Annotated in this window: 55 protein-coding genes and 1 pseudogene (1 of these 56 only partly in view); 27 read left to right on the top strand and 29 right to left on the bottom strand. The window is 43.6% G+C overall.

Annotation, left to right across the window (positions count from 1 at the left end):
• From LW728_RS01805 to LW728_RS01795, 3 genes and pseudogenes are all read right to left on the bottom strand, one after another.
• On the bottom strand, positions 1–1,145 hold the beginning of the coding sequence (locus LW728_RS01805) for a HEAT repeat domain-containing protein (protein ID WP_149978307.1). The gene continues 1,699 nt to the left of window position 1, outside the view; 1,145 of the gene's 2,844 nt are visible here — the first part of the coding sequence; it begins with the start codon at positions 1,143–1,145; its stop codon lies beyond the left edge, outside the window.
• Positions 1,146–1,942: 797 nt separating this feature from the next.
• Positions 1,943–2,782 carry a ribosome biogenesis GTPase YlqF gene (gene ylqF / locus LW728_RS01800; protein ID WP_287670023.1) on the bottom strand — a complete coding sequence of 280 codons (840 nt, stop codon included), beginning with the start codon at positions 2,780–2,782 and terminating at the stop codon, positions 1,943–1,945.
• A 320-nt stretch (positions 2,783–3,102) separates the two neighbouring features.
• Positions 3,103–3,356 (bottom strand): annotated as a pseudogene (locus LW728_RS01795) (IS4/Tn5 family transposase DNA-binding protein); the annotation flags it as partial.
• Positions 3,357–3,597: 241 nt separating this feature from the next.
• Between LW728_RS01795 and LW728_RS01790 the strand changes: the two are divergent.
• From LW728_RS01790 to rnhB, 3 genes are all read left to right on the top strand, one after another.
• Positions 3,598–4,353: a DUF2232 domain-containing protein gene (locus tag LW728_RS01790; RefSeq protein ID WP_004268423.1), complete on the top strand. Its 756-nt coding sequence runs from the start codon at positions 3,598–3,600 to the stop codon at positions 4,351–4,353.
• Positions 4,354–5,160: 807 nt separating this feature from the next.
• Positions 5,161–7,332, top strand: coding sequence for a ribonuclease E (gene rne / locus LW728_RS01785; RefSeq protein WP_287764892.1), 2,172 nt, complete (start codon positions 5,161–5,163; stop codon positions 7,330–7,332).
• On the top strand, positions 7,329–7,952 hold the full coding sequence (rnhB, locus tag LW728_RS01780; RefSeq protein WP_287764891.1) for a ribonuclease HII: 624 nt from the start codon (positions 7,329–7,331) through the stop codon (positions 7,950–7,952). Before rne ends, rnhB begins: the two co-directional genes overlap by 4 nt.
• A gap of 5 nt (positions 7,953–7,957) precedes the next feature.
• On the opposite strand, the gene LW728_RS01775 is transcribed toward rnhB, so the two are convergent.
• Positions 7,958–8,713 (bottom strand): TVP38/TMEM64 family protein, encoded by a 756-nt coding sequence (locus LW728_RS01775; RefSeq protein ID WP_287764890.1) that lies wholly within the window; start codon positions 8,711–8,713, stop codon positions 7,958–7,960.
• Between the two features lie 382 nt (positions 8,714–9,095).
• On the opposite strand from LW728_RS01775, the gene LW728_RS01770 reads away from it, so the two are divergent.
• From LW728_RS01770 to LW728_RS01725, 10 genes are all read left to right on the top strand, one after another.
• Positions 9,096–10,481: a cytochrome P450 gene (locus tag LW728_RS01770; RefSeq protein WP_287764903.1), complete on the top strand. Its 1,386-nt coding sequence runs from the start codon at positions 9,096–9,098 to the stop codon at positions 10,479–10,481.
• An 85-nt stretch (positions 10,482–10,566) separates the two neighbouring features.
• Positions 10,567–11,550 (top strand): protein-methionine-sulfoxide reductase catalytic subunit MsrP, encoded by a 984-nt coding sequence (msrP, locus tag LW728_RS01765; protein WP_004268434.1) that lies wholly within the window; start codon positions 10,567–10,569, stop codon positions 11,548–11,550.
• A 43-nt stretch (positions 11,551–11,593) separates the two neighbouring features.
• On the top strand, positions 11,594–12,052 hold the full coding sequence (locus LW728_RS01760; protein ID WP_002734421.1) for a DUF29 domain-containing protein: 459 nt from the start codon (positions 11,594–11,596) through the stop codon (positions 12,050–12,052).
• A gap of 16 nt (positions 12,053–12,068) precedes the next feature.
• Complete coding sequence (locus LW728_RS01755; protein ID WP_287764888.1) at positions 12,069–12,530, top strand: DUF29 domain-containing protein; 462 nt, start codon at positions 12,069–12,071, stop codon at positions 12,528–12,530.
• A gap of 207 nt (positions 12,531–12,737) precedes the next feature.
• The gene (locus LW728_RS01750) at positions 12,738–13,463 is read left to right on the top strand and encodes a hypothetical protein (RefSeq protein ID WP_002733009.1); all 726 of its coding nucleotides are present in this window, start codon (positions 12,738–12,740) and stop codon (positions 13,461–13,463) included.
• A gap of 366 nt (positions 13,464–13,829) precedes the next feature.
• Positions 13,830–14,204 carry a DUF433 domain-containing protein gene (locus LW728_RS01745; protein ID WP_149978030.1) on the top strand — a complete coding sequence of 125 codons (375 nt, stop codon included), beginning with the start codon at positions 13,830–13,832 and terminating at the stop codon, positions 14,202–14,204.
• A complete protein-coding gene (locus LW728_RS01740) occupies positions 14,201–14,596 on the top strand; it encodes a DUF5615 family PIN-like protein (protein WP_149978031.1) in 396 nt (131 codons plus the stop codon). Before LW728_RS01745 ends, LW728_RS01740 begins: the two co-directional genes overlap by 4 nt.
• 504 nt (positions 14,597–15,100) lie before the next feature.
• Positions 15,101–15,730 (top strand): DUF1294 domain-containing protein, encoded by a 630-nt coding sequence (locus LW728_RS01735; protein WP_002761869.1) that lies wholly within the window; start codon positions 15,101–15,103, stop codon positions 15,728–15,730.
• Positions 15,731–16,048: 318 nt separating this feature from the next.
• Positions 16,049–16,291, top strand: a complete 243-nt coding sequence (locus LW728_RS01730) for a DUF433 domain-containing protein (RefSeq protein ID WP_002790012.1) — start codon at positions 16,049–16,051, stop codon at positions 16,289–16,291.
• Entirely contained in the window at positions 16,275–16,649 is a 375-nt protein-coding gene (locus tag LW728_RS01725) for a DUF5615 family PIN-like protein (protein ID WP_287670010.1), read from the top strand. Before LW728_RS01730 ends, LW728_RS01725 begins: the two co-directional genes overlap by 17 nt.
• A 417-nt stretch (positions 16,650–17,066) precedes the next feature.
• Here the strand turns inward: LW728_RS01725 and LW728_RS01720 are convergent, their stop codons facing one another.
• Together LW728_RS01720 and isiD are read right to left on the bottom strand one after the other, a co-directional pair.
• Positions 17,067–18,065: an adenosine kinase gene (locus LW728_RS01720; protein WP_287764884.1), complete on the bottom strand. Its 999-nt coding sequence runs from the start codon at positions 18,063–18,065 to the stop codon at positions 17,067–17,069.
• Between the two features lie 164 nt (positions 18,066–18,229).
• Positions 18,230–18,442 (bottom strand): protein IsiD, encoded by a 213-nt coding sequence (isiD, locus tag LW728_RS01715; RefSeq protein ID WP_002732311.1) that lies wholly within the window; start codon positions 18,440–18,442, stop codon positions 18,230–18,232.
• A 148-nt stretch (positions 18,443–18,590) separates the two neighbouring features.
• Here isiD and LW728_RS01710 point away from each other — a divergent pair, with 148 nt between their 5' ends.
• A complete protein-coding gene (locus LW728_RS01710) occupies positions 18,591–19,367 on the top strand; it encodes an SDR family NAD(P)-dependent oxidoreductase (protein ID WP_287764882.1) in 777 nt (258 codons plus the stop codon).
• Between the two features lie 375 nt (positions 19,368–19,742).
• Here LW728_RS01710 and LW728_RS01705 read toward each other — a convergent pair whose 3' ends face one another.
• The 12 genes from LW728_RS01705 to LW728_RS01650 form a co-directional block, all read right to left on the bottom strand.
• Positions 19,743–20,429 (bottom strand): helix-hairpin-helix domain-containing protein, encoded by a 687-nt coding sequence (locus tag LW728_RS01705; RefSeq protein WP_287764879.1) that lies wholly within the window; start codon positions 20,427–20,429, stop codon positions 19,743–19,745.
• A 6-nt stretch (positions 20,430–20,435) separates the two neighbouring features.
• On the bottom strand, positions 20,436–20,789 hold the full coding sequence (locus LW728_RS01700; protein ID WP_287670004.1) for an NINE protein: 354 nt from the start codon (positions 20,787–20,789) through the stop codon (positions 20,436–20,438).
• On the bottom strand, positions 20,786–20,998 hold the full coding sequence (locus tag LW728_RS01695; RefSeq protein WP_287670002.1) for a hypothetical protein: 213 nt from the start codon (positions 20,996–20,998) through the stop codon (positions 20,786–20,788). Before LW728_RS01695 ends, LW728_RS01700 begins: the two co-directional genes overlap by 4 nt.
• A 54-nt stretch (positions 20,999–21,052) precedes the next feature.
• Positions 21,053–21,334 carry a DUF2470 domain-containing protein gene (locus LW728_RS01690; protein ID WP_004268454.1) on the bottom strand — a complete coding sequence of 94 codons (282 nt, stop codon included), beginning with the start codon at positions 21,332–21,334 and terminating at the stop codon, positions 21,053–21,055.
• A gap of 403 nt (positions 21,335–21,737) precedes the next feature.
• On the bottom strand, positions 21,738–22,214 hold the full coding sequence (locus LW728_RS01685) for a hypothetical protein (protein ID WP_004268456.1): 477 nt from the start codon (positions 22,212–22,214) through the stop codon (positions 21,738–21,740).
• 137 nt (positions 22,215–22,351) lie between these two features.
• Positions 22,352–23,245, bottom strand: a complete 894-nt coding sequence (locus tag LW728_RS01680; RefSeq protein ID WP_287669998.1) for an ABC transporter ATP-binding protein — start codon at positions 23,243–23,245, stop codon at positions 22,352–22,354.
• A gap of 206 nt (positions 23,246–23,451) precedes the next feature.
• On the bottom strand, positions 23,452–24,225 hold the full coding sequence (locus LW728_RS01675; protein WP_002784574.1) for an ABC transporter permease: 774 nt from the start codon (positions 24,223–24,225) through the stop codon (positions 23,452–23,454).
• A 62-nt stretch (positions 24,226–24,287) separates the two neighbouring features.
• Positions 24,288–24,911 (bottom strand): C-phycocyanin alpha-cysteine-84 phycocyanobilin lyase subunit CpcF, encoded by a 624-nt coding sequence (gene cpcF / locus LW728_RS01670; protein ID WP_004268459.1) that lies wholly within the window; start codon positions 24,909–24,911, stop codon positions 24,288–24,290.
• Between the two features lie 309 nt (positions 24,912–25,220).
• Positions 25,221–25,652, bottom strand: a complete 432-nt coding sequence (locus LW728_RS01665) for a DUF29 domain-containing protein (protein ID WP_004268461.1) — start codon at positions 25,650–25,652, stop codon at positions 25,221–25,223.
• Between the two features lie 184 nt (positions 25,653–25,836).
• Entirely contained in the window at positions 25,837–26,649 is an 813-nt protein-coding gene (gene cpcE / locus LW728_RS01660) for a C-phycocyanin alpha-cysteine-84 phycocyanobilin lyase subunit CpcE (RefSeq protein ID WP_287764877.1), read from the bottom strand.
• Between the two features lie 138 nt (positions 26,650–26,787).
• Positions 26,788–28,563: a pyruvate kinase gene (gene pyk, locus LW728_RS01655; protein WP_002798912.1), complete on the bottom strand. Its 1,776-nt coding sequence runs from the start codon at positions 28,561–28,563 to the stop codon at positions 26,788–26,790.
• A 156-nt stretch (positions 28,564–28,719) separates the two neighbouring features.
• The gene (locus tag LW728_RS01650) at positions 28,720–30,402 is read right to left on the bottom strand and encodes an iron uptake porin (protein ID WP_287764874.1); all 1,683 of its coding nucleotides are present in this window, start codon (positions 30,400–30,402) and stop codon (positions 28,720–28,722) included.
• Positions 30,403–31,097: 695 nt separating this feature from the next.
• On the opposite strand from LW728_RS01650, the gene LW728_RS01645 reads away from it, so the two are divergent.
• From LW728_RS01645 to LW728_RS01635, 3 genes are read left to right on the top strand one after another with little or no spacing between them, the layout of a single operon-like run.
• Positions 31,098–31,913: a Ycf66 family protein gene (locus LW728_RS01645; RefSeq protein WP_287669988.1), complete on the top strand. Its 816-nt coding sequence runs from the start codon at positions 31,098–31,100 to the stop codon at positions 31,911–31,913.
• A 12-nt stretch (positions 31,914–31,925) separates the two neighbouring features.
• On the top strand, positions 31,926–32,462 hold the full coding sequence (locus tag LW728_RS01640) for a TolB family protein (RefSeq protein WP_287764871.1): 537 nt from the start codon (positions 31,926–31,928) through the stop codon (positions 32,460–32,462).
• Positions 32,459–32,977 carry a TolB family protein gene (locus tag LW728_RS01635; protein ID WP_002741428.1) on the top strand — a complete coding sequence of 173 codons (519 nt, stop codon included), beginning with the start codon at positions 32,459–32,461 and terminating at the stop codon, positions 32,975–32,977. The genes LW728_RS01640 and LW728_RS01635 overlap by 4 nt, the downstream gene beginning before the upstream one ends.
• Positions 32,978–33,136: 159 nt before the next feature.
• Here LW728_RS01635 and LW728_RS01630 read toward each other — a convergent pair whose 3' ends face one another.
• The gene (locus LW728_RS01630; RefSeq protein WP_287669985.1) at positions 33,137–34,234 is read right to left on the bottom strand and encodes a patatin-like phospholipase family protein; all 1,098 of its coding nucleotides are present in this window, start codon (positions 34,232–34,234) and stop codon (positions 33,137–33,139) included.
• Between the two features lie 423 nt (positions 34,235–34,657).
• Entirely contained in the window at positions 34,658–35,947 is a 1,290-nt protein-coding gene (locus LW728_RS01625) for a glucose-1-phosphate adenylyltransferase (RefSeq protein WP_002784562.1), read from the bottom strand.
• A gap of 206 nt (positions 35,948–36,153) precedes the next feature.
• On the opposite strand from LW728_RS01625, the gene LW728_RS01620 reads away from it, so the two are divergent.
• From LW728_RS01620 to LW728_RS01610, 3 genes are all read left to right on the top strand, one after another.
• Complete coding sequence (locus LW728_RS01620) at positions 36,154–37,518, top strand: collagen-like protein (RefSeq protein ID WP_287764901.1); 1,365 nt, start codon at positions 36,154–36,156, stop codon at positions 37,516–37,518.
• Positions 37,519–37,832: 314 nt separating this feature from the next.
• Positions 37,833–38,819: a tRNA dihydrouridine(20/20a) synthase DusA gene (gene dusA, locus LW728_RS01615; protein WP_287764898.1), complete on the top strand. Its 987-nt coding sequence runs from the start codon at positions 37,833–37,835 to the stop codon at positions 38,817–38,819.
• 15 nt (positions 38,820–38,834) lie between these two features.
• Positions 38,835–39,647: a DUF362 domain-containing protein gene (locus LW728_RS01610; RefSeq protein WP_287764868.1), complete on the top strand. Its 813-nt coding sequence runs from the start codon at positions 38,835–38,837 to the stop codon at positions 39,645–39,647.
• A 563-nt stretch (positions 39,648–40,210) separates the two neighbouring features.
• Here the strand turns inward: LW728_RS01610 and LW728_RS01605 are convergent.
• Together LW728_RS01605 and LW728_RS01600 are read right to left on the bottom strand one after the other, a co-directional pair.
• The gene (locus LW728_RS01605; RefSeq protein ID WP_004268484.1) at positions 40,211–40,561 is read right to left on the bottom strand and encodes a Rieske (2Fe-2S) protein; all 351 of its coding nucleotides are present in this window, start codon (positions 40,559–40,561) and stop codon (positions 40,211–40,213) included.
• A gap of 8 nt (positions 40,562–40,569) precedes the next feature.
• Positions 40,570–41,151 (bottom strand): DUF1997 domain-containing protein, encoded by a 582-nt coding sequence (locus LW728_RS01600; protein WP_004268487.1) that lies wholly within the window; start codon positions 41,149–41,151, stop codon positions 40,570–40,572.
• A gap of 802 nt (positions 41,152–41,953) precedes the next feature.
• Here LW728_RS01600 and LW728_RS01595 point away from each other — a divergent pair.
• Complete coding sequence (locus LW728_RS01595; RefSeq protein WP_287664898.1) at positions 41,954–42,409, top strand: response regulator; 456 nt, start codon at positions 41,954–41,956, stop codon at positions 42,407–42,409.
• On the opposite strand, the gene LW728_RS01590 is transcribed toward LW728_RS01595, so the two are convergent.
• Positions 42,410–42,592 (bottom strand): hypothetical protein, encoded by a 183-nt coding sequence (locus tag LW728_RS01590; protein WP_002734024.1) that lies wholly within the window; start codon positions 42,590–42,592, stop codon positions 42,410–42,412.
• 444 nt (positions 42,593–43,036) lie between these two features.
• Here LW728_RS01590 and LW728_RS01585 point away from each other — a divergent pair, with 444 nt between their 5' ends.
• The 3 genes from LW728_RS01585 (at position 43,037) to truB (ending at position 46,933) form a co-directional block, all read left to right on the top strand.
• Positions 43,037–44,608 (top strand): hydantoinase B/oxoprolinase family protein, encoded by a 1,572-nt coding sequence (locus LW728_RS01585; protein WP_287764865.1) that lies wholly within the window; start codon positions 43,037–43,039, stop codon positions 44,606–44,608.
• A 121-nt stretch (positions 44,609–44,729) separates the two neighbouring features.
• Positions 44,730–45,764, top strand: a complete 1,035-nt coding sequence (gene tsaD / locus LW728_RS01580; protein WP_004268497.1) for a tRNA (adenosine(37)-N6)-threonylcarbamoyltransferase complex transferase subunit TsaD — start codon at positions 44,730–44,732, stop codon at positions 45,762–45,764.
• Positions 45,765–46,051: 287 nt separating this feature from the next.
• Complete coding sequence (gene truB / locus LW728_RS01575; RefSeq protein ID WP_287764863.1) at positions 46,052–46,933, top strand: tRNA pseudouridine(55) synthase TruB; 882 nt, start codon at positions 46,052–46,054, stop codon at positions 46,931–46,933.
• A 121-nt stretch (positions 46,934–47,054) separates the two neighbouring features.
• Here truB and LW728_RS01570 read toward each other — a convergent pair whose 3' ends face one another.
• The 4 genes from LW728_RS01570 to LW728_RS01555 form a co-directional block, all read right to left on the bottom strand.
• On the bottom strand, positions 47,055–47,327 hold the full coding sequence (locus LW728_RS01570) for a hypothetical protein (RefSeq protein WP_004268499.1): 273 nt from the start codon (positions 47,325–47,327) through the stop codon (positions 47,055–47,057).
• Between the two features lie 99 nt (positions 47,328–47,426).
• Complete coding sequence (gene hisC, locus LW728_RS01565) at positions 47,427–48,473, bottom strand: histidinol-phosphate transaminase (RefSeq protein WP_287764861.1); 1,047 nt, start codon at positions 48,471–48,473, stop codon at positions 47,427–47,429.
• Between the two features lie 313 nt (positions 48,474–48,786).
• Complete coding sequence (ispG, locus tag LW728_RS01560; protein ID WP_287764858.1) at positions 48,787–50,007, bottom strand: (E)-4-hydroxy-3-methylbut-2-enyl-diphosphate synthase; 1,221 nt, start codon at positions 50,005–50,007, stop codon at positions 48,787–48,789.
• Between the two features lie 34 nt (positions 50,008–50,041).
• On the bottom strand, positions 50,042–50,956 hold the full coding sequence (locus LW728_RS01555; RefSeq protein WP_004268502.1) for an alpha/beta fold hydrolase: 915 nt from the start codon (positions 50,954–50,956) through the stop codon (positions 50,042–50,044).
• 344 nt (positions 50,957–51,300) lie between these two features.
• Between LW728_RS01555 and LW728_RS01550 the strand changes: the two genes are divergently transcribed.
• Positions 51,301–51,870, top strand: a complete 570-nt coding sequence (locus LW728_RS01550; protein WP_287664912.1) for a TIGR04376 family protein — start codon at positions 51,301–51,303, stop codon at positions 51,868–51,870.
• Positions 51,871–51,976: 106 nt separating this feature from the next.
• Positions 51,977–53,698: a lysine--tRNA ligase gene (gene lysS, locus LW728_RS01545; protein WP_004268513.1), complete on the top strand. Its 1,722-nt coding sequence runs from the start codon at positions 51,977–51,979 to the stop codon at positions 53,696–53,698.
• 60 nt (positions 53,699–53,758) lie between these two features.
• On the opposite strand, the gene LW728_RS01540 is transcribed toward lysS, so the two are convergent.
• Together LW728_RS01540 and LW728_RS01535 are read right to left on the bottom strand one after the other, a co-directional pair.
• On the bottom strand, positions 53,759–55,405 hold the full coding sequence (locus LW728_RS01540) for a DUF3685 domain-containing protein (protein WP_287664916.1): 1,647 nt from the start codon (positions 55,403–55,405) through the stop codon (positions 53,759–53,761).
• 58 nt (positions 55,406–55,463) lie between these two features.
• The gene (locus LW728_RS01535) at positions 55,464–55,904 is read right to left on the bottom strand and encodes a Fur family transcriptional regulator (protein WP_004268517.1); all 441 of its coding nucleotides are present in this window, start codon (positions 55,902–55,904) and stop codon (positions 55,464–55,466) included.
• Positions 55,905–56,564: 660 nt separating this feature from the next.
• Here LW728_RS01535 and LW728_RS01530 point away from each other — a divergent pair.
• Entirely contained in the window at positions 56,565–57,143 is a 579-nt protein-coding gene (locus tag LW728_RS01530) for a PEP-CTERM sorting domain-containing protein (RefSeq protein WP_287764853.1), read from the top strand.
• Positions 57,144–57,671: the final 528 nt, after the last annotated feature.

Raw genomic sequence — 57,671 nt, 5'->3', positions numbered from 1 at the left:
TTCTTAACATCGATTTTGTTGTTCCGGGCCTGATCGGGAAAACTCTGAGCGATCGCCGCTATCGCTTGAGCAGCTTTGGGCTGTTCTTCATCCAAAGCTTTGATCAGACTTTCGAGGGTTTTTTGATCGCCGTTGAAATCAAAAGTATCTTTTTGTGCTATTAGTATCCCCAAAGCGGCGGCAGCATCACCTCTGACTAACGGATTAGGATCGTTTTCTAGGATGTCATGCAGTTTAGTTAGGGTTTCGCGATCATTGCCCCCGATCTGTCCTAAAGCGGAAACGACATAGGAGCGTAGGGTATAATTTTGGTCGTCTAAAGCCGTGCGAAGTCTGGGGATAGTCTCTTGAAGAGCTTTACGAATCCCGCTATCTTGGCTATTTTGGGCGATTCTGCCTAAAGCATCGGCGGCTTCTTTGCGGACAACCCAAGAGGGGTCACCTAAAGCTTGATCAAAAAGTTCTACTAAAGCTAGGTCTGGTGTGACAATTTGTCCTAAAGCTTTGGCCGCACTGGCGCGCAGATGACTATTGGTATCTTGTTTCAGGATAGCTTCGAGTATCGGAATCACACCCGCATTTTTAGGTACATTTTTATCGGTAAAACTCAAGAGGGTTTCTATCGCTAATCCCCGCAGTTCATCGTTATTATCTGGGTTTTTTAGCACCTGTACCAGTTCATGGACTACGGGGGCTGCCCCAATACCTCGCAACGCCCAAATGACACTTTTACGCATTTCGGGGGGTTGAGAGGGATCGAGCAGCAGCTCTTTTAGTGGGAGTATGGCATCTTCTGCCCCTGTGCCGATGCCCCTCAAAACATAAGCGGCATTTTTCCTGACTTCTAAGGGTACGGTCGATTCTTGAACCGCGGCAATTACCGAACAGAAGATCGGCTCCTGTCGTTTTCCTTCCCAATCGCTCAGGGGATATAAGTCTTTACTCCATTGATTAACTATTTGTAACTGTTGTGACAAGGTTTTAGTCTTGATCTGTTCAATTTTAGATTTAACTTCTGGAGAATTTATTTGTTCCGGGGTACAGGTAACAGCCCCAGCACTACCGGAAGGATTTAAGAGGGAAACTAGGCTCAACAACGTGGCACTTAGCCCTGTCAACGGTGAATAACGGAGATGTTTATTCATGATTTTACATCCCAACCAAGATCAGACAAAAAGACTGCATTCTTAAGTCTTTAAATAAATAACTACCCTGCTCTACAGCCCATCTAAGCCTCGAACCCATTCTATCGTTATAATTTTTTTAAATCTCTAATACTTAACAATAATTAATAGATATTTGTTAAAATCAACGAAAAGATAAAGGCTCCCTCAAACTTGCTGGCACAACGAGAAGAACTATATCGCTCTTCTAGGACTCTAGGCAGAGAAATGATAGTAGCGAAAGACATAGATTTTAGCCATTAAACTACTTTGTTAGTACAAGGTGTCAAGGCGAGCCGTGATTGGGTTGTCGCTCTTGGAGATGTCTAATCTTCAGTAAATATTTTCTCGTATATTTTTTGGTCTAACCCAACTCGGTATGTCTATATATAAATGTGTTTTGCTTGTATTGCAGCTGTTTCACAAGTCATTTAAAACCCAGATTGGCAAACCCTAGTAATACAAAATCCTGTTTAAAAGGTATAGGGGAGCGGGGGGAAACAATCCATAACTGGGTTTTTACAGTTGGATTCCCAGTTAATCCCACTTCCCACTATCAAAAACGGATTTGCTATGAAACCCCCCTGAACGGTTACTTTTTATCTCTGTCGTTTATTCCCTATCTTCCTTCACAGTTCGATCGATCCTCGCAACTTTACCGATTTCTTTAATCTTATCTGAAACTCAGTGGACTAACAGGCGGTAATTTTGACCAATTCGGGAATTAACCGGTCTATTAGCGGCGACTATTGACCTAATTGAGTTAAAAACAGGCTATTTCAAGAGGAAGGGGGCAATTCTAAGGGGATAGCCCCGATTATTCCCTTCCGAAAATCATTGAGTAACTGCATGGCTGCCCTTTCTTTATCCTCTTGATATTTGAGATTGGCCAATTTTTCGATAAAATCTTCCCCGGTCATGTCTAGAGTATTCAACCCATAACGAGATTGTAAAAGTCCTTCATACTGTAATTCTATTAATAAATCGACAAAAGCCGCCGCTATCCTTTGGTTATCATAACCAGCATCCCCAATATCCTCACAGATAGCTAATTTCACCGCATCCTTTTGATTTTCTAAACGGGAAGGAATCACCCCCGGCGCGTCTAATAATTCTAAGGTGTCGGAAATTCGTACCCATTGTAATTGTCGCGTTACTCCGGCCCTGCGGGCGCTGGCGACGACTTTTCGCCCTAATAAACGGTTAATCAGGGCAGATTTGCCCACATTGGGAAACCCGATCACCACGGCGCGCACTGGACGCGGTAACATTCCTCTTATTTGACGTTTTTGGTTAATTTCATCGCCAATTTTTTCCGCCGCTTTGATAATTGCTTTAACTCTTTCTCCCTGTTTAGCGTTAGTAAAATAGACGGTTTCTCCTTGACTTTTAAACCATGTTACCCATTGTTGCTGGGCAGATTCGGGAATCATATCGAGACGATTTAAGATTAACAAGCGCGGTTTATTGCCAATCCAATCGTCCACCTGCGGATGATGGGAAGCTAAGGGAATGCGAGCATCGCGCACTTCTAAGACTACATCCACGAGTTTAAGATGTTCCTTGAGTTTTCTTTCCGCTTTGGCAATATGACCGGGATACCATTGAATTAACGACATGGGAGATGGGAGTATAAAATTAAATCTTATCAGAAATAGTCCCTAGATAGCTAAGTAGGTAGGTTTTAAAAATTGTCAGATTCCCCCTTATTAAGCTATCCATTACTTACATCTTTCTTAACATAAAATTTGACAAAAAGAAAAAAGTGTGCCGGATGGCTCAAGGGAGTTCTATGGGGGAACTAATTTGATCCGATAGTTTCCAAGTCTCGCTGATATCATCTAACCTTCGCAGTCCCAACCAAATAGTTTCATAGTTTCAACGCTGGGTTCATCGTCACCTTTTCTCCCTAAAAAACCCCAAGAGAAGCAATTATTAAGTTTAAACTGGTTGTGTCTTGAACTGCCAAAACTATTGGATGTTCTTTGATTCTTTCTACTGTACTTTTAGCTTGGGCGGCAATTAGTTCCAAAAGTCTTAGGTGGCACTGGCGGCGGCTAGATTTCCCGATACTTGTGAGACACTTATACTAGGTTGGCTGGCCAAGTTTTCCACGATACTGATTAATCCTTTCTTTCTTCTCGTGTCCCCTAGGTCTGCATACTGTAATTCTTGGGCTGCCCATTTCTCCATTTTTTTGCTCACCTCCACCTTAATTCCTTCTTTCAAAACTATACTTATCAATCGTTTCCCCTTTTTTTAAGTTTCTTCTCTTTTTGTTAAGAAAGATCTGACTAATCGATAGCTTAATAAGGGGGGGTTGACAATTTTTAACACCTACCTACTTATTTTTTGCCTCTTGCCTGACTGGGAGTCGCAAGTCTAAGCTAAGAATAGCCGGCCAACCCGTCCCGACCACCGGATAACTGATAGAATGAATGATTCTAACGCTAATTCTCCCGCTCAATCCTCAGAAGAGACAATAGATGAAACCAATTGGGCAGATCTGGGGGAAGAGGGGAAACCCCTAGATAAACCCACTGCCAAACCTATCCAACCATCTCCTCTCAAGTCTATCGCTACCCTGATCACGGTGGAAACGGCTTTTTTGGCCAGTGCTACCAGTTTAATCTGGTTAATTGATTATTATTTTCCCCTCGGACCGTTATTAAGGGTTTTCTTCCCGATTCCTGTCGCTTTAGCCTATTTACGTTGGGGCGCTCGCTGTGCTTGGATGACAGCATTAGTTTCTAGTTTACTTTTGTCGGTGTTGATGGGACCGACTCGCAGTATTGTCTTTTTGATTCCCCACGGCCTGATGGGGGTACAATTGGGGCTATGCTGGCGCCGGGGTGCGCGCTGGGAATTTTCTATCTTGACTGGGGGACTGTTGGGTGCTTTTGGTTTATTCTTTCGTTTTTGGCTGTTTTCAATTCTTTTAGGCGAAAATCTCTGGTTATATGTGATTACCCAAGCGACTAATTTTATTGATTGGATTTTCACCTGGTTAGGGATTCTCGCTAAACCGACGCTGCTGCAAGTGCAATCGATAGCAGTTGTGGGTATATTTGTCAATAGTTTATTATACTTATTCGCCGTGCATTTAGTGGCGTTATTAGTTCTTGATCGCCTTGGTAATCCGATTTCTCGTCCGCCCAAATGGGTGCAGGTCATACTAGATTATGAGTGATTATTTAGGGACTTGCGCTTTGATAATCTACCTTTTGGGCGAACGCAGTTCGCCCCTACATTGTGGACAAAATCCGTTACTGTAGGGGCGCAATGCTTGCGCCCTCCGAGCGTTCAGGTTTGCTGATCACTCTAAGTAGGGGGAGAGCCTTCGAGCGCCTCCGCAGCTAAGGGACTTGCGCTTTGATAATATGCCATCTGGCCGGTCTGATTCTTCTACAGAGCGATTTTCTGGCTGGGATATTATTCCCACGCAAGTCCCTTAGTGCTTTATGGTCAGTATCTCCAGTCAACTGTTAATCGATCATTTTTCCCCGATCATCGTATTGTCAGAGAGTGACCGAGTGAGTTATAGTCGTCTATAAGACTCGATTAAAGCATTTCTTAAAAGAATCGTGGTTTTTGGAAAATCGAAAAGTGCGCTATTTTCCCTTCCACAGAAACCTGTTGCCGAGGGGAGTAACTCAAAAACTCCTTTTTTCCTAGATTCTGATAGACAGAAACGGCGGAAACGGATAAAAAATGCTGTTATCGAGCAAGACTCAGGGATTAATTGAAAATCTCGTCTCCTGGCTGTGCTTACCTAATTGTGGGTCAAGCCGGCACTTGCCAAACAGACTTAACAACTGAAACCAAGACTCAGTTCCCACGTCTGAGAGGCAGATGAACATCAAGATGAGGCTTTAACGATGCGGACTCATCTTCTTAGAACTTTCTTAACAAGACCAGATTTCCAGAAGTAGCCTCAAAGCATAGACAAATAGCCCATAGTCCGTCGCTTTTGAAACCGAAAGATTGAGGAAATTGAATGCCAAAACAAATAATCATAGCCGAACAACACCATATAGCGGCTGTTTTTTGGGAAGATCAAATTCAGGAATTAGTTGTAGCCACAGGTAATCAGCAGGTGGCCGACATCTATCTAGGATTAGTAGAAAATGTCATACCCGGGATAGATGCGGCCTTTGTCAATATTGGCGATGCGGAACGCAATGGCTTTATCCATGTCACCGACCTGGGCCCCTTAAGACTGAAAAAAACTGCCGGTGCTATCACCGAATTACTGGCCCCCCAGCAAAAAGTGCTGGTACAGGTAATGAAAGAACCCACCGGCAATAAGGGACCGCGACTAACGGGAAATGTCACTCTCCCGGGCCGTTATCTGGTATTGATGCCCAATGGTCGCGGGGTGAATCTCTCCCGTCGCATCCGCAGTGAAGACGAGCGCTCCCGTTTACGAGCTTTAGGGATTTTGGTCAAACCAGCGGGGATGGGTTTGCTGGTACGCACCGAGGCCGAAGGCAAAGCGGAAGAAGCGATTATCGAGGATTTGGAATTTCTGCAAAAACAGTGGGAGAGTATCCAACAGATGGCCGTCAGCAGCCGCGCCCCGGCCCTGCTGAACCGCGATGATGACTTTATTCAAAGGGTTTTGCGGGATATGTACAGTGCCGATGTCAATCGCATTGTTGTGGATAACCCGGTGGCGGTAAAACGAGTTAAACAACAATTGACGAACTGGGGCGGCGGCAAAGCTCTCGAAGGGGTTTATATCGACTCCCATCGGGAAACCCAGCCAATTCTCGACTATTTCCGGGTTAACGCCGCCATTCGCGAGGCCCTGAAACCCCGGGTTGATTTACCATCTGGCGGCTACATTATCATCGAACCGACGGAAGCTTTAACGGTAATTGATGTTAACTCCGGTTCCTTTACCCGTTCGGCCACGGCCCGAGAAACCGTACTCTGGACTAATAGCGAGGCCGCCACAGAAATCGCCCGACAACTGCGCTTGAGAAATATCGGCGGTGTGGTGGTGGTGGACTTCATCGATATGGATTCCCGTCGCGACCAGTTGAAACTGCTGGAATTGTTTAATAAGGCCTTGAAAAGCGATAAGGCCCGGCCCCAGATTGCCCAATTATCGGAATTGGGGTTAGTGGAATTAACTCGTAAGCGTCAGGGGAAAAACATTTATGAATTATTCGGCAAAACCTGTGACCATTGCGGCGGACTGGGCCATTTAGCCCATCTACCCGGAGAAGGCAACGCCATCGCCCTAGAAACCCCCACCGTTAGCCGCGCGGAAAGAGAAACCTTTGTCGTTGCCCCGACTAATACAAAAGTTCTACCCGATAAGAGCGCTCCTAGCGTTGCAGCTGCCGAACCCTATCTAGAAGTTTTCTCCGAATTTGAGGCCGAAGAAAACGCCCAAGGGATGGATCTTTCCTTCCACCCCAACTATCAAGAACAGGTTAATAATTCTCGCCGTCGCCGTCGCCGTCGTCCCTCGGAACTGTTGCTAAAAGAGGAACGGAGCGAAAAAGCCTCTACTAACGCTATTAACAACGAAATCGAGCCGGAATCAGAACCACAACGCCTTGAGGAAAAACGAGAACGCCCCGCCCGTCTCTCGAAACGAGGAGAAGATGCCAGCACCGCCAAAAATATCCCCGTCAGCGAACGGGAGCGGGTTTCCGTGGAAATGACCGAGGTAGAACAGGAAGTTTATTCTTTAATGGGCATTTCTCCCCTGATTCTGGTGGATAAGGAGTTTAAAGACCCGAAATCGGTGATTGTTTCCGTGAAACTGGCAGGGGAAAGGGAGGCGGAAAACCCAGAAACGCCTCCCACTCCTGAAATATCCTTGACTCCTACCCTAGAAGTCGAGGACACAGCCGCCGCCGCCCCAGTAGAGGCGACGGAAACTGGCGAGGAAGCTGAAAATCGTCCCTTGGTGCGCCGTCGTCGTCGTTCCACCACTAGCGAAGTTAGTCAGGAAATCAACCAAGAAGCTAGTCCACCAGTGACTTTTACGCCGGAACCGATTACGACCGAAACTCCAGTTTTTCTCGGCGAAGTCATTCCTTTAGAGACCCCGGTGAGCGCCGAGGTGACAGAGGAGCCACAACTAGAGGCTGAAACCGCAGTGCTGGGTCGTCGTCGTCGTCGTTCCTCCGCCACTGCCGATGAGTCATGAGCGCAGAACTCTTAATTGCCGGTGTCGATGAGGTGGGGCGCGGGGCTTTATTTGGCCCCGTGGTGGCGGCGGTAGTGGTCACTGTCCCCTCTGGTTTTGCGCGGCTGTGGGAGTTGGGGGTAAAAGATAGTAAGCAACTTAGCCCCCAAAAACGGCAAAAATTGAGCTGGCAAATACAACGGGATTTTGTTTGTCGCATCGGTTATGCTACGGTGAAAGAGATCGATCGCTTGAATATTTTTCATGCCTCCCTACTGGCAATGAGCAGAGCTATCGGGAAATTACCCCTTTCCCCCGGTCTCTGCTGGATCGATGGCAAGCACATTATTAAAGATTTGTCAATCCCCCAAAAGGCGGTAATTCAGGGAGATCAAAAATCCCCAGTAATTGCGGCGGCTAGTATCGTAGCGAAAGTCTGGCGCGATGACTTAATGACTCGTTGGCACGGACGCTATCCCGATTATGGCCTCCCTCGTCACAAGGGTTATGGCACTGCTCAACACCTAGAAGCGATTGGCAACCATGGACTTACTTCTCAGCACCGGCTCTCTTTTAGTCCCTGTCAACAAATCCGCGTCAGTCCCCACTCAAGGGCGGAGTGGGGTGGGGAGGGCAATTGAGGGGTTTACTCACTGATAACTGATGCCAGGGCCTGACGGGCAATTTTTGTGACGTAGAGGGTGACAGCAACAGTAGCGATAAAACCGATAAGACGAATAGTCCATGATAAAACTGGGTTAGTGGCTGGTGCCGAAGTCCCGATAGTGGCAAGATTGCCCGCTAAAGAGCCAATATAGACATACATTATCGTCCCCGGAATCATGCCCGCGCAACCTAGTAGATAATCTTTCAGAGAAACCCCGGTGACACCATAGGCATAATTGAGCAGAGTAAAGGGAAATATGGGAGATAAACGGGTTAAAAGCACTATTTTTAAACCTTCTTTCCTCACAGCTTCATCGATAGCTTGAAATTTATTATTACCTTGAATTTTTTCCGCCACCCAACCCCTAGCCAGATAACGTCCCACCAGAAAAGCGGCAGTAGCACCGATAGTTGCCCCGATAAAGACGTAAAAAGAGCCTAAAACCAAGCCAAAAACCACACCAGCCCCTAAAGTTAGGATTGAACCTGGAAAAAAGGCCACAGTAGCTAGAATATAGATAATTATAAACGCGATCGCTCCCACAGCCCCCAAACTATCCACCCAAGTTAAGGCATGGAAAAGAATAGTTTGAGGGTTAAAACCGGTGGAGGCACTGGATTCGAGGGCAAAAGCGGGGGGAGTAGTCAGGAAAAAAACAAGGCTAAATGTAGTTAATAACAGTAAATGCCTGATAATCACAGTTTTTCCTAAGGGCAAAAACTTGGAAATAATCATAAAAAGTCCCTATAAGGAATGAAAAAAGAGAGATTGAACTATAGAAGCGAATTAAATAGAACTGGGGCTATTCTACCCCGATTATCATTGTTTAGACCAGAAAGCCAATCCTGAAAATTCCCAGAAAATCCCCCTCTCTCCGAGAAGATAAGACAAGCAACAGCCCGATAATTTTTGCTGTTTACCTGATAAGCTAGGACGCATTTTAACCGCCTATCCTTAGATTAGCTGAATCTCCCCTAATCCCTTTACTTTTGCCTCTTGCCTCTTGCCTAATCTCAATAAGCAATTCAAATGCGCGGGCAGCCTATTACACCTTGCCGTCTCTGGAGAAAAAATGTCACAATTAGAAATAATTAGCATTGGATATAGCAATCAATCTATGAAAATCCTCCCCAAGGTCAAAGCCCCCACCTTCGTGCAAATGGCACAATGGATCATTAATCCCGTGGGTTTTATGGAAAATGCCGCCCGCAAGCATGGCGATATTTTTAGCACAAAAGTGGGTTTAACTGTAGATAATTTTATCTTTGTCAGTAGTCCTTCGGCCCTACAACAAATTTTAACTAATGATCGTAAACAATTCTCGGCACCGGGGGAAGCAAATCGGATTATTGCCCCGATTATTGGTGATTATTCCGTCGTCATGTTAGACGGGGACATCCATAAAAAACGCCGTCAGCTTTTATTGCCACCTTTTCACGGGGAAAGAATGCGTTTCTACGGCGATTTAATCCGCGATATTACCCTAAGAGTAATGGCAGAATTGCCCCAAAATCAACCTTTTAAGGCCCGTTCAGCGACCACAGCGATTGCTTTACAAGTAATTATGGAGGCAGTTTTTGGAATTAGTCAAGGGGAACGTTATCAAACCCTGAAAAAAATTCTGGCTGAAATGCTCGATATTTTTAACTCTCCGGTGATGGCTTCTTTGTTATTTTTTCCAATTTTGCGGGCTGATTTGGGTGCTTGGAGTCCCTGGGGAAAATACCGGCGTTCCCAAGAAAAAATTGATGATATTATCTACACAGAAATTGCCGAAAGAAAAGCTAATCCTAACCCCAATCGTACCGATATTTTATCACTACTGATGTCGGCCCGGGATGAAGAAGACAACCCGATGAGCGATAAGGAATTGCGCGATGAATTAATGACCTTATTATTCGCCGGTCATGAAACCACAGCCACTGCTATGTCTTGGGCGCTCTACTGGACCCATCGCTATCCAGAAATTAAAGCAAAAATTCTGCAAGAAATAGCCACTTTAGGAGATAATCCTAACCCCATTGATATAACTCGATTACCCTATCTTTCGGCGGTTTGTTCGGAAACTTTACGCATTCATCCCGTGGGAATGTTAACTTTTCCGCGAGTAGTGCAAGAACCGGTAGAACTAGATGGTTATCCTTTAGAAAAAGGGACAATTCTTATGGGTTGTATTTATCTAGCTCACCACCGGGAGCAAACTTTCCCCGATTCCCATACTTTTAAACCAGAACGCTTTTTAGAAAAACAATTCACCCCCTACGAATATATGCCTTTTGGTGGTGGAGCGCGTCGTTGTATTGGGGAAGTTTTAGCTATCTACGAGATGAAAATCGCTATCGCCACAATTTTGGCCAATTATCAGTTAACTCTAGTTAATAATACCCCCGAAAAACCCAGCCGCCGCGGTGTCACCCTTGCTCCCTCGCGAGGAGTTCCCATGGTCTTAAAAGGACGACGGGAACCTCTGGTGACTGCCCCGATGCTCGCCGAAATTTCTTAAAAAAACTGACAAAATATTGTACAATCAGAGTTGTGGTATCATATATCATAACTCTGCTTTTTTGTCAATAAAATTGGGGATAATTATGGTCTTAATTCGTTTAGCTAAATCCTGGCAAATTTCCGAAAATGAAGTTACTTCCGAAAGTGTTTATTTTAACCGTCGTCGCTTTTTACAGGGGTTAATCGGGACAGGAATTGCGGGTAGTTCCCTATTATTAACCGCTTGTGGTAAATCCTCCTCCTCGGAAGCTTTAGAAAAAAGTTTGCAATTACCTAAAATTGCAGGGTTCAGCAAGAATCCGAATTTTTTAACGGTAAATCGCCCCATAGTTGCCGAAACTGTAGCGGGGAGATATAACAATTTTTATGAGTTCGGAGGGGGGAAAAATATCTGGTTAAAAGCGCAGAAATTACCGACGAATCCCTGGACGGTAGAAGTGGGAGGATTGGTAAAAAATCCCCAGACCTACGATATAGATACTATTAAAAAAACCTTCCCTCTCGAAGAAAGAATCTATCGTTTTCGTTGTGTGGAAGCTTGGTCAATGGTGTTACCTTGGCTGGGTTTTCCCATGAGTGCTTTAATCGCAGCAGTGGAACCAAAACCGGAAGCTAAATTCGTCCGTTTTACCTCCTTTTATGATCCCGAAATTACCAAGGGGCCAGGATTACATTTAGGAGCCTTACCCTGGCCCTATACAGAAGGTTTAAGAATTGAAGAAATGGCCAACGAATTAGCTTTCTTTGCTGTGGGAATTTTCGGGCATGATTTACCCAAACAACACGGCGCACCCTTGCGAATGGTTATTCCTTGGAAATACGGTTTTAAAGGAGCAAAATCGATAGTAAAAATTGAATTTACCGCCAAACAACCCGCCACCTACTGGAACACAATTGACGCTCACGAATACGATTTTGAGGCTAATGTGAACCCCAGTAAACCCCATCCCCGTTGGTCGCAAGCAACGGAGAAATTTATCGGCAGTAGAAGTGATTTATCTTGGGAAATTATCGAAACTCTGCCCTATAATGGCTACGGTGAATATGTGGCTAGTTTGTATAGTTAATTTTGATGATTATCCGCGTTTTATTCAGTTTAACTAAGTATCTATGGACAATAAAACTCTGTACGAACAAGACTTTTATCTCTGGATTAGAACTACTATTAATCAACTGCAAGCCAGACAGTTTGAGCGGGTAGATTTAGAGAATTTACTGGAGGAATTAGCAAGTATGGGAAGGAGTGAAAAGCGCAAAATCGAAAATCTTTTGATTCAATTACTGGTACATTTGCTGAAACTAACTTACTGGACAGGAGAAAAATCTAGAAATGAGGGTCACTGGAAGGGAGAAATTCTCAACTTTCGCCGACAAATAATCGAAGAAATTAAAGATAGCCCTAGTTTGAAACCCTATATTCTGGAAATCTTTGAGGAATGCTATCAATTTGCTAGAAAAGAGGCTCAAGTTAGAACTCAATTACCCCTTGATACTTTCCCCCCTATTCCCATTGGTTCCCTTGAACAAATTCTCGATGAAGATTGGTTTCCCACTAATAACCACGAGTAATATATAGAGGTAAATTATGGATAATAAAACCCAGTACGAAGAAGACTTTTATCTCTGGATTAGAACTACTATTAATCAACTGCAAGCCAGACAGTTTGAGCGGGTAGATTTAGAGAATTTACTAGAGGAATTAGCAAGTATGGGAAGGAGTGAAAAGCGCACAATCAAAAGTCTGTTAACCCGATTATTAGAACATTTACTTAAACTCAAATATTGGGGAGCAGAAAGAGAGAGAAACGAAGGTCACTGCAAGGGAGAGATTAGAACTTTTCGTCTCGATATATTAGATGAACTTAAAGATAGTCCTAGTCTGAAACCTTATCTTTTGGAAATTTTTGATGAATGTTATCTTTCAGCCCGAAAAAATGCCAGTGACCGCTCTCAATTACCCCTCGATACTTTCCCCGCTATTCCTCTTGGTTCCCTTGAACAAATTCTCGATGAAGATTGGTTTCCTGTGGGCGATAATCTGGATTAGGCTGCTCCATACTGCTGTAACAAAAAACAACTATCCCCCGATAGCGATCGCTAAAAGTCGAATAATTGTAAGTTTTTGTCAAGGGGTGCGGTCAGATCGAAGAATCATCGCTAGAATGAGCCTAATTGTCAGGAATTTAGTTAAACAAGGTTTTTGGCAATATGCTAATCTGGCTAACACGCTTTTGGTCGTGATATGGGGAATGAAATGCTTAAAATTCTAATTGAAAACTTATCCAAGTTATCTGAAGTCAGTGAAAGCCTTCAGAAAATCATTAATTTAAAACTACCACTGTGGATGATTATTCCACTGCTCTTCTTATCTAGTTTCCCTTCAATTCAAAGTTATTTGTCCAGTAGAAAAGAGACTGTGCTTTTACCGGCAAATAAACTGTGGCTAAATACTGGTTTAGAAATTAAGCCTGGTCAAGAAGTAAAAATTACAGCAACTGGTTCAATTAATCTTGCTATTCATCGACTGGTTGAGGCTGCCTATACCCATAAATACCCAAGATTGGGATGGATGGAACCTGAAGGCGGGCAGCCTTTAGGTTATAAAGATTTACGAATAAAGCAGTACCTAATTTCACCAGATAACAACTATGGTGTTTTACTTGCCTGTATCACTACAGAGGACCTGAGCAAGACTAACCCTAAACCTAAAAATATTAGCGTAATAGGAAGAAATGCTTCAATCAAGAGCGAAAAAGGAGGAAAACTCTGGCTAGTTGTCAACGATGCTGTGCTTAACAAGGATGCGGAAAGTGCTTACATACTCTCTCAAAAAGAACTTGATGAAACTTATGGTTCAGGCAAGGTTACAGTAAAACAGAGGGAAGATGAGTGGAAACGAATTGTAGATGATAGCTATTTTGAAGCATATTTTGATGATAACTCTGGAGCATTTTTGGTTCAGATTCAGTTTGCTCAGTGAGTAGTGCAAATCGCTGTATCACAATCCGCTTGCACAAGGAACTGAGGTATCCACTATCGGTTATGATGGATGCAAAGCGCGATCGCCGATCTTGTAGGGTGCGTTCCCTAATGTGACTCCCACTGCTCCAGCGATCGATTTTGGGGAACGCACCATGCCCATTGATTGAAACTGTGGGTTTAAGTACGGTGTGGGCTAATCTGGCTAACACGCTTTTGGACGTGATATAAAGATAATACGGGTGACGGTTTATCTGATGACTGAGAATGGATGTGTAGGGGATGTCTTTCAGGCATTTTTCTGCGGCAACTTTATATTTTTGATAAAATACGAGTTAGTGAACGCAGCCCTTAGGGGGCTTTGGCTATGACGCTCGCATCAAATGAACAAACCGCTATCATTCGTACAGAGCGGGGACTGACGATCGCAGGAACCCGCATCACCCTCTACGATGTGATGGATTATGTGACTGCTCAATATCCACCTAAGTTCATTCAGGGATTATTTGATCTGACGGAAGAGCAAATTAACGCTGCCCTGGCTTATATTGAGGCTCATCGTGCGGATGTAGAAGCTGAGTACCAGCAAGTTCTCAAAGAAGCTGAAGAACTGCGACAATATTATGAAGAGCAAAATCGTGAGCGAGTTGCCCGTATTGCTGCTAAGCCGCCAAAACCAGGCACAGAAGCCATTCGAGCAAAACTTCAAGCGGAAAAAGCCAAGTTGGCATCACGGGCATGAATTTTCTAGTTGATCATAACTTACGAGGGCATTCTGTTGTCCTCGCCGGTGGCCTTGCTGCGAGTGGTTGGCTTGACTTGATCTCGATTCGTTTTATTCTGTTTGAAGAAGTTGGGTTAGCTGTCACGAGCGATGATCGCGTTGTTTGGCGGTATGCCCAAGCCAATCAGATGATCCTGATCACCGCTAACCGAAGTATGAAAGGCAAAGATTCCCTGGAGCAAGTGATGCGGGAGGAAAATACCCCCACATCATTACCCGTCGTGACAATCGGTAATATTGAGCGACTACTTGCCGAGCCAGATTATCGAGATCGTTGCGTTAACCGTTTGGTTGATATTGTAGTTGATATTGAAGATTATCAAGGCGCAAGACGCATTTTTATTCCGTGACGCGCCGAATGCTAGGGCCGTTGAAGTCTATCTGTAGGGACACGGCATAACGGGGTCTTTATACTGAATCGGTTTTTAATAGTATGATTAACTGCCAATTCAACTTGAAAAACCCGCTCCCTTCTCCCCACTGCTGTAACAAAAAACAACTATCCCCCGATAGCGATCGCTAAAGGTCGAATAATTGTAAATTTTTGTCAATGGGTGCGGTCAGATCGAAGAATCATCGCTAGAATGAGCCTAATTGTCAGGAATTTAGTTAAACAAGGTTTTTGGCAATATGCTAATCTGGCTAACAGGCTTTTGGGGGTGATATAGGGAAAAGTTCTGGCAATCGCGCCTAAATGGAGTGTTATACCGAAAGTTGAACCATATCGTTGCCTCAGAGAGTTTTATGCAGAAAGTTGACCTATAATATGTAGTTGGGCTGCTTCGTTTTTTGGTTGTGGCTGTCCTTGAAGATGATTTGTTAGAACCACAAAGTTTTCGTTATTGAGATTTTTTATGCAATCCGGTCTCCGCAGTGGAAAGCTTACAAAATGGAAAGATGAGCGTGGATTTGGTTTTATTCAACCCGTTGATGGGAGTCAAGAAGTTTTTTTGCATATTTCTGAAGTTAAAGATGCAACCCGTCGTCCACAAGAAAACGACACGATTTATTACCACTGCATAGTTGACTCAGATGGCAAAGTTCGAGCTTACAACGCATTTATTCTGGGAGCAAGAAACAAGTCAGAACCTTCAAGTAGTCGAACTAAACCCTCTGATGCCATCATTTCAAGCTTTCCGATAGTTGAGGTAGTTCTGTTGTCGCTTCTGCCTTTGTTTGGAGCTATTCATTTTACATGGACGACACGCAATCCCATTCCACTGATTCTTTATCCCGTAATGAGTTTAGTGACTTACGCTCTATACGCAGATGATAAATCTCGTGCTAAACGAAAGGATTGGCGAACTTCTGAACAAACGCTACATCTGTGTGAACTTGCAGGTGGATGGTTGGGCGGGTTTATTGCCCAGCGAATATTGCGCCATAAAGGTCAGAAAAAGTCTTATCAAGTCACTTTTTGGGCGATCGTGATCCTTCATTATGTTGTATGGCTGTTTTGGCTGTTTTCGGGAGGAACGCTATGAGGTATTGCGATTCTAAAAGCATCAGTGCGATGCCGAAGGCACTGCGTAGCAGTACGCTATCGCCGTAGGGTGCGTTCCCTAATGTGGCTCCCACTGCTCCACTGATCGATTTTGGGGAACGCACCATGCCCATTGATTAAAACTGTGGGTTAAAGTGTGGTGTGGGCTAATCTGACTAACAGGCTTTTGGACGTGATATAAAGATAGTATGGGTGACGGTTTATCTGATGACGGAGAATGGATATGTGGAGGATGTTTTTCAGGCATTGCTTACCCCGCTAAAGGTTAAAATGATCATGAAGAAATAGAATTACTCTAATGAAACTAGATCGTATTACGAGCCATCCAAACCGTATGAATGGGCAACCCTGCATTCGTAATCTTCGCCTTACGGTTCGTCGAGTGATTGAGCTACTGGCAACTTATCCCGATCGAGCAGAATTACATCAAGAGTTTCCCGAACTGGAGGATGAAGATATTCGACAAGCCCTAATTTTTGCCTCTTCCTACTTGGATGATCGCATCATTGAACTTCCTAATCGCTATGAAGCTGTTGCTTGATCAGGGACTACCGCTTTCTGCGGCAACTTTATTATGTGATGCTGGGATCGACACTATTCATGTTGGTGAAATAGGGATGTCTGAAGCTGAAGACTCAGACATTATCCAAAGGGCTAGAGACGAGGGACGGGTTGTTGCTACTCTCGATGCGGATTTCCATACATTGCTGGCACTTGATGTGGCGAATACTCCTTCAGTCATTCGCATTCGGGTTGAAAGATTACGCGCCCAAGCACTTACGAATCTTTTGTTGACAGTAATCGCTGAGTGCGAGGACGATTTAGAACAAGGATCAGCCATTACGGTTGAGCCAAGCCGTATTCGTATTCGTCGTTTACCATTAGTGTCTGATGTCTAACGGAAACGTTATACTGAATCGGTTTTTAATAGCATGATTAACTCCCAATCCAACTTGAAAAACCCGCTCCCTTCTCCCCACTCTCCTATACCTTTTAAACAGGATTTAGTATGACTATCTAGGGTTTGCTGAATAAGTACGGGCGAAGCATTCGGATAGAAAATCTACGTTTTCACCGATAGGTTATTGCCCGAATGCTTCGCCCCTACAGGACGCGGGCCGATGAAGACGCAAGGTTTTGAACGACGATTCTCTCAAAATCTTGCACCTGTTTCGCGAGAAAAGCCCCAAAACCCTTACTTTGCCTACATTTCAAATTTATTCAGCAAACCCTATCTAAATTACTCGTTAAGACTATGAGCAGGGAGCAGGGAGAAAAAACCTGACTACTGACTACAAGCTGATCACTGACAAAACCTATCCCAAAACGATCGAATCGCGCAGGGATTGAATTTCCTCGGTTTGTAAACGCGCCCCAAAAGTAGAAACCACCCGGGCAGCCGCTAGAGAAGCGAGATTTCCTGCTCCTTTGTAACCCATACCGTGGGTAATACCGTAGAGAAACGCACCTGCATACATATCCCCTGCACCGACGGTATCGATCGCCTGTACGGGATGGGGGTCAATTTCCAGGAGATTTTCGCCATCATAGATCAAAGAACCACTGGCACCCCGGGTGATAGCGAATCCTTTGGCAATGGTTTTAAAATAGGCGATCGCTGACTCGATTTCCTCGCTGCCAGAAATAGTCAAAGCTTCCGACTCATTAGCGAAAACGAAATCTAACCCCGTTCCGATCATTTCCAGTAATCCCTCCCGGAAGAAGATCGCCATATTGGGATCCGACAGGGATAAAGCGGTTTTGACTCCAGCAGCCTGAGCAATTTCTCGCCCTTTAATAGCGGCAGCTTTGGCAGTGGGAGAGGTGACGAGATAACCTTCGAGATAGAGATAATCGGCATTAGCGATCGCTGAGGGGACTAATTCCCGTTCGGAAATTTCCCCAGTGATGCCGAGAAAAGTATTCATGGTGCGATCAGCATCGGGAGTCACAAAAACTAGACATTTTCCCGTGATTCCCACCTCTTTTTCGCCGCCGTGTTCATTGGTATGCAAACCACAGGCCCGCAGATCTTGCAGATAAAACTTACCTAATTCGTCATTGCCCACTTTACAGGAATAGAAACCTTTACCTCCCAACTGAGCGATCGCTACTAGGGTATTCGCCGCCGATCCGCCGCCGCTGCGTTTACAATCAAGAGCCAATTTTTCCATCAACTGGGTTTGACGATTTTCGTCCACCAGCGTCATCACTCCTTTATCGATGCCTAATTCTTGCAGTAATTCAGGAGAGACTTGAAATTCCATATCGACGAGCGCGTTACCGATCCCATAAACGTTGTATTGTTTGCCCATAATTTAGTCGATCGCCTAAAAATACTTTGTTATTGATAGTAGGGAAATAAGGAGCAAAAAGCTAGGGGCTTTTTTCAGCCAGAGAATACCATAATCAAAAATAATGGGTGTGCTAGTCTCACACCCCCAGTAATTTGTGTTAAGTTTTGTTTAACGAAGCCACTTTAAGCCTCATCGTAGGCTTCTAGATCCAACAGATAAAGATAAGGTTCGGCTAATTCCTGCCTTTGAAAAGCGATCGCTCGCAACAGGTGCCAATCCCGCAAAGCCTCGAAGGGGTTACTATACTCATCTTTTTCTAGTCGTTCGGCCAAAGAAGCAATATCAGCGGCGGTATATTTGGCAATATCTTGATCAGTGAAGCTTATAACTGTCATTTCTGCACCTCCCTCGACCTTTGTTCTATTTCTAGCTTAACATATATCCTAAGTTGAAAAAATGCCTTCCCCGCCAAGTTAAGAACTGTAAATGGAAGGGTAATTATGGTAAGATTCCAGCAAAAGAGCTATTTTTAGTTGATCTTTTATGAAAACAGCCCTCATTACTGGCGCTTCCACTGGTATCGGTGTCGTCTTTGCCCGTCAACTTGCCCAACGGCAAATGGAGCTAATTTTAGTCGCTAGATCTAGGAATAAACTAGAACAATTAGCGGCGGAATTAGAGGAACAATACGGGGTAAAAGTGACGGTTATCGTCCAAGATCTGACCGTTGCTGGGGCGGGAAAGCTAGTATATGATACGGTGAACCAAAAAGGAATCAACGTTGATTTACTGGTAAATAATGCTGGTTTTGGTGGTTATGGTGCTTTTAGCGAGCAGGATTTAGCCCGACAGTTAGAAATGATCCAGTTAAATAATCTGGTATTGGTGGAATTAAGCCACTATTTTCTCCGTCCCATGCTTGCTGGTGCTGGGGGGGCAATTATCAATGTTGCTTCCATTGCTGGGTTTCAACCGCTGCCCTATCTTTCCGTCTATGCGGCGACAAAAGCTTTTGTCCTCAGTTTTAGCGAGTCTCTCTGGGCAGAAAATAAAGACAAAGGCGTTGAAATCCTCGCTCTTTGCCCCGGTCCGACGGAATCTAATTTTTTTGAGGTGGCCCGATTTCCCAGGGCTTTTATGGGCAAAAACGGCCGGTTAGATTCGGCAGAAGTGGTGGTACAAGAGGCTTTAAGCGCCTTGGCAAACAAACGCCCCAACGTGGTAGCCGGTAAATTTGCTAATAAAATTATCGTCAATCTGCCCCGTTTTTTACCTAGAAGTTGGATCGTGTCTTTGATAGAAAAGCAATTCAAGCTCTAACTAGGGTCTGCTGAAAAAGTTTGTTGGTGGGGGCAGGGTGTGGGGTGTGGGGTGTGGGGTGTAGGGTTTTACCGATTTTGAGGTAGTCAGTTACCTAAAATTCAGGGACTTTTTCCCTGAATTTTACCCCCGATCACTCTAATGGTCGGCACTTTTTGAAGGAAAAAAAGTCTAAAAACTTTATCCAACAAGGTTTTTAGATTTATTCAGCAAACTATAACTAGAATAAAGGCTCTTCTCGACTTTGTGTGATAATTTTTGCTTATGAAATCGTGAAATGTTTACTGGGAAAGACTTTTAGGACTATTTGGTTAAATAAACTATCAGTATAGACCTCGTTTCCACACAGAAACCAGAAGAGCCGAATAAAGCGAATTAGAGCAATTGCTGATAGGATTTTAAGGGAATACCTGTCCGGTTTCTCACTTCGATGGCCGAACGATAGACACCGTTTTTTTCTCTTTCGGCGACAATTTTATCGGCCAGGGAAAAGTCAAGACCGAGATTGACTAATTCCGCAACGGAGTAGTAGTTTAAACAACGCCAAGAAACGTCAACTTCTTGGCGAATATCGTAGGCAAAGATAATCCAAGGTTCCAATTTTTTGAGATAATTTTCCGGTAAACCAGCTAGGAAGTGTAATTCTTCCAAATGGGTAAAAATATGTCCTTCATTACGGACAGAAACAATATCATTGGCATAGACAATCGGCAACCCTAATTTATAAACCAGATCGTTGGTGGAACAGCTGTTAATATCAATTTTTTCGAGAGGAGAGGATGACTGTCTAGAATCGGTTCTATTTGCCGAAGCTATTGGATGGGAATTAAGCTGTTGACGGATGTATAAACCCAGGCCGATTTGGGCAAACCAAATGACGATAAAAGCCTCTTGTGTAAGGAAAATAAGGGAGATAATTGTCAAAGCAATGCCGACGGATAACCAGCTTTGGTTATTAGTTTTTTTGCCAGCATTAGCAATGGCAAGTCCCCCGAAAACTGGGACTAAGGATAGCCAGATCCACTCGGAAGATTCGGGAGGGCGAGGAGAGAGATTAGACATATTTTTTTAAAGAGAATCTAAATATTTTCTGCGTTTTTCTTCGTATTCTTCAGCAGTAATAATTCCCTGATCGTAAAGCTTTTTAAGCTGGAGTAAAGTAGCAGTTTTTTGCTGACCTGATTCTGGCAGTCTTCGCTCTGTACTGTTGGCGAGATAGTTAGGATTGTATTTAGCATCAAAAGCTTGATCTGACATGATGATTAAACCAATAAATTCAAAAAAAGCAATGATGCCGGGGATAAAAGTCCAGAAGAAAAGTAGATAGAGAATACCTGCTAAATTCTCCCCTAGATAAAATTTATGGATGCCAAGATAACCAAGAAAAAAGGCTAGTAAAGCCGCTATAGTTCTATTTCTCATAATTTTTGAGATTTCCCTAATTTAGCCAAAAGAAAGTATAAAACCACGATGCCTGCCTGTAATTCCAAGAGAGTAATATAACCCTTGACTAGATAATTTAATTCTAGGGAGGAATTAAAGGCAAAAACTAGCACACCCAAGACTAAAAAAGGCAGTAAACGCCAGCTAGACTTGGGTATTTTTATTCCCGTACTGTTAACCTGATTCATGGGCTAATTCTCTAGGTTGGTCTTTTTCGGTGATAGGAGCAAAATCGGGCTTTGTCAAGGGGTGCTTTGATTAACTTTTAGCATCTCAACCAGAATATTATGGGCATCCTTGGCTGATTCTAGGGTGCGCTCAAAAGGTATTCTAATTGTTTGACTCTCCCCTAATTTTTCTACGGCTAAATCCATGCCTTGGGGATCGATGGAGAGCATTTGAGCGGTTTCTGCATCGGTAATATTGCCGTAAACTTGAGCGTAGAAAAGCACGGCATCACCGTGATCTTTGTTCATGTGTTTACATATGCGATCGCTAATGGCGGGAGTGATAGTTTCAGACATAAATATTTCCGAAAAAAATCGATAATAAGGTGGGGACGGATAAAAGCCAGTTCTAAATCGAGGCCAATGGGGGCATATTAGTTAGGGTAGCCTAATTAATCGCTAATTGCCAGATAATTTGGGCGTGGGCATGGCAGACATCAATAATAAGTTTAATATTATTTTCTTGACAAAAATCCTTAATTGTGCGTTGATCTAATTGTCCCACTGAAGGTCAATCGGGGTAGAGAGTAAAGTCCGGGGCTGCCCGCGAATTTAAATTGCCTGTTGAGATGAAACAAGAGGCAACAGTAAAGGGATTGGGAGAGATTCAGCTAATCGGATAGGCGATTAAAATGCCTCTTAGCTTAAAACCCCACACCCTGCCCCCACCAAAAAACTTTTTCAGCACACCTTATATATTTTATCGTTCACAACCGACAACAGAAGCGGTGTAGGTATTACCGATGTGCTGAATACCATTGACAAAAAGATTAACTAAAAAAGGTTGATCATTTGCGCGTACTGTGGCAGTAATTGTTAAGGGTTTATCGGGTTCGATTCGTACTCCATTAGTATTAAAAAATTCCTCGTTAGTTTGATCGCTATACTTGAGAAACAGCCGGATATCAAAAGAGGCAGCCCGGGGGACAGAAACCGTAACGATAAACCTCTGAAAACGTCTCCCCCCCGGCACTGCCCAATCGGTATTCCAATTATTACGAGTTATCGTGACACCGAAAGGACCTGGAACAGTGGGTTGTGAGACGCTTTTCGTAACTTCACTACCTTCACCCCCTAATAAAGAAAGTGGCCGACAATTTTGCGCCGCTGCCGGTAGATGTGAGCTTAATAATACCGCCGATAGACTTAATAAGCCAGGGATAGAGGTTAATTTCATTATTGATTTTGTCTCCAATTAATAGAACCTATCTAAAAATTATAGATGATCATGACCCTAAAAAAACGGCGATTTAGCTTAATTGAGGCCAATTACTGAAAAATGTCGATCATCAAGCTGAATTTTCAAAAACGGGTTTAAAATTGATTCATAATTTCCATATAAATATGTTCTAACTGTATCGTCTGACGGGCGATAGAATCAATATTAATGCCGTCAAATGCCCGAATAATATCGCTTAATTCTAGATGTTCATGTAACCAAAAAGCTAAATCTTTACCGTAAAATTTGGGAGTAAATCCTAACTGTTTACCTCGATTTATTGCCGCTTCTTGATCCCGGGTATCCATGATAATAATTTCTTTCGCAGGAATGTGCTGACGCAGCTGATTTAAATTACCTTCGGCAATAATACGACCTTGTTTTAAAATCCCGATACGTTGACAGAGACGCTGTGCTTCATCGAGGAGATGGGTAGTTAATAAAATTGTCATTCCCTGGCGCCGTAATTCTCCGATTAAATCCCAAATTTCATAGCGAGATTCGATGTCTAAACCGGTAGTTGGTTCATCGAGAATTAATAATTTTGGCTGATGAACAATAGCCACGGCAATATTCATCCGGCGCTGCATTCCACCGCTTAAAGTTTCCACCGGACTACGGGCGCGATCAAGCAAATTTACTGCCGATAAACTGGCTTTAATCCGATGACGACGCTGGAGGCGATCAAGTCCATAAATCTGAGCAAAAAAGTTGAGATTTTCCTCACAAGTAAGGGATTTGTACAATAAATTTTCTTGCGGGGCAACCCCAATTAATTCTTTAGTAACTCTGGAAATTGGCAAATAATTAAAGGTAATTTCTCCCGATGAGGGTTTTAATAAATTACAAATTAAGTTAATAGTGGTGGTTTTTCCTGCACCATTGGGACCGAGTAAACCGTAAATTTCCCCCGCTTCAATATGAAAGTTTAATTGATCTAATACTAAGCGTCTTCCGTAATTCTTTTTGACATTATTGATAGTCAGCATTTTTAATAAAGTAACAAGGATAGTCAGGATTTTTTAAGCCATCATCCGTCAGCTAGGTAATAGTAAGAATAACAGGGAAATTGGCTAATTATACTGAAAAATAGGAAGCTGAATAACTGATGGTGGGTTACGGCAAATAGATAAATTAATGATTAAGTCTGATAATTTGTCTCCGCCTAACCCACCCTACCTAACTGATAACTGATTTACAGTCGGCGTTCAAGGTTTAACATTTGTCGATAGGTAAGCCAACCACCTGCTACCATAGCTAGAGCAAAAAGACAAAGAAAGCGAAAATGAGAGCTAATATCTTGTAGATTTTTGCCCTTTGCCCAAACAGCAATTAAAGCTTCATTCATGTGGTAGATCGGGTTATATTTAGCCAGAGACAGAATATTGTCGGGGAATAAAGCAGTGGGGAGAAAAACGCCGCCTAAAATTAATAAAGGAACCCCAAAAGTTCCCACCAAAGCATTAACATCTTCTGTTCTTTTCGCCAGTTGAGTGCCGAGGATAAATCCTAAACCCACATAGGCGGTGATACTAAGAAAAATAATTAATAATTCTAGAGGAATTGAGCCTTTAAAAGTGGCTCCATACTGTTTAGCAATAGAATAAACTAAAACTGTCTGACAGGCGGCAATCGCACAATGGGCGAGAAAAATGCCGATAAAATAGGAAACACCGCTTAAAGGCGATAAAAATAACCGTTTAATTGTTTGTTGTTCCCTTTCTGCCACTACCGTCGCCACGGTTCCCCCCAAACAACTAAAGAAAAGTGCCGCCCCGACGAGGGTGGGAGGAGTAGCCAGAGCCATCGCCTCGTCAAGCTCAATTTTGCCTTTTTCTGCCATAATATAGCCATTTAAGAGCAGGACAAGGATCGGGAAAATGCCCCAGAGGATTAAGCTACGCCCGCGCCGGATTAATTCTACTAAAATTCGTTGAGCGATCGCTAAAATTTCCTGCCAATATTTCATAGAATGTTAGTGTAATTGTTTCTCCCTGTAGAGAAATAAGTTTTTCTACTTTCGACTTAGGCTTATTGTAAGTGTTCCAGAGCTTGATCGGCGCGCAATCTTACCACTATTTCCGCTTCCGTCTCCCGAATCTGTCCTAAAAGTTCCCGAATCGCCCCGCGAAATGCCGCCGCCGCAGTTCCTAACCCCTCCAATCCGACAATCGCCGCATATCTAACCACCCACTCTGGATCCCCTTGCGAAAGTTTCTCCAGTGCCGCAAAAACAGCATTCTGAGCCTCAGAAACCCGACTTTCCTCCAAATCAGACCAAATTATATTTCCTAAGCCTCTAGCCGCCCCTCGCCGCACGCTAAAGGAAAAATCACTCACCGCCGCCTCAAGTAATAAGTCCAATCCTCGCACATCGCCAATTCCTGCTAGGGCGCGGGTTGCCCAAGCTCTCGCCCCATAATTATAACCGTCTAGGTTGGCTAGTAAATAGGGAACCGCCGCTTTGCCGATGGCGATTAAACCATCCACGGCTGCCACGGAGGCGCCGGGGTTGTTATATCTCAGCACATCGGTGAGGGTGGGTATTGCCGCTTCACTTTTGGCGGCGGCTAAGTTTTCCACGGCGGTTAGTAACTCATTGGCTGAGTCGGCTTTTTCGACGGCGATAATTAAAGTCTCAACGGTGGGAAGCATTGGTTATCATTGGAGGGGATGAGGGGTTGGGAATTATGAATTATGAATTATGAATTATGAATTATAAATTATAAATTATGAAGTGGGAAGAATAAATAAAAATGGCTCTACCGAACCTGTCATGTAAAAGCTTGTATACTAAGGCTTTGAGTTTTTGTTAAATTGATATTTATCAACTTTAGAGCATTGCTGGGCAGAGAGGGAGCTTGAGGAATTTTCTACAGTGTAAGTTCGGAAGAACCATAAAAATAATCTCCTGACGACTGATTCTTATCTCCTAACCCCACCAACAAACTCTTAAAGATAATTTTATCGCCAAACTTTTTTCTGTAAAATCTGACTAATTTCTTGGGGAAAAGGACAATCATCGGGAAAGTTAAAGGATTGATAATCTGGGTTATCTCGCAAGCTTTTTAAAGCCGTGGCATAGCAATCTAAAAATACTTGATCCCAGTAGGGTTTTAAACTAGGAGAATCCCTCAAAAGTTCTTCTAGTTCCCGTTGACTGCGCCTAATAGTTTCTTGCCAACCTCGATAATCCTCAACGTAATCAGTATAGCAAAGTTTGAGGCAGTGTTCTAAGATGGTGGTTAACCGGTTGCGGAGTTCACGTTTTTGACTTCTGCCCAAACTTTCTATCTCCTCGATCAAGTTTTCCCAGTCAACTTTATCAAAGTTTTTTTGTTTTAACAGAGTGATTGTTTCGTTTAGCCAGCCAGCATAATCAGTTTGAATTAGCATAAAACCTCTGGATTTTATGAGTTTGAATTTAGATAAAAACGGTTCTTCCCAGCAATGCTCTAAAGTTGATAAATATCAATCTAACAAAAACTCAAAGCTTTAGTATACAAGCTTTACAAGCACGAGTTGTTGATAGTTTTACATGACAGGTTCGGTAGAGTCATAAAAACTAACCAATGATTAATTACAATAAACTATCCATTAAAGTGAGAATTTCGGAGATATTTTCGCCGCTAGAATTAGTTTTTAGATAGTTTTCTAAAAGTTCCTTGAGAGCAACCAGTTTCAGACTATTTTCCGCCAAAGTATTAGCGATCGCAGGGGCAGCTGGCAGATAACCCGTAGCACCTAAATCCATTAAAGCAGAACGACGCAGCTGTAATTCTTCCCCTTGCAAAGCCTTAATCAGAATATCGCCATAGTGGGGGTTAGTCGTGAGTTGATAGAGGGCGCGAGCAGCCGCATAACGCACTTTTTCGACGAAATGCTTTAAAAACGGTTCGATGAGGGGAATCGCTTCCCTCGCTTGCAGGGTTCCCAAGGCTTCGATAATCGCTTCGTAGGGTTGGACTAAATGGGGTTTTCCCGCCACTAAAACGGCCACTTCGATGCCACCCTCTAATAGTTTCTTTAAAGGTGCGATCGCTCTTCGATCCTGAAGCATTTCCAATGCCTGGGCAGCCGATTCGCGCACATAATAATCTTCGCAGTCGAGACAGGCAATCAAAGCGGGAAGACAACTGAGATCATCTAATTTCCCTAAAGCGCTGGCGGCATTGCGTCGCAGGGGATAACCGCCGTCAGGAGTGCGATCGCTTTCGTCCTCTAAAGCGGCAATTAACGCCGAAATCGCCTCCGGTTGACGAACACGAAATCTACCCAACCACCAAGCGGCATAATAACGCGCGCCTAGGTCTTCTCTTTGCTGGATATTAGCGATCGCTTGTTCAACAGTATAGGCCGGATTATCGACGGCAGCAGAGTAAGAATCGCTCATAGACAAGTGAAAATGGGTTTTGGGGAATTATGAATTATGAATTATGAATTATGAAGTGGGGAGCAGGGAGTGGGGAGAATAAATAAAAATAATCTCCTGACTCGGAGAATACTGACTCGGAGAATACTGATAACCGACTCAGTTTTTCATAGTTGCCGCACCCTTGCCAATACCAGAATAAATTAAACCCCGTTGAGCATCGAGACTAATGATCACCCCTTCGCGGATAATTTTCGTGGCATCTTTAACCCCGACAATCACAGGAATACCCAATTTTAAACCGATAGTAGCGGCGTGATTGTTCATCGCGGTATCTTCGGTGATAATTCCGCCAGCTTTCCGCATCATATCCACATATTCGGCGCTGGTGGTGGGAACGACTAAAATCTCCCCGTTACTAAAACTACCCACTTCCCGGGCATTATGGGCCACTCGCGCCCGGCCACTGGCCACACCCTGGCCGATACCTGTACCCTTGCCCAAAAGGGATTTTACCACTTCCACCTTAATTAAATCCGTGGAACCGGCCACCCCTTGCAGAGTTCCCGCCGTCATCACCACTAAATCACCATCCGCGAGGAGGTTATTTTCCTGGGCGAGATTCATCGCCACTTGAAAAGTTTGGCTGGTGGAGGGTAAATCGAGCAATAACATCGGTTTTACGCCCCAAACTAGCTGTAACTGCTGTGCCACTTCCCGATGGGGAGTAACGGCTAAAATCGGGGTTTTGGGGCGAAATCGGGAGACGTTACGGGCAGTAGAGCCAGTTTTTGTCAGGGTAATAATTGCCGCTGCCCCCAATTGTTCGGCAATTTGACTGACTGCCGAGGAAATAGCGTTAGGAATCGATTGTTTATTGTTAGAGCGAGCGGCACTATTTATCTGTTCCCGTTCGATCCTTTCGGCAATGCGGGCCATGGTTGCCACCGCTTCGATGGGATAATGACCCACAGCCGTTTCATTGGAAAGCATGACCGCATCAGTGCCATCTAAAATCGCATTAGCTACGTCAGAAACCTCGGCGCGGGTGGGACGAGGATTACTGGCCATACTGTCAAGCATTTGAGTGGCGGTGATAATCGGGATGCCTAGCTGATTAGCGGTATTAATCAGGCGTTTTTGCAGGATTGGCACGTCTTCGGCTGGTAATTCTACTCCTAAATCTCCCCTGGCCACCATAACACCATCACAGAGGGATAAAATTGCCTCCATTTCCTCGATCGCTTCGTGTTTTTCAATTTTAGCGATCACGGGGATAGATTTACCCGCACTGGCGATTAATTCTTTAATTTCGAGGATATCTTGGGGATTACGCACAAAACTAAGGGCGATCCAATCCACATCCCACAGCAGTCCGAACATTAAATCTTTTTTGTCCTTATCGGTTAAAGCTTTTACCGACAGATAAACGTTGGGAAAATTTACCCCTTTATTGCTGGATAAGACACCCCCAACCACCACCCGACAGGACAGGTCTCCTTTCAGGCGATCCACTGATTCCACCCGCATTTCGACTTTACCATCATCGAGGAGAATTCTCGAACCTTCTGGGACTTCTTGGGCGAGCGAGGGATAGCTAATGGAACTGATTTCCTGATTACATTCCACATCCCTAGAAGTAAGGATAAAGGGTTCCCCCGGTTTCAGGGTAATCGACCCACAGGCAAATTTACCTAAACGAATTTTTGGCCCCTGTAGATCCTGAAGGATGCCAATCGGTTGATTGAGTTCAAAGGCTAACTGACGGATCAGGTTAATGCTGTGACGATGGTAATCGTGATCGCCATGGGAAAAGTTTAATCTAAATGTTGTCGCCCCCGCCTTGATCATCTGACGTAATGTTTCCTTATTTTGCGAGGCCGGGCCAATCGTGGCCACAATTTTAGTGCGACGGGGGAAAGACAGAGAGTGCATAGATAAGCAACTAAATAGGCTAAGTAAATATAGCAGCGTTTGGGACGCTCCGATCATCTTCTCATAAATGGTTATACCCAGTGAAAAGTTAAAAGTAAAAAAACGGTGAGATTTATAAATCCCACCGTTCTTATTTATCGACTTCGTCAACTCAGCTTAGAAACGGAAAGTTGTCCGGATGACACCGACCAAAATGGCGTTACCTTCGTTGTTACCGTTGAAGACCGCATAGGCACCGGGGGTAATCAGGATGTTTTTGGTGACTGGGAACTTATACTGAGCTTCTACCATGTAAGAGGTTCTGCTTTCTTTATCGGAACGGGGTACTTGACCACCACCTAAAGAGAATGCCGCACCTTCCGCAAAGAGGTCGAGGACAGAAAGATTAAGGTTCCAAGACCAGATATCGGCGGTATTATCTCCGATCGCACCATTAGCTCCTGTGGCCTTGGCATCGGCATAACCAGCCCATGCCCCTATATTTAAGACTCCAGGGATAACTTGGGCACTACCCTGTAAACCAAAACGGTTAGCTACAGTGGGAACGTTACCGAAGGGACGCTCAGTCAGAGGGCTGCTGACGTTACCGAATAAACCAGAACTAATATCAGCCGCGGTTTGATAACTGCGAACGTAGATGAAGTTAATATCGGCAAATTTGATGAAGGAGAAACCTACTTGCGCGCCAGCACTGTAGGAACCATTGAACAAACCTTTACCCGGTTCAGGACTGGAGGCACCACTACCGGCCAGATAAGCCCCTGTAACTTGGAAAATATCGCCGACCTTGAATCGAACCCCTGCACCCGTCCCAGAAGGACCCCGGAAGACGATGTTATTGTAGCGTTGACCGCGAGATAAAGCACCCGTACCGCTATCGGAGAGGAAGGGGTTAGCAGTGATGAAAACGTCATCAAGGTTTAACTGGTTAGCACCAACCCAAACGGTGATGTTACCGAAGGGAGTGCCGATGGGAGCGCGGTAGAACAAGTCATCGATGGTTACATCGTTGTCACGACCGTCATCATATGCCAGACGGGTCATGTTGGTTCTCGTCGGACCACTTTGGTTGAAAGTGTTGTTAAAGTTACCTGCTTGTAAACGGGTTCTTAACAAATCTTTACCAGTGAAGCTGGTTTCAAAGTTGAGACGAACCCGATTATTAAATACTGTTTGACTTTGATCTTGATTGCTGGCGCCAGTTACCGTACCGTTGGTATTTCTAATGGCAGCTCGACCACCCCAGCTATCGGCGACACTGAAGATTACCTCACCTCTGAGTTTGGTGGTGGTGGAAAATTGATTGTTTTCCAAGAAAGCAACGCGCTGTTCCAGGTTATCTACTCTAGCCCCTAAAGCCGCTAGTTCGGTCTCAAATTCTTGAACAAGACGTTTTAATTTATCGATATCTTCTCTGAGTACACCGACACCATCTTGAATTAAACGTTCCATGACGTTTAAACAAGCGTTTAAACCTGCGGCAAATTCCCAACGAGTGGTGGCGCGATCACCACGGAAGGTACGGTCGGGATAACCAACGATACAGCCGTAACGTTCCACAAGGCTTCTTAATGCCTCGTAGGCCCAAGCGGTGGGAGATACGTCCCGCAGTTGGTTAACGCTAGTCACCTGGGACATGGAACCCTGATAGACACTTGTATTGATCTGCTGACTACTTTGGGCCTGTTGAATGCGATCGAGTTGTTGTTGCGCAGCTGGATCAACCTTGAGTTGAGGTGTCCCCGGCATAGTTTGAGCCACTGCGCTGCCAGCAGCCGCTACGGAAGCACCTAATACTAAAGGAGTTACCTTTACTAAATTCTTGAATAGTTTTGACATGGGTCAATCCTCACACCTTATTTTATGGACTGAATTAACTATTAATACAAAAAGACTATCCACTTAGCCTAGATTGTACTCACATTATATTATAATTCCCTCTTGCCTAGGTTAAGTTAATTTTATGATATGACAGAAAAATTTCTGTCTGATCTTATTAAGATTAGGACTTACGCACTTTACAAATTAACCATGATGTGCATCAATGAAAATCCCTCCTTTCAGACTTTCGGCGATTAACTTCCCAACGATAGCGATCGCTCAAAAGTGATCAAGAAATCACGTTAAAATGCCCGAAACATAGCCATCACATTTAGTCAATCCTGTCAATGGGCAATTCCTAAAGATTTTGTTAAGATGTCAGCCTTATCAGTTATCAGTTATCAATTATCAGTTATCAGATGTGAGTTTTCAGTTCACTGATTACTGTTCACTGTTCACTGATAAAATCTCCCCACTTCCCCCCGCAACGCGCACGAAGTGGTCTCCCCACTTCCCCACTTCCCTAACAATAGTTGTTTAAACTAGGCTCGATCGAGTAAGTTAGAATCGAGGATGATAGATATAGTGCTAGACTTCGGGGTTAGAATATAGCTCGACTCTAGAAGTTAAAAACAGCAAGATTGCTGCTGAAAGCTGACGGCTATAGATAAAGACTCGATTCTTGAATTTAAGCACCGAGAAGGGAGATAAAGATGGTCAATTTTGGGCTGAATTCGGCCAGTATCTTAGGAATTTTTCTGGCAGTGGCCGGAGCCGGGTTATACTTCCTGCGCTCGGTGCGGCCAGAACTTTCCAGGGATCATGATATATTTTTTGCCGCCGTTGGTTTACTGTGCGGTTTGATTCTACTTTTTCAAGGGTGGCGACTGGATCCGATTTTGCAATTCGGACAATTTTTGCTGACCGGGGCAGCGGTGTTTTTTGCCTTCGAGACGGTAAAATTGCGGGGTTTAACCACGGAACAGGCCCGCCGAGGCACGTCTTTTGTGGATGAACGTCCTGTGAGTCGGGAATATCGGGCCGAATTGGAACCCCTCGACACCTACGAACCAGAGGAAGGTTACGAAGATAATCCCCGTTTACGCGGTTACGATGATCCCCGCTCTTCCCGCACTTCTAGTTATCAGGACGAGGAACCCCGCAGCACCCGCACCCGTCGGCCGGCCGATCCTAGCAGTCGCAAAACGGCTAATCGTCGTCCCCGCAATAGTTCCCCCACTAGCGATCGAGATGTTTATGATCAGCGCCGTAGCGGTGATGATTGGGAAGAAACCAGTCCCCGTCCCCGTCGTCGTCCCGCTAGTGAAGAGACGAGCAGTAAACCGCCCCGCACTAGCCAAAAACGTCGTCCTCGCCCAATAATTGAGGATGATCCGCCATTTAAAGGGGAATACGTCGATTATCAACCGATCGATCCTAGGGATGCTGGCGATCAAGAAGATTGGAAGAGACCGGATAATAGTGAACGGGAGTCGAGTAATGATAATCCGACTAGGTTTGATTATTAAGGAGTAGGTCCGATGACCAAAGCTCCCTTTTTCCTGTTTATCTGCTTGTTTTTAGGGGTTATAGGCGGTTGTAATCTCAATAACCCCGGTTTATCTACAGGAACCCTAAATAGTCGCTATAATGACGAAAAACCTGCCCTGAGCGGTGATGGTCGTTGGCTTGCTTTCCTGTCTAATCGTCGCGGTAGTAATCAGATACTGCTTTATGATTTGCAGACAAAACAATACCAGGCCCCGGGGGGATTATATACGGGTCAAGAAATTACCGATAGCCCTAGTTTAAGCCAAACGGGGCGTTATCTGGCTTATATGGTGATTATTGAGGGTCGTCCCGTCATCGCTTTATATGATCGCATTACCGATCGTTCTGAGTTATTGAGTCAAAATTATCGCGGTTGGTTGCGAAATCCCCGTCTTAGTCCCGATGGTCGTTATCTTGTCTTTGAGTCCGCTCGTCGGGGACAATGGGATGTGGAGGTTCTCGATCGCGGTCCGAATATCGAGTTAGATATTGCCGATGGCAGTCCCGTTGAAAGTCCCAAACCGTGAAACGTCATTTTTTTATTAGTCTTGTTGCTGTAATTAGTTTGTTAACTGGATGTGCTGGTTATCCCAGTTTATTGTCTTTTCCTTTCGATCGAGGGGGGAGAAGTTTAAACAGTGCTGCTAGTGAATTAACTCCCTATCTTGCCTCTCGCTATCTCGTTTTTGCTTCCGATCGCAATGGTTCCCAAGCTATCTATCTTTTTGATGCTATTGATCGCCGTTTATTGTCTTTACCCGGACTAAATTCTCTCGATCAGATCGCTTCTAGTCCTTCCATTAGTGAAGATGGTCGTTATATCGTTTTTACTGCTAGTCGTCAGGGAAAAACGGCTATTTATCTGTACGATCGACAAACTCAACAGAGAAGGGAAATTGCTCCCGATCTGCTCGCGGAAGTACGCAATCCGATCATCAGTGCCGATGGTTCTAAAGTGGCTTTTGAAGCGGCAAAAAATGGGCAATGGGATATTATGATTTACGATCTATCTGGACGGGTATTAGTCAATGAAAATCAGTGATCATTAGACCTCTTATAAAAATCAAAAATTGTTGTTAGGGTTAGGAGTCAGTAGCCAGTAGTCAGTAGTCAGGAGAATAAATAATAATCAATTAAATAGTCTATTGACAGATTTTATGCCATTTAATCCTTATTTTTGCCGTTTTTGAACCCTCAAAAATTATCTTAAACCCATAGCTTTTAGTCGATGTTCTAGAAACTGTTTTCCCTGTTTTTCCCCGTCAGCGATCAGACGCTGGATATTGGCAGGAGAGCGATCAAGTTTACTTTCATAGTTGAGACTATTGGCTAATTCCGCCGACATTTCGATCATCGGAATATGGTAATCTTGATCGGGATCTTCTGGGAAAGATTTAGGAATTTTAAATGGTTCTGTTAAGGCGATCTCGCGCAAGAATTCCTCTTTAAAGGCTCCTTTGAGAAATAATTGATTGAGAAAGTCAATCTGATCGAGACCTTGAAATAGGGAAACATTGCCTTCTAATTCATTGCGGCGATCGGCAATATCATCGGATTGCACGGGGATCTTATCTCTAGAGGTGGGATTAATTTTAATTACCCAAATTTCATCGGGAATATTTTCGACTCCAACAAATTCACGGCGAATTAAAGAACGGATGGGGGGATTATCGGAGAATAGTCCATCCCAGTAGGCCATAGTTTCAATGGTGACAGCAGGAAAAATGTTAGGAACACAGGCAGAAGCTAGGATATGTTCAATTTTAACTGCTTCCTCGCGCGAGTTAAATTTACTTAATTTTCCGGTCAGGACATTACAGGCCCCCATTAATAAAATTGGTGGTTCGGGTTTAGCTCCCCAAGTGGCTAATTCAGAGAAATCAATATGCGCTCTTAGTAACTGATCAAAGTTGGTAAAGCGACTGCGTAAACCGTAGGTAGCTATAGAAAATAAGGTTTTAGTAATCGGAGAGGAAGGACTGAGATTATACTGGGGAATTAATCCTTTGCTGGCTAATTCTAGAGCTTTAATAGCTGAGTCATTAAATAGCTTTTCTTGGGGAGTTCGAGCGCTATTATCTTCCCAAAAATCAATCATTCTTTTCCAAACGACGCTATCACCTTTTTTGAGAGCATACCAGGTGAAAAAGGCACAGATAGCACCGCCAGAAGTACCACTGAGACTGACAATATTAAAGTAATCTTGTACTTTATTGTCAAATAATGCTTTTAATGCACCGGCAGTAAAAGCAGTTTGACTGCCGCCTCCCTGACAAGCGATCGCAATTTTGGCTTTCATAAATATCCTTTGAATGGCTTCTATCTAAGCCCTAGGCTTTTAATTTAAGGTTAATTGAAAACCTAGAATCGAACCCAAAAATATAGAAATTTTTCTGATTTTCAGAAGAGCTGCCCGGGATATTTTGCCATCACTTCTAGGAAAGGATAAGTAGGTAGGTATTAAAAACTTTCAGATGCCCCCCTTATTAAGGGGGGATTAAAGGGGGGACTAAGGGGGGATCGGCACCCCCCTTATTAAGGGGTGCAGGGGGGATCGAACCTAAAATCCATTTTTAATTTAATTATAACCAGCTACTTAGGATTTCAAGGGAATTGTCTAGGCAATTAGCTGAAGCCATCAGTCTGCGGCTATATTCAAGCGATAATAACTAGAAAAATGGAAAAACTGATAACTGATAACTGATAACTGATAACTGATAGATTAAATCACCGTGCCGTCGGGAATAGTGGCATTTTTGAAAATAACCACGATGCCGCTGCGAACATAGAAACCTAAATCTTCGCGATTAGCTTCTTCCACACGATCCTTGTTAACAATTAAAACATTGGAACCAATGCGAGCATTTTTGTCCACAATTGCCCGACGAATAGTGGAACCAGGGCCAATACCCACGGGAATTTTGGCATTTCCGATCAGACTTTCCCGTTCGGGGAAAGACTCATAAAAATCGGCTCCCATCAGCATTGTATCCTCGATCGTGCAGTCTTTGCCGACTCGACTACGAATACCTAAAATCGAGTGATGGATGCGACATTCTTTGAGAATACAACCTTCAGAAATCATCGATTCTGTCACCGTACAATTGAGCATTTTTGTGGGTGGCAGATAGCGAGAACGGGTATAGATGGGGGCTTTTTCGTCGTAGAAACTAAAGGCGGGATTTGGTTGTTGGGTCAAGGCGAGATTAGACTCATAAAAGGCCTCAATCGTCCCGATATCTTCCCAGTAACCCTTAAATAAATAAGCCTGGAGATTGTAGTCTTTAGCGGCCGAGGGAATAATTTCCTTGCCGAAATCGGTCTGTTCTTTATTGGCATCGAGCAGATCGATTAAAACATTCTTTTTAAAGACATAAATTCCCATGGAAGCGATGTAGGGACTTTGACGGGCTTGGTCGGGACTTAAGCCTAAAATCGTCGTATCTACCCGCATTCTTTCCAATTCTGCCCCTTTGGGTTTCTCATAAAAATCGACAATTCGCCCCGAATCATTAATTTTCATCACCCCAAAAGCGGAGGCGCGACGTTCATCGATGGGAACCACCGATAAAGTGATATCGGCGTTGGTTTCCCGATGGCGTTCGATGAACTTGCTGTAGTCCATGCGATAGAGATGATCTCCGGAGAGAATGAGATATTCATCGATATCCCAATCCTTCATCGTCCAGATATATTGTCGTACTGCGTCGGCCGTGCCTTGGAACCATTGAGGATTCTCCATGGTTTGTTGAGCCGCCAAAACTTCCACGAAACCATCGCTAAAACCCGTAAAATTATAGGTACGATTGAGGTGACGATTGAGAGAAGCGGAATTAAATTGCGTCAACACATAGATTTTGTCAATCTGGGAGTTAATACAATTGCTGACGGGAATATCGATTAAGCGATATTTTCCCGCTAGGGGGACGGCAGGTTTTGCCCGCAGTTTCGTTAACGGATAAAGGCGAGTTCCGGCCCCGCCACCCAAAATAATAGCTAATACTTTTTTCACGCGCGTAACCCTCGCGATTGGCTGTTTCCTTCTCAAAGTAAGTGTAGGATGATAGCGCACCTTATTGATAGAGGGGAAACAAAAATCTAGATCCAAAAGTCATCAAGAGGGAATTGATCGGAGTCTTTGCGGATAAATTCGCTAAAATCATGAATTTTTGGGCTAAATCATTAATATTCACCTTTTTTCTCCCTTTACCGTACCTAATGCCCGCCACGGTGACGGGCGATCGCTGTTCTTGGTTAGCCCAAGGTTCCGATGTACAGACTTTCGGTAAACAAGGTCAAAGTGGGAAAGCTGGCAAGATCGGCGGCCAAGGCAAAAATAGTGACAGTTTAACCCTTTTTCTCGATGGTTCTCCCCTAAAACTCGATATTTCAGGACAAAAAGGGGTCGATGGTGAAAATGGCGGCAATGGCAGCGATGGCAACTGTAGCGGTCAACCTAGCAACGTCACCAGAAATCTTCAGGCGGCCGGTGGTGGCAACGGTGGCAATGGGGGTAATGGTGGTGATGGGGGCAATGGCGGCGCTTTAACCCTCTATGCCACTAATTTAGATTTTTTAAGACAAGTAACGGTCAATGCTGCCGGAGGCGCTGGGGGTTTTGGGGGTCAAGGAGGTCAAGGGGGCAAGGGTTGTCGCTGTTCCCAACCTTTCTGGACAATTCAAACCTGTAGCGGTAGGCCGGGTGATGCCAATTATAGCTGTACCACCAGAGAATTTAGCTGTCAGGACGGTCTGGATGGGGCGACGGGTAATAGTGGTCGTAACGGTCGCGAGGGACGTTTAGGACAGTTAACTTTAATTCAAATCGATCGCCCTTTAACTGCCGATCAACCGAGCGCAACTGTTCCCCTTTCGGAGTTAAAAGAACGGGGTTATATTCTCTCTAAAAATACTTGGGAAACTCGCACTGGGGCAATGTCTTTATTTGCCCCCGGTTCCCTGATTGATGATCAATATCGGATTTTATTAGATCGATCGGAACGTTCTTTTATTTTAATTTGGAATGCGCCTCAAGAGTTTAACCGGTTTACTAATCAGCGTTTTACTTTAACCCTCGATGATCAAAAGGAAATGAAGGTAACTGTCCCCAGTGAATTGTGGATCGAGGGAACCACTCAAAAACGCAATAATGTTACGGAATTTGTCGTTTATAATGCTGTTTTTGAACGAGATGTCACCCAATTAGAAGCAAAAGGTATTACAGGAAATGGTACTGATTTAAGGCTTTTTCTTGAAGATAAAGCTTCCCAATCAAATTTAATCGGCACTAAATTTAAACTGCGTTATCGCGTCACTCGTTGGCAAGCAGATGACCTGCAAACCAGTCCCAGAACCGATTTTGTCACTCGCTATGAAGGAGATATGCCTGCTAATTTAATCCGACAGGAGGGCAATCAATTTATTCTGGATATCGGTCAATTACCCTTACCCGTGGAATCTTTGCGATCGGGTACGGGGATAGAAATCGAGTTACTTGCTACTCGTTCTTTTGCCGGTTATTCCAAAGAACAAAAAATCGTCATCCGCGACACGATTAAAGGGGCAAATATGCCACGGAGATAATTCAAAAAAGTCCCCTTATCCTTTCTCTCGTGCAGTCTTAACCAGTAATTTAGATAGTCAACTTAAGTAGCTGGTTATAATTAAATTAAAAATAGATTTTAGGTTCGATCCCCCCTTAGTCCTAGGGTTGATTCATAGTAGGGTTGATTCATGAATCAACCCTACCCTTAGTCACCCCTTGATAAGGGTGGTGTCTGATAATTTTTAACGCCTACCTACTTACCAAAAAGCTTTAAAATATGTTGAGAGGAAGACTGGTTATTCTCTGGGGAAACCCAGAGAATGCCGCGATCAGCGAAAAAATCAAGGGAAAGATGGGCAGTATTTTAAGTGTGGCGCCGATGATGGATTATACCGATCGCCATTTTCGCTATTTTTTGCGACAAATTAGCCGTCGTCCCCTTCTCTACACGGAAATGATCACGACGATGGCAATTAAACACGGTGATCGCGATAAGTTGCTGGGGTTCTCCCTAGCAGAAAAACCTCTAGCTTTGCAGTTAGGGGGTGATAATCCCTATCTTTTGGCAGAATGTGCTAAAATAGCCGAAGATATGGGTTATGACGAGGTAAATCTCAATGTGGGTTGTCCTAGTTCCAGGGTAAAAGAGGGCAATTTCGGCGCTTGTTTGATGGCTAACCCGGAATTAGTCGCGAGGGGAATATCGGCAATGAATCAAGCTGTATCGATTCCCGTGACTGTAAAACAGAGAATTGGCATTGATGATCAGGATAGTTACGAAAATATGGCGAATTTTGTCCGTATTGTTGCGGATGCGGGTTGTCAACGTTTTACCATCCATGCGCGTAAAGCTTGGTTACAGGGATTAAGTCCCAAGGAAAATCGCACCGTTCCCCCCTTACGTTACGATGATGTTTATCGCCTAAAAAATCAGTTTCCCCATTTGTTTATTGAAATTAACGGCGGTATCATTAATTTAGAACAGGCTAGACAACATTTACAATTAGTAGATGCGGTCATGATCGGTCGGGCAGCCTACGATAATCCCTATTTATTTGCCACAGTCGATCGAGATTTTTATGGGGAATCGGTTACTCCTCCTACCCGGGAAGAAGTAATCAAAAAAATGCTTTCCTACATCGATGAATGGGTGAGTAAAGGTTATAAATTACACCAGATCAGCAAACATCTTTTACAGCTTTTTGCTGGTCAGCCCGGAACTAAAGCCTGGAAGCGTTATATTAGTGAAAATAGCCATTTTCCTGGGGCCGATTCTGGGCTAATCTGGCAAGCTTTACAGCAGGTAAATTCCCTAAATGATCTGGCCAATTCCCATTAATTTATTTTCTTTTCTATGATTACCCAATACTCAATTACTGCCGGGGTAAAAAATTCAGCTATGGCGGATTTTGTTTATCAACCTCCCCCGGCAGCTATCACAGCTAAACGTATTTTAATTAAACCTAATTTAGGTTATCCTGTGCCACCACCAGTAACGGTTAGTCTGCCGGTATTAAGTCAAGTTTTGAGGGGATTGAGGGGGGTAAATCCAGGGGCAGAAATCATCTTATTAGAGGGAGTTTGTTCTGCTATTTCTTTGAGAGAAATTATCGATATTTTGGGGGTAAAATCTATTCTCGATCCTGGAATAACTATTCTTGATGCTGATAGTTTAACCCAGCAAGAATATCCGAATCTTTCCCCTTTTCCTGTCCGGTTTCCCTCGATGTTTGCCCCTAAAATTATCGAAGAAGTGGATTGTCGGATCACAATTGGAACCTTAAAACGCACCCATTTAAAGGATAAACCCTTGATTTCTGCTTCTTTAAAAAATCTGTATGGACTCTTTCCCCGTAGTCATTATAAAGCGCGTAGTCCCAACTCGCGAGGGCAATTACATCGCCCCTCCGTACCGCTAATTTTACAGGATGTTTATTTTTGTATCGGTCATCTTTTTGATGGGGCAGTGGTGGACGCTAATCTTAAATATTTTAGTAGTAATTGGCGACCGGATCGAGGAAAATCTATTCCTCTCGGTCAAGTGTTTTGGGGTGATGATATGATTAGCGTCGATCGCAGTGCTTGTCTGTTAGGTGATGAACCAATGCCAAGTTATTTAGATGCGATCGATTTGCTTCGTTCTCAACTTTTAAACGGAACCAATTAGGGTTAATAATTAGGGTTTACTGAAAAAGTTTGTTGGTGGGGGTAGGGTGTGGGGTGTGGGGTGTGGGGTTTTACCCATTTTCAGGTGGTCAATTACCTAATTTTCAGGGAAAAAGTCCCTGAATTTTACCCCCGATCCCTCCAATGGTCGGCACTTTTTGAGGGAAAAAAAGTCTAAAAATATTATCCAACAAGGTTTTTAGATTTATTCAGCCAACCCTAATTAGGGTTGGCTAAAATAGGCAAACACTTGTATTAAATAAGCTCTGGCTTCTTATTTCTACTGCAAAGCCTTCCGCTCCTAGGCTGACATGACGGGATTTTATACTAAAATCCTGTTTAAAAAATATAGAGGAGAGTGGGGATCACCGGAGCGGGGTAGGGTTGATTCATGAATCAACCCTACCTTGAATCAACCTACTATGAGAGCGGAGGGGGGGAACAGTCCATAACTGGGTTTTTATGGAAGGGAGCGCGGTAGGGTTTGGCATTCTCAAAGATTAACCCATTGTCGGTTAAAGCAACTGCTCTTTAGGTTGCCCAAAACCCCCCCTCGGTGAGCGGTTATGCGTCTATCCAGATGCTGCCGTCTTCGATGCGAAGGGGATAAACGGGTAAAGCTTGGGGTTGAGAAACTGCCGCCATCGCTTTGTTAACCACTGGGGGCCAGGTAATCCAGTCTTTGACAGCACCAGTACAGAGATCAAAAGAACTACGATGCCAGGGACAAACGATCGCGCCGTCCTCGCTAATTTTGCCCTTCGTCATCGATAATTTTAAATGAGGACAACGATTACCGACGGCGTGGAATTGACCGTTATTGTTAATCAACAGAATGGAATTTTCCCCCACTTTTACCACTTGACGGGCGCCGGGGGCAAGGGAATCTACAGATAATACTTTTGTCCAACTCATATTTTTATTTAACTAAGGGAGAGATCGAGAATGGTTTCGGGGTAATTTTGGGCAATAATGTCCTGTTTAGCCCATTGTTGGTAATCTTGCAACAATTGACTCATTAAACGCTGTTTAATCCGCAATAAAACCCCTTTTAAGAGACTATTGCCAGTGATTTCTAACAACGGACGCGGGGTTAACCATAATGGCGGTGGTAGGGCGACTTTCACCTCAAGATTGGCTTTCCCCGCTAGATAGGTTTGATTATTTTTTTCCACAGGAGCGAGTTTGCCTTTAACATTGAGGCTAAAGCGATCGTTGATATAATCAATACCTTTGATCTGACAGTCTTCTGATTGCAAAAATATCGTCCCCTCAGAGGTGGCCCAGACATTAAGAATAACCGTGGGCTGAAAATAGTACATATTCAAGAAGTTTAGGGGACGCATTTTTAGGCGAAACCTATTCTCAGACAAGTGTTCTGTTAAGCTAGTCTCAACGATAGCCTGTACTAATCTTTGCGGTTGGCGCAGATAATGCTGAATCGGGATGGTTTGTTCAGCAACAACAATTTCTAGGGATTCGGCAGCGGTAAAAGTTACTTCCATAAGTTGGTTATCTTAAATTTGTCTCCCTTCTTAATTTTACTTTACAAAACTTATACTTTTCGACGGTCCAGATGTAGAAATTTTACCGCTAAGAGGGGACACAAACCAGATTTTTGCCCAAAGTTAGGCTTTTTTCAGTGATCAGTGATCAGTGGGGGGTTTTAAGTAAACAGTGGGGGAGAAGGGGAATTATGAATTATGAATTATGAAGTGGGAAGAATAAATAAAAATAATCTCCTGACTCGGAGAATTCTAGCCCAATGGTAGATGTTGGATTTTTACAGGAGTTCTATTTTCCGACAAAGATAAGCAAAAATTATCTATTGACTCCAACAGCTTGAGAATATTTAAATTAACATTCCGCAATATTTACAAATTCTTAAGAATTAATTGAGAAAGATTTTTATTTAACAACGATGTTGTAATGGTTACAGCGATTTGATATAATTTCATGGTGGGTTACTTTGTGCTTTTTTGGGCAGCAATGGTTGAAACCCTTGCCACACCTACAAGGTGATCCTAATTAAAACGGGTAAATTAGTCAATTTCACCGACAACGACGATCTTTTTTTTGTGTAGTTTTATTGCAAAGAAAAAGTTTTTTTGACAAAAAGCACAAAGTGTGATATAAACGAACGTATTTCTGGCTGCCAGTAGTTATTGCAGAGTGGGAGTTGGGGAGAAGGGAGAAGAGCAAAGAGAGAAGAGAGTGGGGGAATTATAAATTATGAATTGGGGAGATGGGTGATGGGGTGATGGGAAGTGTCGTGAAGTTAAGTCCAAAAGATCAACAGGCTCTACAATGATAACAAGTGAGACCTCTAGGGAAAGGAAAATAATCATGAAGCCGATAGACCTAATTAAAGTCTTGATTGCCGACGATCACGATCTAACTTGTTTAGGACTCAAGACTTTAATTTCCCAGCAGCCGCATTGTCAGGTGGTGGGAATTGCGGTTAATGGTCAACAGGCGATCGACTTGGCGAAAAGTTGTCAACCGGATGTAATTATTTTAGATGTACGGATGCCTGTCTTAGATGGACACAGCGCCGCTATTCATATCAAACAATTCGACCCCCATGTCCGCATTATCGCCTATAGTTCCTTGGCAAATCTTCCAATGGAAAAAAATAATCAAACTACAGCCTTTGATCTATACTGCTCTAAAGATATATCTTCCCAAGATATGATCAAAGCGATCGATGACTTGGGAAAATTAGCACAATCGGACAAATCTCAATTCCATCGAGTCGGATAGTTAACTAAGTTTTTCTTCAGGAAAAGTTGCTTGAAACTCATCGAGTAATTCATCCAACTCCTCAAGAGCTTGATTAACATCTAATCTCAGTCCCCCAATGTCGGGTTTATCGCGCAATTGCAGTAAATAATCGCGTTTATTAGCCATTTGTTTCACTTTATCGATCAAGCTGGTTTTATCCATAATTCACCCTCTGGTACTGACTGCGATTATATCTCAGTCAGCCCCTATCAGTGGCTCTCCTGCAAAAATCAAAAATCTTCTCTTGGGTGAGGAGACAGGAGGTTCCCAGGCTCTCTTGGGTTTGGTGGGTAAAATGTGTTCTAAGATATAGTCTGGCGAGCAAGTGGAATGAACCACAGAGACACAAAGGACACAAAGATCGCTCCTATGCAAGTTAAACTGATCACACAAAGAATAAGAGAGCCACTCCGACAGAGGAGGATAAAAAAGAGGTTCTCAGCAATGCTCTAAAGTTGATAAATATCAATTTAACAAAAACTCAAAGCCTTAGTATACAAGCTTTACAAGCACGAATTGTTGATAGTTTTACATGACAGGTTCGGTAGAGCCAAAAAAGACAAGAGACAGCTAACTGATAACTGATAACTGATAACTGACTTTCCTATGTCCCCTCTCAATTCTCACCGCTCAGAAATAACTACCGTTGCCGATCCTATTTATTTAGAAATCTTTAAAAATCTCTATCAATTTATTGCCGAAGAAATGGGGATTACTCTCCAAAATACGGCAGCAAGTGTCAATATTAAAGAGCGCCTAGACTTCTCCTGTGCTATTTTTGATGAGGTGGGAAATTTAATCGCTAATGCTCCTCATATTCCCGTCCATTTAGGCTCCATGGCCGATAGCGTTAAAAGCTTAATTCAGGATAAAGGTGAGACGATTCGTCCGGGGAATGTTTATCTAGCTAATAATCCTTATAATGGCGGTACTCACCTGCCGGATGTCACAGTAATTAGTCCTATTTTTGACCGCCAAAATCAGGAAATATTATTTTATCTTGCCTCCCGGGGACATCAAGCTGATATCGGTGGCATTACCCCCGGTTCTATGCCTCCCCACTCTGTCCATATTAGCGAAGAAGGAATTTTATTCGATAACTTTTTGCTGGTAGCGGCGGGCCAGTTTCGGGAACAAGAATTAATTAATCACTTAACTAATAGTCCTTTTCCTGCACGCAATATCGCCCAAAATATTGCCGATTTTCAAGCACAAATAGCCGCTAATGCCAAGGGGGAAAGAGAATTACATAATATGGTTGATCGCTACGGATTAGCTATGGTTAAAGCCTATCAACAGTTCGTTCAAGATAATGCCGAATTAGCAGTTAGAAAAGCTATATCTGTCTTAAAAGATGGCGAATTTACTTATTATCTAGATAACGGTGCTGTCATCAAGGTCAGAATTACCATAGATATTGAAAATTGTCAAGCAACCATCGATTTTACTGGCACATCTGACCAGTTAAATAATAATTTTAATGCACCCCTAGCAGTGACAAGAGCGGCGGTTTTATACGTTTTTCGTACCCTTGTGGAGGAGGCAATTCCTTTAAATGCTGGCTGTTTCAAACCCCTCCATTTAATTATCCCATCTGGCTGTTTTCTTAATCCCGTTTATCCAGCGGCCGTAGTAGCAGGAAATGTAGAAACTTCCCAGGCAATAGTTAATGCTTTATACGGCGCTTTAGGCATTCAAGCAGCCAGCCAAGGGACGATGAATAATTTCACTTTTGGCAATCAAGAATATCAATATTATGAGACTATTTGCGGCGGTTCTGGTGCGGGGGCAAATTTTGCGGGAACCGCTGCCGTACAAACCCAGATGACTAATTCCCGTCTCACCGATCCGGAAGTATTAGAAATGCGCTATCCTGTGTTAGTAGAAAGTTTTAGCATTCGCCACGATAGTGGCGGCAGGGGACAATATTCTGGAGGTGATGGTGTGATTAGAAGAATTAAATTTCAAGAGTCCATGACTGCTAATATTTTATCGGGTAATCGCCAGATTCCCCCCTTTGGACTAGCGGGAGGAAAAGCTGGTAAAATAGGACGTAATGCCGTGGAAAGAAACGATGGAACTATCGAAGAATTGCCCGGTACTGCGACTGTAGAAATGAACCTTGGTGATATTTTTATTATTGAAACCCCCGGCGGTGGTGGCTATGGAAATTGTTGAACTATAATTTTAATTAAGTACCTAAGCAAAATTAAGTAAGTGGTTATAATTAAATTAAAGATGGATCCCCCCTTAATCCCCCCTTAATAAGGGGGGTGTCTGACGATTTACTGATTAAATCATGACAATTATCTTAGCGATCGAAACCAGTTGCGATGAAACTGCTGTGGCTATTGTTAACAATAACCAGGTGTTGAGTAGTGTGGTTTTTTCTCAAATTGATCTCCATCGTCTCTATGGCGGTGTTGTGCCGGAAATGGCCTCGCGACAACACCTAGAAACCATTAATTTTTGTCTAGAAAAAGCTTGGCAAGAAACGGGGTTAAATTGGTCAGAAATTGATGGAATAGCCGCCACAGTTGCCCCCGGTTTAGTAGGTGCTTTAATGGTGGGAATGACGGCGGCCAAAACCCTGGCTATTGTCCACGATAAACCCTTTATCGGCATTCATCATCTCGAAGGTCATATCTATGCTTCCTATCTCGCTGAACCCAATCTTAAACCTCCTTTTTTATCTCTTTTAGTCTCCGGGGGTCATACCAGTTTAATCCATGTGCAGGCCTGCGGTAAATATCAACAATTAGGAACCACTAGAGATGATGCAGCCGGAGAAGCTTTTGATAAAGTGGCACGATTATTAAACTTAAGTTATCCTGGTGGTCCGATAATCGATCGCATGGCTAAAGATGGTAATCCCCAAGCTTTTCCCTTGCCTGAGGGTAAAATATCTTTACCAACCGGCGGTTTTCATGCCTACGATTCCAGTTTTAGCGGTTTAAAAACTGCTGTTTTGCGCTTAGTAGAGAAATTCGAGCCAGATAATTTACCTGTAGCTGATATAGCCGCTAGTTTTCAAGATACGGTAGCCAGAAGTTTAACCCGTAGGACAATCAATTGTGCCTTAGATTATGGCTTAAAAACTATTGCGATCGGGGGAGGAGTGGCGGCTAATAGTGCCTTAAGAAATCATCTGGAAACTGCCGCCAAAAATCATCATTTAACCGTCTATTTTCCGCCGCTTAAACTCTGTACCGATAACGCCGCTATGATTGCTCGCGCTGCTGTTGATCATTATGATCTTGGTCATTTTTCTGACCTTTCTATCGGTGTTCGTTCCCGTTTACCTTTAAGCGAAGTTATGCAATTATATAAGTAGGGTTTGCGGCAAAAAGGTTTTCGGTGGGGGCAGGGTGTGGGGTGTAGGGTGTAGGGTTTTAACTATTTTCAGCATGAAGCCCAACGCCCGATTATGTTACGCTACCGCTAACCCATCCTATAAATAATTGCGCCTCCCTACTTAATACGTCAGATTTTTAGATATCAGCCGTCAGTATTCAGTATTCAGTATTCAGAATTGAGGAGATTGCTTTTATCTATTCTCCCCATCACCCCACCACCCCACTTCATAATTCATAATTCATAATTCATAATTCATAATTTATAATGTTTGGCTTTTTAAATCTCAATAAACCCCCCGATTGGACTTCTCATGATTGTGTGGCCAAAGTCCGAAAAATTCTTAAGACAAAACGAGTCGGCCATGGGGGAACTTTAGATCCTATGGCTACGGGAGTTTTACCGATCGCCGTCGGGGCTGCTACCCGATTACTGCCCTATTTACCTGAAAATAAGGCTTATCGGGCAAAAATCCAGTTAGGACTCAGCACCGATACCGATGATATTACGGGAAAAGCGATCGCTACTTGTCCCTGTGCCGATTTAACTTTAGAGGCAGTTAAGCCTCATTTAGCGGAATTTATTGGCAATATTGCCCAGATTCCGCCGATGTATAGTGCTATTCACAAGGATGGTCGCCGTCTCTACGAATTGGCTCGCAAAGGGGAAATAATCGCAGTGGAGCCTCGTCAGGTCAAAATTGACCAAATTACGGTTTTAGGCTGGTTAGAGGGGGAATTTCCGCAGATAGAGCTAGATATTCACTGTGGATCGGGGACTTATATCCGTTCCCTGGCCAGAGATTTGGGCAAGGTGTTAGCTGTGGGTGGCACTTTAGCCAGTTTAACTCGCACGGAAAGCTGTGGTTTTCAATTAGCCGATAGTATTAATCTGGAAGCTTTAATGGCTAATTCTGAGGGTTTAATTTCGCCTCGCATGGCCTTGGCACATCTAGACTGGATTTCTTTCACACCAGAGAGAGTTATCGATTGGTTTCACGGCAGAAAAATTAATCTAACCGATGCAAATGTTATAATCGGTTCTCTGGTTGCCGTGGAGTCTTTAGAGGCTCAATTTCTCGGCATTGGTGAGATAGTTGTCGCAGAAGATGAATACTACCTACAGCCTAAAATAGTTATTCAGCAATAGGGGTAATAATTAGGGTCTGCTGAAAAAGTTTTTCGTGGGGACAGGGTGTGGGGTGTGGGGTGTGGGGAGAATAAATAAAATAATCTCCTATCTCCTGACTCCTGACGACCGACTCCTAACCCTAACAACAGTTTTTGATTTTTACAATAGGTCTAGTATAAACCCACTGATTATGATTTTTTCTGGCCACGACTTTTTTAGAAGCGACCAAAGATTTTAGACAAAGATTGAGCATAGAAACGGGACGATTTAAGCGCTCACTCAATTCTTGAACTGTGATTCCTTGGGGATAAAATTGCATAAGTTCAAAAATTTGTGCGCTAGTATTTAGTCCTTTTTTCGGACTAATAATCTTGATAGCCAAGGCTAGTAATCGGGAGAAACGACAGGCCATTAGACCCTTGTTTGTCGCTGCTTTGTTCCGATCAATCTAGCTTTTTTTGAGAAGTTATTAGGGGTTAAAGTGTTAATAAAATCTTGACGAAAATAGAGATTAATTTGTTCCCATAATCTCTTGAATAGCAGATAAAAGGCGATCAATTTCCCCATCAGTGCCGATAGAAATCCGTACATAATTCTGAATGCGAGGATGTTTAAAATATCGCACTAATATCTGACGCTCTTTGAGTTGATTATATAACTCACTGGCACTAATCTGGGGGGGAGAAGCGAGGATAAAATTAGCTTCCGAGTCAAAAACAGTGAATCCCAACTCGCGCAGAGAAGTAATTAAACGGCCGCGGGTTTGACGGACTTTTTGCCAAACTTGCTCAAAATAATTATTTTGTTTTAAAGCTGCTGTGGCTAAAGTTTGAGCGATGCGATCTAAATTATAGGAATCACGCACCTTATCCATCTGTTCAATAATTGCCCTGGAAGCAAAACCGAAACCGACTCTTAACCCCGCTAAACTATAACTTTTCGACATAGTGCGACTAATGATGACATTATCGTAACGGGAGAGAAAATCGAGATGATTGTCATCACTAAAATCCACATAAGCTTCATCAATTAATACCAATCCCGAGGCATTAGCACAGGTTGCTTCTAAATAGTCGCGCTCAAGATGTTTACCGAGGGGAGGATTAGGAGAAGCCAGAAAAATTAATTTAGCTTCCGGACAAATAATCGGTCCTGCTAATGCAAATTTATCATTAGTGGGAAATTGGATAATATTTGCCCCGTGTACCCGAGCAATTGTCTCGTAAAGGGAATAGGTTAAATCTAAAAAAGCGACACTTTCGCCAGGGTTAACAAAAGTTCGCAGGGCGATATTGAGGATATCATCGGAGCCATTACCCGCGATTATCTGATCGGCTGCTATGCCGTATAATTCCGCCGCCGTTTGCCGTAACTCTTTGGAGATAGGATCGGGATAGAGTCGGACTTTCTCTAATTGCTCTGGCAGGTGGGCAAAAATTTCCGCCGGTGGGGGATAGGGATTCTCATTGGTGTTAAGTTTGGTAAATCCCGCAGTTTGGGGCTGTTCTCCCGGAGTGTAAGCGGGGGTTTGACGAACACAATCGCGTGTAGGTAGCATGAACTCTCTGGGGCGGCAATTTCTAGCAAGCTTTCTATTGTAACAAATCCTCGCCGATGATCGGGGGTTGAATCGATGTCAACCCCTACTGGTAAAACTAATTAGGGTTGGCTGAATAAATCTAAAAACCTTGTTGGATAATATCTTTAGGCTTTTTTGAAATCAAAAAGTGCCAGCGATTGGAGTGATTGGGGGGAAAATTCAGGTACTTTTTCCCTAAAAATTAGATAATTGACTCCCTGAAAATGGGTAAAACCCCACACCCCACACCCCACACCCTGCCACCACCGAAAAACTTTTCAGCAAACCCTAATTAAGGTTCTACCCAACGGCCATCGGCTTTAATTAAATTAATCAACTCGCTGACACCTTCACTCTCGGGGACCCGTTTAATTTCCTCGCGACCGCGATAAAGGGAGATATAACCGGCCTGTTTCCCCACATAACCATAGTCTGCGTCGGCCATTTCTCCCGGTCCATTGACAATACAACCCATAACGGCGATATCGAGTCCGGTGAGGTGTTGAGTCGCTGCGCGCACTTGCTGCAGGACATCTTCTAAATTAAAAAGAGTGCGACCACAGGAAGGACAGGCAACGTATTCGACCATAGTTTTCCGCAGTCCCAGGGCCTGGAGAATGCTGTAACAGACGGGAATTTCCTTTTCGGGAGCTTCCGTCAGAGAAACGCGAATCGTATCACCAATACCGTCTGCTAAGAGAGTGGCAATCCCGGCAGTGGATTTAATTCGTCCGTATTCCCCATCTCCTGCCTCAGTAACCCCCAAATGTAGGGGATAATCCATACCTAACTCGTCCATGCGCTTAACCATGAGACGATAGGCGGCCACCATCACCGGCACGCGGGAAGCTTTCAGGGAAACCACCAGATTGCGAAAATCGAGGGATTCGCAGATGCGGATAAATTCTAAAGCCGACTGTACCATTCCTTCGGGGGTGTCGCCGTAGGTAAAGAGCATTCTTTCGGCCAGAGAACCGTGGTTAACGCCGATTCGCATCGCTTTACCTTGATCTCGCAGAGAAATCACTAAAGGTTTCAGGGTTTCGGCAATTTTTTCGCCAATTTCATCAAATTCTGCTTGACTGTACTCGCTGCGGTCGGCTTTCGGTTTCTCGAAAACGTACAAACCGGGGTTAATCCGCACTTTATCGACGTGCTTGGCCACTTCTAGGGCGATTTTCATGCCGTTGTGATGTACATCGGCTACTAACGGCACGGGTTGATAGGTGGCGAGCAGTTTTTCCCTAATTTTAGCTAAAGCGGTGGCGTGGGACAGACTCGGCACGGTGACGCGGACAATTTCACAGCCGATTTCATGGAGGCGACGGATACCGGCCACGGAACCATCTATATCAAGGGTATCCTCGTTAATCATCGACTGCACGACCACGGGATGACCACCACCGATGGTAACGCTACCTACCCGGACGGGACGGGTTTTGCGTCGGTGAATCGTGGTGTCAAATTCGGAGGCAGTTGTGGGGGGGTTGAGCGTCGATTCCAAGGTTTGCATAGGACTATGACCAACAATCACTCTCCCTATTCTCTCAAAGAACAGGAACAGATTCTAGCCACTCTAATAAAATTGGGTTAAAACGGTCAGGACATTCATCCTGTAAACAATGACCGGCCCGGTCAAATTCTACATATTTAATCCTAGGATTAAGGGAGACAAAACCCTGCGCTAACTGGACGGGAACCATGCGATCTTGCTTGCCCCAACACAATAAAATCGGGATTTCTAAGCGTGGTAAAATTAACTTTGCTGGTGGACAATATTCGGGATGATTGACAGCTTGTGCTAGGGAAATAAAGGCCTCCGCTGCCCCCTCATCTAGGGTTGGGGCGGCGATAATTTGTACTAATTCCTCGCTGACTGCTTTCTTGTCTTCGTAGGCGATTCCTGTCCATTTTTTCAAGACTTGCGGACGACGCAGATAGTAAAAAATCGGTTTTAATAGCCAAGGAGAAGTGAAAAAGTTTTCGATGGGAGTGACGATATTTAATAACCAATCGGCGATCATTTCCCGCCGACGGCTGACATCGGGTAAACTGAGCATAACTAATCCGGCTACCATTTCCGGGTATTTACCCCCTAGGGCCATACTAACTAAAGAACCGATCGAATTTCCCACTAATACCACCGGTCTATTGATAAAAGTTTGCCAGAAATCGTGTATTTGTTCCACCCAGAGATTAACGGTATAGGGAACCTGCACTTTGCGCGAACCACCAAAACCTAATAAATCTACCGCGTAAACTCGATGATTTTGGCTGAGAATAGGAATATTATGGCGCCAATGTTCGATCGCCGCTCCAAATCCATGCAGTAAAATTAAAGGGGGATTATCGACATCTTGGGGGTTTTTTGCCGGCATAAAACTATAACGAATTTGCCAACCGCGCCACACCCAATCCCGTTGATAACCGATGCGTTCTGTCCAAGCTGGTGAAGTTGTCACTTAAGTCAAACAATTAAGAGGGTTTCAGGAAATATCACTCTAAGTAGGTAGGAGTTAAAAATTATCAGATGCCCCCCTTATTAAGGGGGGACTAAGGGGGGATCGGCACCCCCCTTATCAAGGGGGGAAGGGGGGATCGAACCTAAAATCCATTTTTAATTTAATTATAACCAGCTACTTAGTTTTATCATACTGGTTTCCCCCTGCCTAACCTGCGGCCGAATAACATTTTTGTACTACTTTTCCCAAATATATTTAAATCTAGGGTTGATCTAGCCTATGCTAAAAAGAGGGGGATTAAAATCGCTCCTAGACTTTAATTGAAAATTTAGGATACTGCACAGATGGGCAATCTATTTGATGATGTCAGTCGCTTTCTTGAAACCCAACTGGAAGAATTTCTCAGAAGTCATCCCCAATTAGAATTACAGGCGCTGGTAGAACAACTGCGCGAACAGGAGCGCGATACTGCTAAACTGATTACCGCCCTAGAAAATGAGCGTCAACGTCTCGAACAGCAAATTTTGGCCACTGCCCAAGATATCCAAACTTGGCACGCTAGAATTGATAAGGCTAAGGCCGCTGGACGGCAGGACTTGCTTAAGGCTGCTAGTGAACGCGAGGCAGCCCTATTTCGTCAGGGTAATCAACTTTGGGGACGGATGGAAGGGGTGAAAAAACGTCTGACTCAATCCCAAGAGTTACTGCAACAGATCCAACAACGTCGTCAAGAAGTGCAAATTAAAGCCGAAAAAGCCCCTAAAAATCAGTCGCGTGACTGGGAAACCACTTTTTGGGATCAACCCCAAGAATCGGACTATCAGCCCTCGAACTACGATAATCTCGATCTAAAATTTAAAGAATGGGAAATGGAAGAAGAATTGAAAAAATTAAAGCGAGAAATGGGACGATAATTTTTCAGTGAGCAGTAAACTGATAACTCACATCTGATAACTGATCACTGATAACTGAAATCCCCAACACCTAAAAATTTCCCAGAATTGTTCCTCTTAGAAAACGATGGCATCTCAAGCACAAAATCCTGAAAATCAACCCTCCTCTACCCTCGAAGAAATCCGGGCCGCTCGTTTAGAAAAAGTGGCAGGATTGCAAAAAGCTGGCTTAAATCCCTACGCTTATCAGTGGAAATCTACCGCTCACGCTCAACAATTACAAGAGCAGTACGCTGACTTAGCACCGGGGGAAGAAATTAGCACCGAAGTGGCCATTGCTGGTCGGATTATTGCCCGAAGAATTATGGGTAAACTAGCCTTTTTTAACCTGCAAGATGAAACGGGAACGATTCAATTATACCTCGATAAAAAACGCATTAGTGAAACCATGGCCGCCGTGCCGAATGCCTTTAACACGGTGATTAAACTAACCGATACGGGCGATATTTTAGGGGCAAAAGGCACAATTAAACGCACAGAACGCGGAGAATTATCTATCTATGTAAACCAGTACGAAATTCTCACCAAATCCCTCTTACCTCTCCCGGATAAATGGCACGGTTTAACCGATGTAGAAAAGCGTTATCGACAAAGATATGTGGATTTAATTGTTAATCCCGAAGTGCGACAAACTTTTCGCCGTCGCGCCCAAATTACCGCTGCCATTCGCAGATATTTAGACCAAGAAGGTTTTATTGAAATTGAAACTCCCGTGCTACAAAGTGAAGCGGGAGGAGCCGATGCTAGACCGTTTATCACCTATCATAATACGCTGGAGATGGAGTTATATCTCCGCATTGCCACCGAATTACATCTAAAAAGATTGATAGTCGGGGGTTTTGAAAAAGTCTTCGAGTTAGGCAGAATTTTTCGCAATGAAGGGGTTTCTACTAAACATAACCCCGAGTTTACTTCCATCGAAATCTATCAGGCCTACGCCGATTATTATGACATGATGGAGTTAACCGAAAACATTATTGTTAATGCCGCACAAGATGTTTTAGGTACGCTGAAAATTACCTATCAAGACACGGAAATTGACCTAACTCCTCCTTGGCGACGAGTGACTATGCACGAATTAGTCCAAGAAATAACCGGGGTTGACTTGAATAGTTTTGAGGATTTCGAGTCGGCTCGTATTGCCGCAGAAAATGCCGGCATTGGCGTTCCAGAGGACTGTAAAACCATCGGTAAGCTCCTAAATGAAGCTTTTGAACAAAAAGTCGAAGAAACCCTAATACAGCCCACTTTTGTGCTAGATTTTCCCGTGGAAATTTCCCCTTTAGCTAAACCCCATCGCTCAAAAACTGACCTCGTAGAAAGATTTGAATTATATGTGGTTGGACGGGAATTAGCTAATAGTTTTTCTGAGTTAACCGATCCCATCGATCAACGGCAAAGACTGGAAGCACAGGCACTCAAAAAAGCGGCCGGAGACTTAGAAGCGCAGGGAGTTGATGAGGACTTTTTAACCGCTTTAGAATACGGAATGCCCCCCACGGGAGGCTTAGGAATTGGCATCGATCGCCTGATCATGTTATTAACCGATTCTGCCAGTATTCGCGATGTGATTGCTTTCCCCTTATTAAAAAGTCAAAGTACAGCGATTAAATCTTTTGACTACGATGAGGAAAAAAAAATTCTGAAAGTGGAATTTAATCACGGTGGTATCTATCTTTATCATGATCTACCTTTGGCAGTATATAAAGATTTTCAGTCCGCACCATCGAAAGGACAGTTTTTTGTCGGACAAATTCGCGATAAATACAGTTTTGACAAGGAATTGTAAAAGTTAGGGTCACTTCAGTTATCAGTTATCAGTCATAATTCATAATTCATAATTCATAATTCATAATTCCTTTTTACCTTTGACTTCCTGCCAAGTGTTACCGACTCCCTGTAAAACCCCGCGAACTACTAAACCAATACCGCGACCGATAACTTGGATAAGGATATAGACTACTCCCTTACCCACCACCCGAAAAAAAGCGCGTAAACGAGGAGATAAAGAGTCTCTTAATTCTAAGGCGATCGAAACTAACCAGGGTATGCCTGTTAAACTGTTTAATTCTTCCTGTCGGGGGGAATAAATGGCTAAAGATTTGATTTGTCCCTCGCTATAGTGAAATAATTGATATTGACTTTCAAAGATATCTTTAGGTTCTTGCCAATATTGTTGCCGTCGGTATTTCCAAGATAATTCATTGCGGATTTTAGCTAATTTTCTGGCGATGAGAAATTCTGAACGGTAAAGTTTTTGTTTGATTCTTTCCGATTCCGAGAAGTTATTGAGAATAATTACTGTCACTGCATTGGCAAGATTATGAATGAGATTTTGCAGCAGAATTTCGGCTCTGGCGATAGTTTCAGGAGCATTAGCCCGGTATTCTACCCCGTCAATATTTAAACTATTTTCGTACAATAAATAGGAAAATAAGTCAAGAGTAAAAGGAATTTTATTGAGGATTTCTGTTTGAATTGCCTCTCTTTCTTCCAGAATAATTTCGTTAAGTCTGCCTTTACTAATTTCGTCAGAAATTGAGGCATTAATTTCTAAAAATTTACGCGTAACTTTCTCCCAGATATCGTAAATAATCAGATTTAAACGACTGGTTAATTCCCCGCTGCTAATCTGTAAATATCTCATTTCATCGACATTTTTGCGAATTTCATCGAGAACTAAATACAATAATTCCCGTTGCCGATTATCCTGTAAAACATCGATTTCAAAACTAATCTTGGTTCTATTAATTAAAGGGGAGCGAATGACCGCTAAAGTGGACTCAAAAACTGCCGAAACACAGAGGGGACGCTCGCGGCTTAAAATTGGTAATTCCCGATCGATATTGTTAATTATTACCGGGGGTGTGACTGAAGCTGAATTGTAATAGCTCCCTTCCAGGGGAATTAGTTTTCTCACTAGCCATAGGGCTGCTAAAAGTTCTCGTTTTCTCCCCTGCCAATAAAAGCGATCAAAGCCGGATAAAGACTGTTGATTGAGATGGAGATCAATTAAATGTAATTCACTTTCGATGCGATTTAATCCCGTTCTTCCGGCAGCGATTAACCAATGGCTAGGGGCTAAACTTGGACGAGTAGCAATGGTGAGAGCAGAAGGGGCAACATCCGGGGATTCATCTCGGGAAATTTGCCCTAAAATAGTGATAAATTGCTCTAGGTTTGTGCCTTTGGGAATATAACCGGCGATGCCTAATTCTCTGGCGATTAGTTGCTGTCTGGAATCGAGAGGAAAGGTTAATAAAACAATTTTACTTTCGGGATAGCGAGAGTGGAGAATTTCACAGTAGGACCAATCAAAGAGAGGATCGATAATAATAATTTCGGGGGAGGGATTCAGAGTCAAAGCGAAAATTGTTTCTAAATCCCCTTCGGTGACGATACTAATATTTTCTATCCGCGACAAGGCCTGCACCAGACCCAAGCGGAAAATCGGGTCATTATCGATGATAATTAAGGTGAGAGGGCGATCGATCACAAGAGTTGCAGCCTGTCAACGGATACTATTCACAGGGCTAATTATACAGTTATCTGGCTCATTTGTTTTGTTTATAGCCATAGAAATCGATGCGATAATCGGTAATTTTTACCCCCGTCGATGCCTCAATCTGTTTAATTAATTCCGGGGGAAGTTGGATATGCACATCGATGATTTCTTGACTGTCCAGACAATTGACGTGACTGTGGGAATCGCTGATGTTGCCGTAGAGTCTGCCGTCCCAGCGTTCCACAGATTCGATAATGCCTTGACCCGATAGGGCTTCTAGGTTTTGGTACACTGAGGTATGACCGATGTTCTTTCCTTGCAGATTGAGACGATCATAAATTTCTCTCGCTGATAGGTGTTCCTGCGCTTGCCACAGCAATTCTAAAATATAGCGACGCTGACGACTAACCCGCATTCCTAAAGTTTGACACCTTTCGATCGCATCTTCTAAACACCGGATCGGTTTTTGTTTTACCTCCAAATTGTCCATAGTTGTATCCGTTGACCTCCGCCCTAATACATAGTCATTACCAGTTTAGCTTAGTCTTTCGATCGGTGTCCACATTGCGCCAGTTTTCAGCCCCTCTTCAAACTGAGATAAAAAATCAGCAGCGCCAGATTTGAGTAGATTTGCGAGCGAATGAGTGGAAAGAACCACTCCAGACACAAAGGACACAAAGATCGATCGCTACTATATAAATTGAACTTAGGGACTTGCGTGGGAATAATATCCCAGCCAGAAAATCACTCTGTAGAAGAATCAGACCAGCCAGATGGCATATTATCAAAGCGCAAGTCCCTTAGCTGCGGGGGTTCTCGAAGGCTCTCCCCCTACTTAGGGTGATCAGCAAACCTGAGCGCTCGGAGGGCGCAAGCATTGCGCCCCTACAGTAACGGATTTTGTCCACAATGTAGGGGCGAACTGCGTTCGCCCAAAAGGTACATTATCAAAGCGCAAGTCCCTTATCACACAAAGAATAAGAGAACCAACCATTTGCTTATTTCTATAAATAGGATTGAATATTTCTATACAAATCTTCTTGAAAAATATTTTGACCGATTGTACAGTTGGGCTGTAATTTAATTTATTTTTAGGGCCATGGCCACCAAATCGCCAAAATTATTCGAGTCATTGCGGTCATAGACCGCAATGACTGTCACTACTGTTGGCCTCACCCTAGCCGCTGCTTCTGGTGCTAGTGCCGCAACAGTGTTTGGTTTCCAAACTCCCTACGCTCCCATTAACTGGACATTTGCCAATAGTAATGCCGACGGGTTCGTCAATACCGGCGGCGCTCCCGCGTCCATTAGCCTGACTGGGGGGAACAATGATTCTGTCATTTCTGGAACCACAAACTACACCACCACTGCGGCTGCGGCTGGGACGGTGACGTTTAATTGGAACTATTCGACTAATGATAGTGATGGGCCTTTTTCCGATCCCTTCGGATATCTGCTCAACGGCAGCTTCACCCAAGTAACTAATGATGAGGGAGATGTTGTCCAAAACGGGACATCGACGTTTAACGTCCTAGCTGGCGACAGCTTTGGTTTCCGTATTTCCACTAACGATAACATCTCCGGACGGGGTAGTGTGACGATTTCTAACTTTTCTGCCCCCGGACCGATGGCACCGCCACCGACATCTGTTCCCGAACCGTCAACTGTGCTGAGTTTGCTGGTACTAGGAGGCTTAGGCGCTGGACTGAAGTACCTTAATCGCAATTGATGTCCTAAAAAACAGGGGACTAGGAGTTGACCTCTCCTCCTAGTTCCCAACTTGATTAGCTGTTGACTGTCTATGAGCGCCGGAGTTTGGAGCGGGGAGAGTTACACAATTCTGGCTTTAAGTCAATAGCCTTTACAAAACTTCAAAAATTGCAACATAAAAAAATTTCATCACTGGCGGCTTTTTTTGGGCAAGAGAATCGATATAGTCCCCTGATTGCCTTGGTTTTCCGTTGATTTAACGTTTAATGCTTAAACTAAGCCCACAGCATACCACGATCATACCATATTAATAAATGTAGGCAACCCAGATTTACAGCCAAATTTTGGCAAATTCTGGGAAAATCAAAATGTTGTAACTTGCTTGTTACACTTGACTAATCGCCCCAAATATTTAAATATTTTAATTATTTACCTTAAATTTATAATTTTTACTTATTCTTGAAGGCTGATTAACTAGGGTTGGGAAAAAAAGCTTGTAAGCTCTATTTAAAGTCAGTCGAGTCGCTTAGTATCGGGAGACAGATGT

This window comes from Microcystis sp. 49638_E5 (genome assembly GCF_021300285.1).
GTDB classification, from domain to species: Bacteria; Cyanobacteriota; Cyanobacteriia; order Cyanobacteriales; family Microcystaceae; genus Microcystis; species Microcystis aeruginosa_C.
Note: the sequence above shows the minus strand (reverse complement) of the source record. Positions and strands in the feature narration are given on the sequence as shown.

Bases quoted from the DNA above. Each gene is read 5' to 3' on its own strand.
- ylqF (WP_287670023.1), bottom strand. From the start codon at position 2,782: ATGTCGTTAATTCAATGGTATCCCGGTCATATTGCCAAAGCGGAAAGA.
- LW728_RS01790 (WP_004268423.1), top strand. From the start codon at position 3,598: ATGAATGATTCTAACGCTAATTCTCCCGCTCAATCCTCAGAAGAGACA.
- rne (WP_287764892.1), top strand. From the start codon at position 5,161: ATGCCAAAACAAATAATCATAGCCGAACAACACCATATAGCGGCTGTT.
- rnhB (WP_287764891.1), top strand. From the start codon at position 7,329: ATGAGCGCAGAACTCTTAATTGCCGGTGTCGATGAGGTGGGGCGCGGG.
- LW728_RS01775 (WP_287764890.1), bottom strand. From the start codon at position 8,713: ATGATTATTTCCAAGTTTTTGCCCTTAGGAAAAACTGTGATTATCAGG.
- LW728_RS01770 (WP_287764903.1), top strand. From the start codon at position 9,096: ATGAAAATCCTCCCCAAGGTCAAAGCCCCCACCTTCGTGCAAATGGCA.
- msrP (WP_004268434.1), top strand. From the start codon at position 10,567: ATGGTCTTAATTCGTTTAGCTAAATCCTGGCAAATTTCCGAAAATGAA.
- LW728_RS01760 (WP_002734421.1), top strand. From the start codon at position 11,594: ATGGACAATAAAACTCTGTACGAACAAGACTTTTATCTCTGGATTAGA.
- LW728_RS01755 (WP_287764888.1), top strand. From the start codon at position 12,069: ATGGATAATAAAACCCAGTACGAAGAAGACTTTTATCTCTGGATTAGA.
- LW728_RS01750 (WP_002733009.1), top strand. From the start codon at position 12,738: ATGCTTAAAATTCTAATTGAAAACTTATCCAAGTTATCTGAAGTCAGT.
- LW728_RS01745 (WP_149978030.1), top strand. From the start codon at position 13,830: ATGACGCTCGCATCAAATGAACAAACCGCTATCATTCGTACAGAGCGG.
- LW728_RS01740 (WP_149978031.1), top strand. From the start codon at position 14,201: ATGAATTTTCTAGTTGATCATAACTTACGAGGGCATTCTGTTGTCCTC.
- LW728_RS01735 (WP_002761869.1), top strand. From the start codon at position 15,101: ATGCAATCCGGTCTCCGCAGTGGAAAGCTTACAAAATGGAAAGATGAG.
- LW728_RS01730 (WP_002790012.1), top strand. From the start codon at position 16,049: ATGAAACTAGATCGTATTACGAGCCATCCAAACCGTATGAATGGGCAA.
- LW728_RS01725 (WP_287670010.1), top strand. From the start codon at position 16,275: ATGAAGCTGTTGCTTGATCAGGGACTACCGCTTTCTGCGGCAACTTTA.
- LW728_RS01720 (WP_287764884.1), bottom strand. From the start codon at position 18,065: ATGGGCAAACAATACAACGTTTATGGGATCGGTAACGCGCTCGTCGAT.
- isiD (WP_002732311.1), bottom strand. From the start codon at position 18,442: ATGACAGTTATAAGCTTCACTGATCAAGATATTGCCAAATATACCGCC.
- LW728_RS01710 (WP_287764882.1), top strand. From the start codon at position 18,591: ATGAAAACAGCCCTCATTACTGGCGCTTCCACTGGTATCGGTGTCGTC.
- LW728_RS01705 (WP_287764879.1), bottom strand. From the start codon at position 20,429: ATGTCTAATCTCTCTCCTCGCCCTCCCGAATCTTCCGAGTGGATCTGG.
- LW728_RS01700 (WP_287670004.1), bottom strand. From the start codon at position 20,789: ATGAGAAATAGAACTATAGCGGCTTTACTAGCCTTTTTTCTTGGTTAT.
- LW728_RS01695 (WP_287670002.1), bottom strand. From the start codon at position 20,998: ATGAATCAGGTTAACAGTACGGGAATAAAAATACCCAAGTCTAGCTGG.
- LW728_RS01690 (WP_004268454.1), bottom strand. From the start codon at position 21,334: ATGTCTGAAACTATCACTCCCGCCATTAGCGATCGCATATGTAAACAC.
- LW728_RS01685 (WP_004268456.1), bottom strand. From the start codon at position 22,214: ATGAAATTAACCTCTATCCCTGGCTTATTAAGTCTATCGGCGGTATTA.
- LW728_RS01680 (WP_287669998.1), bottom strand. From the start codon at position 23,245: ATGCTGACTATCAATAATGTCAAAAAGAATTACGGAAGACGCTTAGTA.
- LW728_RS01675 (WP_002784574.1), bottom strand. From the start codon at position 24,225: ATGAAATATTGGCAGGAAATTTTAGCGATCGCTCAACGAATTTTAGTA.
- cpcF (WP_004268459.1), bottom strand. From the start codon at position 24,911: ATGCTTCCCACCGTTGAGACTTTAATTATCGCCGTCGAAAAAGCCGAC.
- LW728_RS01665 (WP_004268461.1), bottom strand. From the start codon at position 25,652: ATGCTAATTCAAACTGATTATGCTGGCTGGCTAAACGAAACAATCACT.
- cpcE (WP_287764877.1), bottom strand. From the start codon at position 26,649: ATGAGCGATTCTTACTCTGCTGCCGTCGATAATCCGGCCTATACTGTT.
- pyk (WP_002798912.1), bottom strand. From the start codon at position 28,563: ATGCACTCTCTGTCTTTCCCCCGTCGCACTAAAATTGTGGCCACGATT.
- LW728_RS01650 (WP_287764874.1), bottom strand. From the start codon at position 30,402: ATGTCAAAACTATTCAAGAATTTAGTAAAGGTAACTCCTTTAGTATTA.
- LW728_RS01645 (WP_287669988.1), top strand. From the start codon at position 31,098: ATGGTCAATTTTGGGCTGAATTCGGCCAGTATCTTAGGAATTTTTCTG.
- LW728_RS01640 (WP_287764871.1), top strand. From the start codon at position 31,926: ATGACCAAAGCTCCCTTTTTCCTGTTTATCTGCTTGTTTTTAGGGGTT.
- LW728_RS01630 (WP_287669985.1), bottom strand. From the start codon at position 34,234: ATGAAAGCCAAAATTGCGATCGCTTGTCAGGGAGGCGGCAGTCAAACT.
- LW728_RS01620 (WP_287764901.1), top strand. From the start codon at position 36,154: ATGCCCGCCACGGTGACGGGCGATCGCTGTTCTTGGTTAGCCCAAGGT.
- dusA (WP_287764898.1), top strand. From the start codon at position 37,833: ATGGGCAGTATTTTAAGTGTGGCGCCGATGATGGATTATACCGATCGC.
- LW728_RS01610 (WP_287764868.1), top strand. From the start codon at position 38,835: ATGATTACCCAATACTCAATTACTGCCGGGGTAAAAAATTCAGCTATG.
- LW728_RS01605 (WP_004268484.1), bottom strand. From the start codon at position 40,561: ATGAGTTGGACAAAAGTATTATCTGTAGATTCCCTTGCCCCCGGCGCC.
- LW728_RS01600 (WP_004268487.1), bottom strand. From the start codon at position 41,151: ATGGAAGTAACTTTTACCGCTGCCGAATCCCTAGAAATTGTTGTTGCT.
- LW728_RS01595 (WP_287664898.1), top strand. From the start codon at position 41,954: ATGATAACAAGTGAGACCTCTAGGGAAAGGAAAATAATCATGAAGCCG.
- LW728_RS01590 (WP_002734024.1), bottom strand. From the start codon at position 42,592: ATGGATAAAACCAGCTTGATCGATAAAGTGAAACAAATGGCTAATAAA.
- LW728_RS01585 (WP_287764865.1), top strand. From the start codon at position 43,037: ATGTCCCCTCTCAATTCTCACCGCTCAGAAATAACTACCGTTGCCGAT.
- tsaD (WP_004268497.1), top strand. From the start codon at position 44,730: ATGACAATTATCTTAGCGATCGAAACCAGTTGCGATGAAACTGCTGTG.
- truB (WP_287764863.1), top strand. From the start codon at position 46,052: ATGTTTGGCTTTTTAAATCTCAATAAACCCCCCGATTGGACTTCTCAT.
- LW728_RS01570 (WP_004268499.1), bottom strand. From the start codon at position 47,327: ATGGCCTGTCGTTTCTCCCGATTACTAGCCTTGGCTATCAAGATTATT.
- hisC (WP_287764861.1), bottom strand. From the start codon at position 48,473: ATGCTACCTACACGCGATTGTGTTCGTCAAACCCCCGCTTACACTCCG.
- ispG (WP_287764858.1), bottom strand. From the start codon at position 50,007: ATGCAAACCTTGGAATCGACGCTCAACCCCCCCACAACTGCCTCCGAA.
- LW728_RS01550 (WP_287664912.1), top strand. From the start codon at position 51,301: ATGGGCAATCTATTTGATGATGTCAGTCGCTTTCTTGAAACCCAACTG.
- lysS (WP_004268513.1), top strand. From the start codon at position 51,977: ATGGCATCTCAAGCACAAAATCCTGAAAATCAACCCTCCTCTACCCTC.
- LW728_RS01535 (WP_004268517.1), bottom strand. From the start codon at position 55,904: ATGGACAATTTGGAGGTAAAACAAAAACCGATCCGGTGTTTAGAAGAT.
- LW728_RS01530 (WP_287764853.1), top strand. From the start codon at position 56,565: ATGACTGTCACTACTGTTGGCCTCACCCTAGCCGCTGCTTCTGGTGCT.